Below are 43,646 nucleotides of genomic sequence, written 5' to 3'. Positions count from 1 at the left end.
GGCCTGCACAATCGCCGCGCGCTCGATACCGCGCTGGCCGACGAATGGGAGCGGCTGCAACGGGGCGGCGACGGCAGCCTGTCGCTGCTGTTCATCGACGCCGATCACTTCAAGCAGTACAACGACCGGCACGGCCACGCGGTGGGCGACACCGCGCTGCGCTTTCTCGCCGAATGCATCCGCGCGCATACGCGGCGGCGCGGCGACCTCGCCGCGCGCTACGGCGGCGAGGAGTTCGTCGCGGTGTTGCCCGATACGGACGAAACCGGCGCGGCGCAGGTCGCGGAGGCGATTCGCCGCGAAGTCGAAGGCAACGCGCTCGACGGGTTCACCAAAACCGTGCCGCCCTTCACCGTCAGCATCGGCTGCGCGACCGGCCATCGCGCACGCCCCGCAACCGTGCACGCGCTGTCGCATCAGGCGGACATGGCGCTCTATCGCGCGAAGCGCGAAGGCAGAAACCGCGTGTGTCGTGCGGAACCGGAGCCGTTCACCCGCTCGGCGTGACGCACGCCGGGCGCCGTCTGAAATTTTTTTGACGGCGGGTCACTCGCAAACGATTGCCGCGCGCAGCGTTCCTAAACTGTTCATCCAGGGTTCCGATAATCAGGAAATCTATTTAATAACACCCCTGGATTCTTCCTATGAATGATCGACGGTTAACGGTTCGCATGAAGCTGATCATGGCTTTCGGACTTCTTACGTGCACGGTCGTGCTCGTCTCGCTCGTCGGCATCGTGTCGCTCGGCAACGCGAACGCGGCATTCGACGACTATGTCAACGGCATCAACGCCCGCGCGACCCTGGCGGACAAGGTTCTCGCCGCGGTCGACCGGCGCGCGATTGCCGCCCGCAACCAGGTCCTGGCGTCCGGGCCACGCGATGCGGACGTCGAGAAGGAAGCCGCACTGCAGGCCGACCGCGAAGTCGGCGCGCTGCTGGGTGAACTGACGAATACGGTCCGCATCGGCAGCGGCGCGACCGACAAGGCCCGCGAACTGGTTCGGCAAATCGGGGCGATCGAGGCGCAGTACGGCCCCGTGGCGCGCGCCATCGTCGAAGCGGCGGCGAACAACCGGCGCGATCAGGCGATCACGATGATCAACGAACAGTGCCGACCGTTGCTGGCCCGGCTCGTCGCGGCCACCGATGCGTATGCGACGTTCTCGCGCACGATGGCCGCCCAACGGGTGAAGGAATCGGATGACCGTTACACGTCGCGAAGACTGATGCTGATCGCGATCTGCATCGCCGCCGCAGCCGCGGCCGCGATCTCGGGCCTCTTCATCACCCGCGGCCTGCTGCGCGCGCTGGGCACGGAGCCTGCCGCGCTCAGCGATATCGCCCGCCATATCGCCGCCGGCGATCTCGGCGCCGAATCCGCGACCGGCGCCGCGCCGGCCGGCAGCGTGCTGGCCTCCATGCGCGACATGCAGGCGAACCTGATCCGGCTGATCTCGGAAGTCCGTACCGCCTCGGGCAACGTCGCGACGGGGGCCGGCGAAATCGCGTCCGGCAACCAGGATCTTTCGTCCCGCACCGAACAGCAGGCCGCGTCGCTGCAGGAAACCGCGTCGAGCATGGAGCAACTGACGTCCACCGTGCGCCTGAACGCCGACAACGCGCAGCAGGCGAGCGGCCTGGCCGACAACGCATCGGAGGTCGCGCAGCGCGGCAGCTCGGCCGTCGGCCTGATGGTCGACACGATGACGGACATCAGCGCGAGTTCCGCCAAGATCGCCGAGATTACCGGGATCATCGAAGGGATCGCGTTCCAGACCAACATTCTCGCGCTCAACGCGGCCGTCGAAGCCGCGCGCGCCGGCGAACAGGGCCGCGGCTTCGCGGTGGTGGCCAGCGAAGTCAGAAGTCTTGCGCAGCGTTCGTCGAGCGCCGCGAAGGAAATTCGCGAGCTGATCTCGCAATCGGTCCGGAAAATCCAGGACGGCTCGCAGATCGCGAACAACGCGGGCGAGACGATGAGCCAGGTCACGCACGCGATCTCGCGCGTGACCGACATCATGGGCGAGATCGCCGCGGCGTCGAGCGAGCAGAGCCGCGGCATCGAGCAGGTCAATCTGGCCATTACGCAAATGGACGAGGTCACGCAGCAGAATGCGGCGCTCGTCGAGCAGGCGGCCGCCGCGTCGAAGTCGCTCGAGGAACAGGGACTCCGGCTTGCCGAGGCCGTCTCGCTGTTCCGGCTGGAGACGCGCACGGCGAACGCGTAGGCCGGCGCCTGCCACCCGTATCGGTGACGGACGACGCATGGATTCTCGCGTCCGTCATGTTCAGCACCGGAAATTAACCAAATAGTGGGAATTTCCGCCCGCTGCGTACGGCGCGAAACAATTCCGTAACGACCGCGTAACGATCGCTCACCACAATCCTCCATCTTTACCATCAGGATGGAGTCTTGCATGTTTGCGTCACGAAGCCGTTTCCCGCTGCACGTCGCGGCATTGTCGAGTGCGATCGTACTGGCTGCCTGCGGCGGCGGCGACGACGTCGCGTCGACCGGCACGATCGCCGCGGCCGTTCCGGCGCCGCCCGCCGACCCCGGCTTCGTCGACAGCGCGCCGATCCCGAGCGCGCCGGCTTTCGTCGACAACGTCGCGACCAACCAGCGCGGCGACGCGCGCTACGCGACGCTGTCGACCAACGCCGCGGTGCGCGTGCTGGGCCGCTTCCTCGATCTCTGGCAACCGGCGACGATGCTGGTCGACGCGGGCGTGAGCGCGCCGGCGAACGGCGCGTTCCCCGCCATCTCGCCATCGCCCTGCTCCGGGCTGCCGAACAGCGGCGTGCCGTGCGGCACGATCCTGAACGACGCGGTGCTGTCGGCGAACGTGCAGTACGTGATCAACGCGACGACCGCCCGTACGCCGCAACAGGCCGACGCCGCGTACTACGACGACCGGCGCGGCAAGGGATACAGCGTGACCGACGGCATGGGCCCGCTCACCGCCGCGTGGCGCACCGCCGCCCAGCAGACGACCAGCATCACCACCGTGCCCGCCGATGCGACGACCGTGCTGTACAACGACGCCGGCAACAATGTCGGGGTCGGCAGCAGCAGCGGCAACGCCAGCTTCGGGAAGGTCGTCGACCTGCTCAACGAAATGGGCAACAACGCGTCGACCGAACCGTCCAAGCGCTTCTTCAAATACGCGCGCCCGTACCGCTGGAGCACGAGCGTGGTCGTCGCGCCGACGCTCGTGCCGGCCGAAAGCGCGACGCCCGCGACCGACGGCGGCTTCATCAGCGGCCACACGGCCGAAGCGATGCGCGATGCGACGACGATGGCGTGGCTCGTGCCGGAACGCTTCCAGGAGATGATCAGCCGCGGCCTCGAGCTCGGCGAGAACCGGATCCTCGCCGGCATGCATTCGCCGCTCGACGTGATCGGCGGGCGCATGCTCGCGCTGGCCGTCAGCGCGGCCAACCTGACCGCGTACGCCAGCGACGCGCAGGCTGCCTACACGCAAGCCCATCAGACGCTGCAGCAACTGACGGGAACGAGCGCCACGACGTTCTCCGCATTCGCGCGTTCGGGCACGACGGCCACCGACCGCTTCGCCGACTACGCGGCGAACAAGGCCGCGTTCCTGCGCCGCATGACGTTCGGCTTCGGTGCGATCGAATCGACGAACGCACCGCCGGTCGTGCCGAAGGGCGCGGAGATCCTGCTGCAGACGCGCTTCCCGTACCTGAGCCCCGACCAGCGGCGCGTCGTGCTGAAGACCACCGAGCTGCCGTCCGGCTATCCGGTGATGGACGACGCGGAAGGCTGGGGCCGCCTGAACCTGTTCGCGGCCGCCGACGGTTACGGCGCGTTCAACGGCAACGTGATCGTATCGATGGATGCGTCGCAGGGCGGGCTCAATGCCGCCGACGTATGGCGCAACGACGTTTCAGGCGCCGGCAAGCTGACGCTGCAGGGCAGCGGCACGCTGACGCTGGCGGGCAACAACGGCTACACGGGCGGCACGCAGGTAAGCGGCGGCACGCTGGCGGCCGCGTCGGCGACGGCATTCGGCAAGGGCGACGTGTACGTCGGCCCGGGCGGCAGCGTGCGGATCGCGGCCGCCGCGCCGGTGACGGTCGCCACCCGCTACACGCAGCTCGACAACACGACGCTCGAACTCGACATCGACGGCCACGGCGGCGGACGTCTGCGCGTGGGCGGCCCGCTCACCATCGCGGGCGGCACGCTGCATGTGAAATTCGTGAACGACTACACGCCGAAGGCGGGCGACACCATCGCGCTGATCGACGGCGCGGCGGCCGCCGCGAAGTTCGCGACGGTGACGGTCGACGGGTTCAAGGCCACGCCGGTCTACACCGCGGCGGGCGTGTCGATCACGCTGTCGGCCGCCTGACCGGCACGGAAGATCGATCCTGCAACGGCGCCGCCCACGGGCGAGACTGGCTACCGAAGCGCCGTTGCAGTTCGATGATCGTGGGCAGGTTGAAATCATGGACGTCCGGCGCGGCGCCACCCTGCCGCCGGCTCACCTCGACGCAGAGCTCCAGCGCACGCGCGCGCGTCTCGGCGAGCAAGCGCAGCGCCTCGTCGAGCAAGCCCTTCTCCAGTTCCGACAGCGAGCCGTCGTGGCCGGTTTCTCCGATCGCCGGCTCGCTCATGCTGGTTTCCATCGCGGATTTCTCCTTCGCTGTCCGACTGCGCGCAAGGCCGCACACCGACTCTAGCGTCACATGACCGCGCCGCGCAGCCACGGCACGAACTCGCGTTCGCCGATGCCGTTGTCCTCGCTGCGCGATCGTCGTCCGGACGCGACGTCGAGCATCAGCCGGAACAGCCGCGCGCCCGCTTCGTCGACCGTGAGCGAACCGGCGACGATCCCGCCGCTGTCGAAATCCATGTCCGATTGCATTCGCTCGAACAGGCCGCTCGTCGTCGCGATCTTGATCGTCGGCACCGGCTTCGAGCCGAACACCGAACCGCGGCCCGTCGTGAAGCACACGAGATTCGCGCCGCCGGCGATCTGCCCGGTGGCCGACACCGGGTCGTAACCGGGCGTATCCATGAACACGAGCCCCGCTTGCCGCACCGGCTCCGCATAATCGTAGACGGCGCGAAGCGGCGAGCGGCCGCCCTTCGACACCGCGCCGAGCGACTTCTCGAGAATCGTCGTGATGCCGCCGGCGAGATTGCCGGGCGACGGGTTGTTGTTCATTTCGCCGCCGTTGTCGGCGACGTAGCGCTCCCACCATTGCAACCTGCCGAGCAGACGCCCGGCCACGTCGCGCGACGCCGCCCGCGCGATCAGCAGATGCTCGGCGCCGTAGATCTCGGGCGTCTCCGACAGAATCGCGGTGCCGCCGTTGCGAACCAGCAGGTCGACGGCCGCGCCGAGCGCCGGATTCGCCGTGATGCCCGAGTAGCCGTCGGAGCCGCCGCATTGCAGGCCGACGGTCAGCCGCGATGCCGGCACGGTGCTGCGCCGCGCGCCGTCGGCCGCCTCCACCAACTCCCGCACGATCGACACGCCGCGAGCGACGGTGTCGCGCACGCCGCCCTCGTCCTGGATCGCCAGCGTGCGCACCGTGCCGGGCGCCGCCGCGTCGAGCCGTTGCGCGAGCGCCCCGACCTGGTTGACCTCGCAGCCGAGGCCGACGAGCAGCACGCCGGCGAAATTCGGGTTGCGCGCGTAGCCGACGAGCGTGCGCCGCAGCAGCTCGATGCCGTCCCCGGTCGCCGACATGCCGCAGCCGCTCTGATGGGTGATCGCGACGACGCCGTCGACATGGCCGAATGCATCGAGCGCGCCGTGCCGGTATGCATCGGCGATCGCATGACAGACACTCGCCGAACAGTTGACGCTCGCGATCACGCCGACGTAGTTGCGGGTACCCACGCTGCCGTCGGGCCGCACGAATCCGTCGAAGGTGTCGCGGCGATCCGCGGGAACGTCGTGCGCGTCGCCGGCGGGCCCGTCATCGTGCGCATGCCGCTCGGGCATCCCGACGTTGTGCACGTGCACATGCTCGCCGGCGGCGATGTCGCGCAGCGCGACGCCGATCGGCTGCCCGCATTTGACGATCGCGTCGCCGCGCGCGATCGGCGCGGTGGCGACCTTGTGGCCGGCCGGCACCGCGTCCGCCAGCCGCAGCGGTGCGCCGCGCACGTCGATCGGCACGTCCGGCGCCAGCGCGTCGAGTGCGACGGCGACGTTGTCGTCGCCGTGAAGGATCACGATTGCCGGTGGCTTCACGATGCATCTCTCCCTGTCGTTGCGATGCTGGCCGCCGGAGCGCCGGCCGCCGGTTCATGGCGGGCGACGAGTTGCCGCAAGCGCGGTTGTTCGGCCGACAGCGCCAGCGAATCCACGAGCGCGAGCAACGGCTCGATCCGCCGCGCCACCTTCTCGCGATGATTGACGGCGATATCGGCGATGCGATGCGCGAGAAACGGATTGAGAAAACGCTCGCGCACGCTGTCGACGTAGCGTTCGGCCGTTTCGCGCAAGCCCAGCGCCACGAATACCGGCGCGACTTCATCGCGCCACACGGCCTCGAGACCGTCGCGTAGCCGCGCATCGTTCATCGCGTCCAGTACCGTCTCCGACGCGTCGCGCCCCGCCTCGAGCCACTGCTGCGCGAGCCAGCTGTGCCCGAGATTGAGGAAGAACAGCTTCAGGCGCTCGTGGCTGCGCAAATCGTCGGTGACGACGATCTGCGCGTGCCGGCACGGCAGCACCATGCCGGCACGCCGTTCGATCGCCCATAGCGCGTACGGCTCCGCGACCGCGCCGACCGGATGAAGCGGCTCGGACACGATGCGGTCGACGAGCGAGTTGACCCACACGCAGCGGTTGCACAGATAGTCGGCGAACGCGTCGGGCAGCCGCCACGCGCGCGCGAGGCCCAGCACGATGTCGCGCAGCGTGTCGCCGTTGTTCGTCACGAGTTCGCACGGCAGGATGGAGACGCCGTCATCGGGCCGCGCCTGCCAGCGCGCATGCAGCAGCGCCAGCAGCTTCGCCGGAAAACCGCGCGGCGCGTGCTCCGGCCGGGCCAGCAGGTCCGCGGCGTCGCGCGGATCGGCGCGATAGCCTGCGTCGCCGGTATTCGACACGATCACGCGCACCGTCTCGATCGCTGCGCCGCGTATTTCCGCCCAGTCGCGCTCGGCATCCCACGCGCGATGCACGGCGTGGCACTCGACGATTTCGTCGACGACACCGCCGTGCTCGCGCCCGCGAATCCGCACCGGATAGCGACCGGTGGCGCGCAGCGCGTCGATTCTCGCGCGGCTGGCCGGATTGCCGGTCGTCTGCACGATGCCGATGCCGCCCATCGCGTTGCCGTCGTCCAGCGCCTGGGAGACGAACAGGTCGACGTGCGCCAGCAGGAAGCGGCTCGTGCCGAACTGCAGGATTGGCGGCGTCATCGCGTGCGCTCCGCGTGCCCGATTCGATCGCTCAGCATTCGACGAGCGCCTTCACGACGGTCTGCCCCGCTTCCAGCAGCCGCGGAAGCGCGTCCGGCACGTCCTCGAGCCGCATCCGGTGCGTGTTCAGCGCGCGGTCGGGAATGCGCCCGGCACGCATCGCGTCGAGCACCGTCGCGAAATCCTCGGCCGTCGCATTGCGGCTCGCGAGCAGCGTGGTCTCGCGCTTGTGGAATTCGGGATCCGAAAACGCGACGTGCCCGCGCACGATCGAGATCAACGTGTATTTGCCGCCGTGCGCGACGAACTCGAAGCCGCGATTCATCGCATCGAGGTTGCCCGTCGCGTCGAACACCGCATCGAAATACTCGCCGTTCGTCAATTCCGCGAGACGCGCCGTATCGTCCGCGCCCACCTCCACCGTCGCGTCGACGGCCAGATGCTGCCGGCAGAACGCCAGTCGATCCGCCCGCGTGTCGAGGCACGTGACGTCGGCGCCGCGCAGTTTCGCGAAGATCATCGCGGCCATGCCGATCGGTCCGGCGCCGACGACCAGCGCCCGCTGCCCGGCGCGAATGTCCGCGCGGCGCACCGCATGCGCGCCGATCGCGAGGAATTCCAGCATCGCCGCCTGATCGAGCGAAATGCCGTCGGCCTTGTGCACGAACTGCGCGGGTACGCTCAGGTATTCGGCCAGCGCACCGTCGCGATGCACGCCGAGCACCTTGATGTTCACGCAGCAGTTCGTGTTGCCGTGACGGCATGCGACGCAGTGTCCGCACGACAGATACGGCATCACATACACCGCGTCGCCGGCGCCGAGCCCCGACGCCGGTTCCGCCTCGACGACGACCGCGGAAAGCTCGTGACCCATCACGCGCGGATATTCGAGGTAAGGCTGGTTGCCGGTGAAGATGTGCAGGTCGGTGCCGCAGATGCCGACCCGTTGCACGCGCAACAGCACTTCGCCGCTGCCGCGCACGGGCAGTTCGCGCTGCTGCACGCGCAGCACGCCGGGGGATTCGCAAATCACGCTGAGCATGTCGGGTTCCTTTCGTTCGGGTTCATTCGTCGTGGCGTGCGGTGTCGATCCGGTAGAAGCGGCATGCATTGCCGCCGAAGAGGCCGTCCAGCGCCGCGGCGCCGAGCCACCGCGCGCAATCGTCCTCGCACGCGGCCAGCCAGTCGCCGTAGCCGCCGCACGCCGACGCCAGCCGCAGCACCGGCCAGTCGCTGCCCCACATCAGGCGCGTCGGCCCGAACAGGTCGGCCAGTGCGTGGACATACGGCCGCGTGCGCGCCCGCACCAGGTCCGGGCCGGCAGACGGCCCGGCCTCCGTCCAGAGGCCGGACAGCTTGCAATGAAGATTCGGCAGGCTCGCGAGCCGGCGCATCGCCGACAGCCACGGCTGCAATTCGCCGCGCTCGATGAACGGCTTCGCACCGTGATCGATCACGATCGGCAGATCGGGATGGCGTCGCGCGAACGCGTGCAGCGCATCGAGATGGCGCGGCATCACCAGCGCATCGAAACGCAGCGCGTGCTCGAGCATCGCGGCGACCGCGCGATCCAGCCGCGGATCGTCGATCCATGCGTCGTCGGGCAGATCCTGCAGCATCGGGCGCAAGCCGCGCGCCTTCGGCGCGGCCGCAAATGCCGCGATCCGCGCCGCTGCGTCGTCGGCCTTCAGGTCGACCCAGCCGACCACGGCGCCGACCGTCGGGGTGTCGGCCGCGAGATCGAGCAGAAAGCGCGTGTCGGCTTCGCTCGGCAGCGATTGCACGAGCACGGTGGTGTCGATACGCGCGGCGTCGAGCAGCGGCGCCAGATCGGCGGGGCCGAAATCCCGGTGAATCGCTTCGAGCTCGGCCGGCGGCCAGCAGCCGGCCCGCGCGCCGATTCGCCAGTAGTGCTGATGGGAATCGATGCGCACGGTCATGCACGTGCTCCCGGAACCGGCGCGCGCGCGTCGATCAAGCCTTCGTCGCGCAACGCAGCCCACAGTTCGGCCGGCGCGGGGCGCTCGAGCCATTCGATGTTCTGCTTCAACTGCGCCACGCTGCGCGCGCCGATCACGCAAGACACGACGGCCGGATGGCCGAACGGAAACTGCAAGGCGGCGGCGGGAAGCGGCACGTCGAAGCGCCTGCACAGCGCGCCCAGGCGCGTCGCCTTGTCGATCACGTCGGCGCTCGCGTCCGCATAGTTGAACTTGCCGTTGCCGACGAGCACGCCGGAATTGAACACGCCGCCGATCACGATCGCCGTCCCGTCACGGGCGCACGCGTCGAGCAGCGGTTCGAGCGCCGTCTGTTCGAGCAGCGTGTAGCGGCCGGCCAGCAGCACGGCGTCGAGCGCCGCTTCGTTCAGCGCGTCGGCCGCGACTTCCCACTCGTTCACGCCAAGACCGAACGCGCCGATCTCGCCGCCCGAGCGCAGCGCCTCCAGCGCGCAAAACCCGCCGCCGCGGGTCAACTGTTCCCAGTAGTGCGCATGACGATCGCCATGCGTCATCGCACCGATGTCGTGCACGTACAGCATGTCGATCCGCGCGAGCCCGAGCCGTTGCCGGCTGTCCTCGTACGAGCGCAGGATGCCGTCGTAGCTGTAGTCGTAGACGGGCCGGAACGGCAGCGGCTCGGCCCAGCCGTCGTCGCCCGGCCGCACGCTCGGGTCGGCGCGCATCAGCCGCCCGACCTTCGTGCTGAGCGTGAAGGCGCCGCGCTCGCGCGGGGCGAGCCCCGCGCCCACGCGCCGCTCGGACAGCGTGTAGCCGTAATACGGCGCGGTGTCGAAATAGCGCAGGCCGGCCGCCCACGCGGCGTCGACGAGCGCGGCCGCGTCGGCCGCCGACATCGGCCGATACAGGCCGCCGAGCTGCGAGCAGCCGAGACCGAGCGCGGACACCGTCAGCCCGCTGCGCGGCAAGGTGCGCGTATCGTTCGCGTTCATGCGTGACGACTCGATGCGGAAAAGCGGCACGGGCGATCAGTACAGGACATTCTTCGCCGCCTGCGAATCGAGGTTCTGCTTGTCGACCATCACGACGCCGGTATCGATCAGCTTCGGCGCGGGCTTGCGCTCGATCACGTCGAGCGCCGTGCGCACGCCCTGGTTCCCCATCTGCCACGAACCCTGCACGGCGATCGCCTGCACGGTGCCGTCGCGCACGAAGCCCTGCAGATCCTCGTTGCCGTCGAAGCCGATCGCCACGACCTTGCCCGCCTTGCCCGACTGCTTCAGCGCGCGGCCCATGCCGACCGCGGTCGGCTCGTTCGCGCCGAAGATGCCCTTCAGGTCGGGGTTCGCCGACAGCACGTCGGTCGTCTGGTTCAGCGCGGTCGCCATTTGCGATTGCGAGTAGTACGGGCCGACGATCTGCAGCTTCGAATGGCTCTCGATGTACTTGCGGAACCCGCCGACGCGGCTGACCTCGGACCCCGCGCCCGGCACGTACGACATGATCGCGATCTTGCCGGACTGCCCGACGCGATCGATTAGCGCCTTCGCGCACAACGCGCCGGCCTTCTCGTTGTCGGTCGACAGGAACGCCTGGTAGTACGGCTTGCCGGCATCCGAGATGGCCGAGTCGATCAGCACGACGGGAATGTGCGCTTCCCACGCCTTCTTGATCGCGGGCACGAGCGCATCGGGATCGGACGGCGCGAGCACGATGCCCGCCACATGACGCGTGACCGCGTTGTCGACCATGTTGACCTGCCCGCTGATGTCGGACTCGGCCGCCGGCCCCTGGAACGTCATCGTGTAGCCCTTGGCGCCGTCGAGCGCCGCCTTCGCGCCTTTCTGCACGTTCTGCCAGTAGTTCGAATTGACCGTCTTGACGATCACGGCGATCTCGCCGCCCGCCGCATACGCGCCGCTGTTGCACGCCGCCGCGAACACGCACGCCGATGCCGCCAGCAGGATGGATTTGTTCATGTCTCGCTCCGCTTCTCGTTGGTAGGGACTGCTTGCCGCCGGTCAGGGCCGGCGATTGCGCAACTGGTCGATCCACACCGTGCCCAGGATCACGACGCCGATGATGATCTGCTGGATGAAGCTCGACACGCCGTTCATGTTCAGGCCGTTGCGCAGCACGCCGATCACGAACGCGCCGATCGCCGTGCCGGAAATCGTGCCGACGCCACCCATCAGCGACGTGCCGCCGATGACCGAGCTGGCGATGGCGTCGAGTTCGTACATCACGCCCTCGTTCGGCTGCCCGGTGACGAGCCGCGACATCAGCACGCAGCCGGTCACGCCCGCGAGCGCGCCGGACAGCACGTAGGTGAACAGCTTCACGCCCTGCACGTTCACGCCCGACAGCCGCGCGGCTTCCGCGTTCGATCCGACCGCGTAGATATGACGGCCGAGCGACGTTCTCGACAGCAGCACGGACACCACGACGAACAGCACGACCATGATCACGACCGGATACGGGATGCCGGGAAACGTCGTGTCGGGGAAGCCGTCCGCGCCGATGCGCGAGATCCGCAGCAGCGCGCCGTTGCCGAGCGCGCCGAACGCGTCGCCGAGATCCGAGACGGGCCTCGCGCCCGTGATCTGGAGCGCGATGCCGCGCGCGACGAGCATCATGCCGAGCGTCGCGATGAACGGCGGCAGGCCCATGCGCGTCACGCAGATGCCGTTGACGAGCCCGCATAGCGCACCGACCAGGATGCCGGCCGCCATCGCGGCAGGCACCGGCACGCCGGCCTTGACGAGCAGCGCCGCGCACACGCCGGCCAGCGCGAGCACCGAGCCGACCGACAGGTCGATGCCGCCCGTGATGATCACGCAGGTGGCGGCCACGCCCAGATAGGCGATGGACGTGACCTGCAGGCCGACGGTCATCAGGTTGTCGACCGAGAAGAACGCCGCGCTCGATATCGAGAACGCGAACACGAGCACGACGAGGCTGCCGAGCGCCGCGAACTTCTGGATCAGGTCGCGCCGCCGCTGTCGCGCCGCCCGCTCGTCGGCCTGGCTTCGATCGGATGTCATTTCAAGCATGGGAACGCCCCGACGCGTAGTGCATGATCTCCTCCTGACTGGTGTGTTTCGTGTCGAGCAATGCGGTCATTCGACCTTCGTGAAAGACGGCGATCCGGTCGGTCATGCCGAGCAGTTCGGGCAATTCCGAGCTGATCAGCACGACGCCGACGCCATCGGCGGCGAGCCGGTCCATCAGCCCGTAGATCGCGAATTTCGCACCGACGTCGATGCCGCGCGTCGGCTCGTCGAAGAACAGAATCTTCGAGCCGCGGTACAGCCATTTGCCGATGACGACCTTCTGCTGGTTGCCGCCGGACAGGTTGCGCACACGCTGATGCACGGACGGCGTGCGAATCGCGAGGTCCTGCACGTAGCGGCGCGCCACGTCGAGCTCGTCGTCGAAGCGCAGGAATCCGAAGCGTGACGCGATGCCGCGCACGTTCGCGAGCGTGAGGTTGGCCGCGACGGGCATCGGCAGCGCGAGCCCCTCCTTCTTGCGGTCCTCCGACAGATACGCGATGCCGTGCCGGATCGCCTCGCGCGGCGAGCGGATCGTCACGGGCCGGCCGTGCAGCGCGATCGTGCCGCCGTCCGGGCGATCCGCGCCGAAGATCGCGCGGGCGATCTCGGTGCGTCCGGCCCCCATCAATCCCGCGAAACCCAGGATCTCGCCGCGGCGCAGCGCGAACGACACCGGTCCGAACACGCCGTCGCGGCGCAGGTCGCGCACGTCGAGCAGCACGTCGTCCGTCGGCGCCGACTGCCGCGACGGATACGCGTCGTCGAGCGTGCGTCCGACCATGCGCGCGACGATGTCGTCGATGCTCACGTCGGCGAAATCGTCCGTCGAGATGTGGCGTCCATCACGCAGCACGGTCACACGATCGACGATCTGCGCCATTTCGTCGAGCCGGTGCGAGATATACAGAATCGCCACGCCGTCGGCGCGCAGTTCCTCGATGATGCGAAAGAGCTGCACCGTTTCCGCTTCCGTCAACGACGACGTGGGTTCGTCCATGATCAGCACGCGCGCATCGAGCGACAACGCCTTCGCGATCTCGACCATCTGCTGCTGCGCGATGGACAGCACGCCGACCTTCGTGGTCGGCGCGACGTTCAGGCCGATTCGCGCGATGCAGCGCGCCGCATCCGCATTCATGCGTTTCGTGTCGACGAACGGCCCGCGCCGCGGCTCGCGTGCGAGGAACAGGTTCTCCGCGACGCTCAGGTGCGGGACGAGATTGAGCTCCTGGTGAATGATCGCGATGCCGGCCGCCTGCGCTTCGGAGGCCGAACGAAACCGCACCGGCGCGCCGCGATAGTAAACGACGCCCTCGTCAGGCAGGTACTGGCCGCTGATGATCTTCATCAGCGTGGATTTGCCCGCGCCGTTTTCGCCGCACACCGCATGCACCTCGCCGCGGCGCAGATCGAGGCGAATGCCGTCGAGCGCGACGACGCCCGGGAAGCGCTTGCGAATCCCTTCCAGGCGCAGGATCTCCCGGTCCGCTTCGTCCTGTGCGGCCTGACCGGGCAGATTGCGAGGCATTGCCATTGCGTCTCCTTGAGGCGGATCGACCTCGGCTTCGCCTGGTCAGTCCAATTTGGATGAATTACAGCAATCGAACCCGTTTTGGTCAAGCCAATTTATCTATTTCAATCTGATCTTACCAATGGTAAAAACCCGGACACCCGGCTGAATGAGCCGCTGCATGGGGCAATGAGGCAGGCGTGATAGACTCCGCGACACGCGCTTGTGCCGAGAGCGCATTGACCTCAATCGATCGGATGAAATCGACAGAACCCAAGCGGCTTTACCAATCGGTCGCGGCCCAGATCGTCGCGTTGATTCGCCAGGGCGAATTCGCGATCGGCGAGCGGCTGCCGCCGGAGCGCGAGTTGGCGCTGACGCTCGGCGTATCGCGTCCGTCGCTTCGCGAGGCGCTGATCGCGCTGGAAATCGGCGGCCAGATCGAAATCCGGATGGGCTCCGGCGTCTATGTCCGCGACACGGCGGCCGACGCCGTCGGCCCGATGGCCACGCTCGGCGACAGTCCGTCGGAATTGATGCAGGCCCGCGCGGCCGTCGAAGGCAGCGTGGCAGCGCTGGCCGCCGCACGGATGACGGCCGCGATGCTCGAACGCCTGCGCCGCACGGTTCAGCGCATGAAGCGGCTCGCGGAGGCCGGCAAATCGCCCGTCGAGGCCGACCGGCAATTCCACATGCTGATCGCGGAAGCCGCCGGCAATTCGGTGCTCACGCGCTTCGTCGGCGAGCTGTTCGACAGCCGCCACGACCCGATCGCGGCCGCCATGCGCGGCCACGCGGAAAATCCGCAGACGTGGACCGCCGCCGTGCGCGAGCACGAGGACGTGCTGCTCGCGCTGCAGGCCGGCGATCCGATCGCGGCCCAGACGGCCATTCGCGCGCATCTTCGCGCGTCCGAAGCGCGGTGGATCGAGGGCGGGCTGAAAGCCGAGCCGGATTCGGAGCCGGATTGACCGGCGCACGGGCGCCGGCAACGCGCTATTCAACGCCCTGCAACGCTGCCCGATCGCTCGCCGTGCGGCGCGGCGGCAGCGTGCGCGGCACTAGGCTCGTCACCAGCACCGAGCCGACCACCAGCAGCCCCGCGACCACGCCGAACCCGGCATACGGCGCGCCGGTACGCACGAACAGGGCACCGACCAGCCACGAACTGAACGCGCCGCCGAGCGAACCGAGCATGCTGATCACCGCGATGCCCGCCGCCGCCGCGCGGCCGGTCAGTTGGGCCGCCGGAATCGTCCAGAAAACGATCGGCACGGTGAATGCGCACAACTGCGCGATCGCAAGCAAGGTCACGGTGATCCAGACGTGGCCGACCGAGAAGCGCAGAAGCAGCAAACCGCACGCGGTGACGAGCATGCAGGCCACCGTATGCCATCGGCGCTCGCCGTATCGGTCGGAACTCCATGCGATCGCCACGTTGCCGATCATCGTGAATACGGAAATCAGTCCGGACAACCAACCGATTCCGGAGACGCTCGACACCCCGGCCGCCTTCAGCACCGTGGGCGACCAGAACGTCACCGTCCCCATCCCGACGTAGACGCAGAAATAGATCGCGGCAAGCCCGAGCACGCGACCGTTGCGAACGATGTCGAGCACGCGGGCCCCATCATGGCCGACCACTGCCGCGGCCCGATCCGCGTCGAGATCGCGCAACAGCGCCCGCCGATCCGCAGGCGACAGCCATGCCGCCTGTTCCGGCCGGTCGCTCAGCATCAGCAGCGCAACCAGCCCGAGCGCGATGGCCGGCAATCCCTCGATCAGAAACAGCCACTGCCATCCGCGCATGCCCATCGCGTCCTGCATGTGCGCCATGATCCAGCCGGACAGCGGCCCGCCGATCATGCCGGCGACCGGCACCGCGAGCAGCAGCACGCTGTTGACACGGGCGCGCACCGTATCCGGAAACCAGTACGACAGGTACAGGATCAGGCCCGGAAAGAAGCCGGCCTCGGCGGCGCCGAGCAGAAAGCGCACCACGTACAGCGACACGCTGCCGGTCACGAACATCTGCGCCACCGTGCAAAGCCCCCACAGCACCATGATTCGCATGAGCGTGCGGCTCGCGCCGATGCGCGCGAGCACCAGATTGCTCGGCACCTCGAACGCGGCGTAACTGATGAAGAAGATCGCCGTCGCGGAGCCGAATACGGCTTCGCTCAAGCCGAGGTCCTGCAGGAACTGCAGCTTGGCGAACCCGATGTTGACGCGATCGACGAAGTTGACGACGTAGCAGAGGAACAGAAACGGAATCACGCGCAGCGCGATCCGGCGATACAAGACGGCAGGGGGTGACTCGGACATGGACCGCTCCCGGTATGTGGACATGCGTCGGCCGTCGCGTGGGTTGCTCGCGGCCGCCGTCGGTGGCGCCGCCACGCGTTGCGCGCACAGAGGCTGCGCGAAGCGTCGCGAGGGAATTATACGAATCTCACAATTCGGGATTCATTGGTAGTTAACACGAGAAAACGCCTCGGACGCTAACCGTGTCATGCCTCCAACCCACATTCGTCAGATTTTTAAGAAAGCACCGGGTCAATGCTCATCCAATCGCTGCTTTGCCCTTACTGCAAGGTCTCACGTCGCACCCTATGTAAACCCCACCATAAAGATAAATTCAATCCCCTATAATGAGATTTGCAAAAACATCCTTCAAGCGAGCGCCGATCGGGTTTCGATCGCGTCACCCGGTGTTTTTTTCTGGATATGATCGTCGGCGGGACTAGCCGCGTGGCACGGCGCCTTCGGAAGCCGTCCATCCGGGCGAGTCCAGTCGACCCGCGCGCATGGCGCGAGCGCGCTGCCCGCGCCCGGGCAACATGGGCCGGCTTCGGCCGGCATCGAATTTCAGACGGAATGCGTTAGCCACGCCATGAACCTGCACGCTGAAACACTGTGCTTCTCCGATGTGTTCCTCCATTCCCAGGCGATCGTGAACTGGTCGCAGCACTACGACCAGATCAGTCCGGGCACCGCCACGACCACGCTGCGTCAGGTCGCCGGCCAGCGTTTCCACGTCTTTCGCGAACGCATCAACCAGCGCGTGATGCAGCACGGCCTCGCGCCGCGCGGCCGGCTCTGCTTCGCGCTGCCGATCGCCAGCGCGGTCGCGCCCGTGGTCCAGGGTCGCACCGTCGAGCGACCGAGCCTGCTGACCTTGCGCGGCGGCGAGGAATTCGTCGCCCACCTGCCGTGCGACACCGAGGTGCTCGCCTTCACGATCGACCGCACGCTCACCGCCGATCGCGAACTGGACGAACTCGCGAACCTGCCCGCCCGCATCCTGAAGCAGCCGGTGCTGCCGATCTCGCCCGCACGCTACGGCAATGCGCTGGACGGCCTCGAGCGCGTGCTGCGCCAAGCGCTCGACGGCGACTCGCTCACCGCGCGCGATGCGTTCGACGAACGCGTGCTCGCGCACAGTGTGGTCGGCATCCTGCTCGACCTCGTGCAGCCCGACGACCCGGATGCCGGTGCGCTGCCGTCGGCGTCGACGCAAAGCTACATCGTTCGCCGCAGCCAGGAAATCGCGCTGGAGTGCGACGACGTGCCGACGGTCATCGATCTCTGTCACCACCTCCGAATCAGCCGCCGCACGCTGCAATACAGCTTCCAGAACGTGGTCGGCACCACGCCGACCGCCTACCTCCGCTCGATCCGGCTGAACGCGGTGCGGCGCTTCCTGATGACGACGCCCGAGACGATGCGGATCGGCGACGCGGCAGCGCAATTCGGCTTTTGCCATTTCGGGCGTTTCTCCGCGTATTACCACCAGCATTTCCACGAGTTGCCGTCGCACACGCCGCGGCTGAGCTGAGCGCACCGCACGCGCCGCCTCATCCGGGTAATCCCCTGCCGCGTGGTGCATGCGGATTGCCGATAACGGACAACGCCCGTGTTTTCGGCACCGTAAATTTTGTCGTCGGCTCCGCTCGCATGCCCGCTGCACCGCATGGAGCGGCCGTCCAAGCGCATACCCGTGTCGTCGATGAACGTCGGCAGCGATTGCCGGCTCGTCAGCATCGGCGCGCGGCACGGGGATATCGATCAGGCATGCCGGTGTCGATTCCTGACGGACGATCCGGCCAGCGGGACTACTCATGAACGAATCGTCACCCCGGTCCGAAGCGGGGCTCGGCAAGAACGCCGTCGGACTTTCACACATCGTTTTCTTCGTCGTCGCCGCGGCCGCGCCGCTCACCGCGATGGTCGGCGCGACGCCCGCGGCGTTCTCGCTCGGCAACGGCCCCGGCGTGCCCGGCGTCTTCGTGCTGGCGGGCGTCATGTACCTGATCTTCAGCATCGGCTATGCGGCGATGAGCCGGCACATCTCCAATGCGGGCGCATTCTATGCCTACATCGCGAACGGGCTCGGGCGCCCCGCCGGCGTGGGCGGCGCGTTCGTCGCGATCGTCGCGTACAACGCCGTGCAGATCGCGATCTACTGCATGTTCGGCTTCTTCCTGAACGACAGCATCCAGCGGCACTACGGCGTCGACGTGCCGTGGTGGGCATTCGCGCTCGCATGCGTCGTCGCCGTGCACTTCTGCGGTGCGCGACGCATCGAGTTCAGCGGCCGGCTGCTCGGCATGCTGATGATCGGCGAGATCGCGATCGTGATGCTGCTCGATCTCGCGATCATCGCGCACGGCGCGAGCGCCGGCGGCTTCAGCGCGAAACCGTTCAGCCCGGCAATGGTGTTCGCGCCCGGGCTCGGCACCGCGCTCGTGTTCGTGCTCGGCTCGTACATGGGCTTCGAGGCCACGGCGATCTTCTCCGAGGAGGCGCGCGACCCGAAGCGCACGATTCCGCGCGCCACGTACGTGGCCGTGATCCTCATCATGGCGTTCTACGCGCTGTCGTCGTGGGCGATCGTCGAGGCCTGGGGCGAGCGCGCGATCGCCGCGCAGGCCGCACGCGATCCGGCCAACCTCTGGTTCGCCGTCAGCGGTCGACTGCTCGGCGGCATCGCGACGGACGCGATGAACGTCCTGCTCGTCACGAGCCTGTTCGCGGCCATCCTGTCGTTCCACAACACGATCACGCGCTATTTCTACGCGATGGGCCGCGAACGCGTGCTGTGGCGCAAGCTCGGCCATACGTGCCCCGTGCATCGTTGCCCGGACGTCGCCGGCAAGGTGCAGACGCTGATCGCGCTCGCGGCCATCGCCGGATCGGCGGCCTTTCGCCTCGACCCGTTCGCGGTCGTGTTCTCGTGGATGAGCGCGCTGGCCACGATCGGCATCATCGCGGTGCAGATCCTGGTGGCGGCCTCGGTGATCGCGTTCTTCGCGCGCGACCATCGGGACGCCAGCCTCGTGCACCGCCTGATCGCGCCGCTCGTCAGCGTGATCGCGCTCGGCGCCTGCCTCGTGCTGGTCGTGCGCAACCTGTCGGTGCTGAGCGGATCGGATTCGACCTTCGTCGCGATGTTTCCGTATTTCCTCGCCGCCGTCGGCGCGCTCGGCATCCGCGCCGCGCTGCGGTTGAAACGCAGCGACCCCGACCTGTACCGCGCACTCGGACGCGCCGTCCAATAACCGCCGCCCGGACGGTGCCGCACCGCCGTCCCGTCGCCGCCCCGACGCTTTCCCGCCGCCCACGCGCCATGCGACGTGTCGCGCCGGCACGGGTATTCCCTATCCCGATCGCGCCGCAACGGTTGCCGATAGCGGACAAGGCGCGCGATTCCATCGACATACAGTAAAGGCGACGTCGAAGCAGCACGGCGGCGGCCGCCCCCGCCGCCGCCCCGTTCCGCCCGACGATTCGCCCCTGGAAACACGGACACCATGATGAAAATTCAGAATCTGATCGACGGCAGGCATTGCGACGCAGCGGCCGGCCGCACCTTCGACAAACTGGCGCCGGCGACCGGCGACTACGTGGCCGCCGTGCCCGCATCGACCGCCGAGGACGTCGATCGCGCGGTGCGCGCCGCGCACGCGGCGCTGCAAGACGACGCCTGGGCGCGCGCGGGCGGCGCGGCCCGCGCCCGCTGGCTGCTTCGGCTGGCGGACCTGGTCGAGCGCGACGCCGATGCGCTGACGGAATTGCTGGCCGTCGAACAGGGACGTCCGCTTGCCGAGATGCGCATGATGGACCTCCCGATGTGCATCGACACGCTGCGCTACTTCGCCGGCTGGGCCGACAAGCTCGAGGGCCGCACGATTCCGACCGACGGCTTCATGGGCCGCCCGACGCTCAGCTACACGCGGCGTGCGCCGGTGGGCGTCGCCGGTCTGATCATCCCGTGGAACGCGCCGTTGATGATCGCCGTGTGGAAGCTCGCGCCGGCGCTGGCGGCCGGCTGCCCGGTGGTCGTCAAGCCGTCGGAGGACACGCCGCTGGCCGTCGCCCGGCTCGGCGAACTCGTCTGCGAAGCCGGCCTTCCCGCCGGGGTCGTCAACATCGTCCACGGCGTGGGCGCGGAAGTCGGCGCCGCGCTGGTCGCGCACCCGCTCGTGAGCAAGATCAGTTTCACCGGCAGCACCGAAGTCGGCCGCGCGATCGCGGGCGTGGCAGCAAGGACCTTCAAGCGCGTCACGCTGGAACTCGGCGGCAAGGCCGCGCAGATCGTCTTCGCGGACACCGATCTCGACCGTGCGATTCCGTCGCTGATGGCCGGCATGTTCGCGAACCAGGGGCAGACGTGCGCGGCCGGCTCGCGCGTGCTCGCGCACCGCTCGATCGCCCAGGCGCTCGAAGAACGGCTTGCCGACGCGGCCCGGGCGATGCGCGTCGGTCCGCCATCGGAGCCCGGCGTGCAGATGGGCGCGCTCATCAACCCGCGGCACCTCGCACGCGTGCGAGCGCTCGTCGACGGCGCGCTCGCCGAAGGGGCGGTGATGCTCGCCGGCGACGAACAGGTGCCGCCGCGCGGGTGCTTCATGCGCCCGACGATTCTGGGCGGCGTCCATCCGGGCATGCGGATCGCCCGCGACGAGGTATTCGGCCCGGTCGGCATGGTCATGCCGTTCGACACCGAGGACGACGCCGTTCGCATCGCCAACGACACGCCGTTCGGTCTGTCCGCCTCGGTGTGGACGCAGGACGTCGGCACCGCGCACCGCGTCGCCGAACGGCTCGACGTCGGCGCGGTCGCGATCAACGCGTGGAGCCCGATCGACGCACGCCTGCCGTGGGGCGGCACCAAGCAAAGCGGGATCGGGCGCGACCTGTCGAAGGCCGCGCTCGATGCGTACCTCGAGGAAAAGATCGTCACCGCAGCCCTGTGACCCGACGGCGCGCACCGCGCCACAACCCTGTTCAAGCACTTCGCAAGAGAGACGAGAGACACCATGGACTATCAAAAGCGTCAAAAACGATTCTGGCACCCGATGAGCTCGGCGGCCGCCGGGCATACGACTCCCACCGTGATCATCGCGCGCGGCGACGGCAACTACGTGTACGACGTCGAGGGCCACCGCATGCTCGACGGCGTGGGCGGCCTGTGGAACGTCAACGTCGGGCATAACCGGCCGGAAGTGAAAAGCGCGATCGCCCGGCAGATGGACGAACTGTCGTACTACCAGACCTTCGACGGCGTCGCCCATCCGCGCGTCTACGATCTGGCCGACCGCCTGTGCGCGATGTTCGCGCAGGAGGACATGCAGCGGGTCATGTTCGGCAGCGGCGGGTCCGACGCGATCGAGACCGCGCTCAAGATGGCGCGCCAGTACTGGGTCGCCGCGGGCGAGCCGTCGCGCACGAAATTCCTGTCGCTGCGCAACGGCTATCACGGCGTGCACATGGGCGGCACGTCGATTGGCGGCAACGGCGTCTACCATTACAATCACGGCCCGCTGCTGCCCGGCTGCGTGCTGCTCGACACGCCGTGGCTCTATCGCAATCCGTGGAATTGCGACGATCCGCAACAGCTCGTCGAGCACTGCATCCGGCAGATCGAGGAAACGATCGCGTTCCACGGCCCGCAGACCATTGCCGCGTTCGTCGCCGAACCCGTGCAGGGCGCCGGCGGCCTGATCGTCCCGCCGGCCGATTACTGGGCTCGCGTGCGCGCCGTATGCGACCGCAACGGCATCCTGCTGATCGCGGACGAGGTGGTCACCGGCTTCGGCCGCACCGGCAGCCTGCTCTGCAGCCGCGGCTGGGGCGTCGCCGCCGACATCCTGTGCGTCGCCAAGGGCATTTCCGCCGGCTACGTGCCGCTCGGCGCGACGCTGTACAACGGGCGGATCGCCGACGCGATCGAACATGGGGCGGGCTTCTCGCACGTGGTCATGCACGGCTATACGTACAGCGGCCATCCGCTCGCCTGCGCCGCGTCGCTCGCGGTGCTCGACATCGTCGAGGCCGAGGATCTGCCGGGCAATGCGGCGCGGGTCGGCCAGCGCCTGCTCGAGCAATTGCTGCCGCTGAAGGCAGACTTCGAGACCGTCGGCGACGTCCGCGGCAAGGGGCTGATGCTGGCGCTCGACCTGGTGACCGACAAGGCCAGCCGCACGCCGCTCGATCCGGGCAAGGGGTTCGCCGCCCGCGTGGCAGATGCCGCGCGCCGGCGCGGCGTCCTGGTCCGCGCGATCGCGAACAAGGTCGTGATGTCGCCGCCGCTGACGCTGCGGCAGGACGAAGCCGACTTCATCGCGGTGACGCTGCGCGAAGCGCTGCAGGAATGCTGCGCGGATTCGCTGGCGATCGCCTGAGCGCGAACCGGCCCGGCGCACGGGCTTTTCGTCGAAGGTTCGTGCGCGTCGCCGTCCGGCTTCGGTTCGACGACGATCGCCGCGGGGCGCCGAAGTCGACGATCGGCATCCCGCCTGTTCCCGTTTCGTTTTAAAGGAAGACAAGTCAAATGGAAAACCGGGCCGTTGCATTCACGGTGGAGAAATACCCGCTCGCGCTTCGACTGCTGCACTGGGTCAGGGCGATCCTGATCGGCGCGCAGCTCTGGACCGGCTGGACGATGGTCCGGCTCGACGACAACCTGCCGGCCAAGTTCGACTGGTACTACCCGACGCACAAGGAATTCGGCGTGCTCACGCTGCTGGTGGTCGTCACGCAACTGGCAATCCGTTCGATGAAGCCGTTGCCGCCGCTGCCTTCGACCCTGCCGACGCTCGACCGCAAGCTCGCGAAGATCGGCCACTACCTGCTGTATGCGCTGGCGATCGTCGTGCCGCTGATGGGTTATTCGATGTCGAGCACGTTTACGCAGAGCGACGGCGTGCCGTTCTTCTTTTTCCGCGTACCCGAGCTGCTGCCGAAGAACGACCACTGGTTCGAGGCGTTTCAGTGGTTGCACAGGACGCTCGCCTACACGCTGCTCGCGCTCGTCGTGCTGCATGTGCTCGGCGCGCTGAAGCACCGATTCTTCGACCGCAACCCGGAAAACGACGTGCTGCGGCGAATGCTGTAACGCCGCCACGCGGAAACCTCGCGCCCGGTGAGCTTCCGCATCCGGTCCGCCCGATCGCGGCGGGCCGATCTTCTTCACCATAAATATTTCGTTTTACTAACGACAAGCGGACCCGCCGCACGCGTCCGGCGCCGTCGCACGCCGTCGGAAACCGCGCCGCGTGGGCCGCCCACACCTGGAGATCGACGATGAAAAAGATAATGGCGGCCGTATCGGCCGCGAGCGCCATGGGTTTCGGCCTGACGGCCCATGCGCAAGGCACGGTGACGCTGTACGGCCTGATCGACGAGGGCGTCAATTTCACGAGCAACGCGGGCGGCAGCCACGCTTACCAGATGGTCAGCGGCGATACCGTCGGCAGCAACTGGGGCCTGAAAGGGACCGAGAACCTCGGCGGCGGGCTGAGAGCGCTGTTCCAGCTCGAGAACGGTTTCAACGCGAGCACCGGTGCGCTCGGGGTCACGTCGCGGATGTTCGGCAGGCAGGCCTACGTCGGGCTCGATTCCGATCGGTTCGGCACGCTGACGTTCGGCCGCCAGTACGATCCCACGCTCGACATATGGAGCCCTTTCACGGCCACCGGAAACTGGCTCGGCGACTTCGGCGCGCATCCGTACGACAACGACAACGCCGACTGGGACTACCGCATCCAGAACAGCATCAAGTACGTGTCGCCGATGTACGGCGGCTTCAAGGGCGAAGTGCTGTACGGGCTCGCGAATCAGGCGGGCGGCTTCGCGCGGAACCGCGTGTACAGCGCCGCCGTGCAGTACCAGGCGGGCGCATTTTCCGCTGCCGTCGCGTACCTGAAGGCCGACAATGGCGGCGCAACCGCGGGCGGCGCGTTGTCGAGCGACGATACGGTTTTCAGCGGCCGCTCGCAGCAGAACATCGATGCCGGCGCATCGTACAAGTTCAGCGACAAGCTGACGCTGTCCGCCGCGTATTCGCATGTCGACGTGACCAACCCGGAATTGAATCTCTACTTCGCGAACCAGCCGGCGGCAGGCTCGCAGCACGCGTGGAAATTCGACAACTTCGAGGTCAACGGCCAGTATTTCTTCCGGCCGGACGTCTGGCTCGGCGCGGCCTATACCTACACGCATGCACATGTCGCGACGGCGGCGGGCGATGCGTCGCCGAGCTGGCACCAGCTATCGATGATGCTCGACTACGATCTCAGCAAGCGGACCTCGACGTACATTCAGGGCGCGTATCAGCATGCAACCGGCAATACCGGCACCGACTTCGACTACGCACACGTGCTCGGCACGGCCGGGCAGTCGTCGGGCCGCAATCAGCTGGCGTTGCGCGTCGGGATGATGCATCGCTTCTGAACCCGGCGGACCACACGGGCTCGCAGCGTGCGCGGCAGCCCGTGCTTTCCCGAACCGTCAGAACTGATGCCGCACGCCGAGCCGAACCGCCGTCTGCGCCGCACCGGACGCCGGCCCGCCAAGCGCCGCTTCGACCTGGGCGCCGTAAGCACCGTCGTGCCCGCGTGCGAATACCGCGTACAGGCCCGTACGTTTCGACAGCGAATAGTCGGCGCTCAACGTGACCTGATTGGCCGAGCCGACGTCGCCGCCGCGCTGCTGGTACTGGAACCCGCCGCCCAGTTGCAACGACGGCGTGACGGCATAGGTCAGCCCGGCGTCGCAAGTGGTGGCCCGCAGCGGCGCGGCGGCACTGATCCGCACGTCCGACACCATGCCGAAGACGCGGAGCGGACCGACGTTGTAGCCGGCCCCGACCGAGAAATTGCGCAGATTGCCGCCGGCGGTCACGTCGTGCTGGCCGAAATAAGCGAGGGCGGCACTGAACGCGCCCTGTGCGTAGGACAGCATCGCGCTTTGCACGCTGCCGCGCGCGACCGTCCCGGGCACGTTGCCGAACCCCCACATGCCGCCGAACGACAATCCGCCGAATGACGGGCTCACGTACTTCACCGCGTTGTTCACCTGGACGCCCCATACACGGTTGTCGAGCGCGCCGCCCGCCGATGCGTTCGCCGGCAAGCCCCACGCGAGCAGGCCGGCCGGCGTGTTCGCACCGATCGCGAACGCCGGCAGGAGATCGCCGACGAAATCGAACTGCCGCCCGAGCGTCACGGTCCCCCAGTCGCCACCGAGCCCGACGTACGCTTGCGAACTGAACGCGGAGCCCGGCACGGTCAGCGCGCCGTCTGACGTCTGGAACTGGCTTTCGAGCCGAAACACCGCGTAGCCGGCACCGCCGAGATCCTCCCTGCCCGTCAGGCCCCACACGTCGTTGCGCGACACGCCGGCCTGCAACGCGACCTGACGCCCGCCATGCGGGGCGGACGCCACGTCGCTCGTATAGGTCACGCCCGTGTCCAGCGAACCGTAGAGCGTCACGCTCGATTGCGCGAACGTCGGTGCGACGGTTCCGCAGCCGCATAAAGCCATCATCCGAAACCACCCTTTCATCGTCTTCTCCTCATCGAAACTTCCCGGCCGATGCGCGCGCGATCCGACCGGCTCGGCGGCAACCTCGACCGGGTGCGATTTCTTCCATTAAAATAGGAATCCATATCATTCAAGGTGAAACGATCCTCCCCGACGCGGCCGGCCCGCACCGCGCCCATTCGCCGCCGTGGTCCCGGTCGCCGCCCGCACGACATAAGTTAGACTACGGCCTGTCGCCCGCGGCGGCGCATGCCGTGCCGCACCCCGGCAGCCCGCAGCGCGTGCGTCCTTCCCGTTCCATTGCCGCAAGCCGTCTGAATCCCGGATCACGTCATGTCGAGCCTCACCAAAATGCTGTCCATCCTCGACGTCTTCTCTTCGTCCGCGACGTCGATGACCGCCGAGGAAATCGCCGAACACATGGGCTTTTCGCGCACCACGTGCTATCGCTACGTGAAGGAACTGGCGTCCGTCGGCCTGCTCGTCGGCACCAACGGCCGCTATACGCTGGGCCCGCGCATCATCCATCTCGACTACAACATGCGGCAGTCGGACCCGACGCTCACCGCCGCGAAACCCGTCATCCAGAAACTGGTTCAGGTCACCGGCGGCGATGCGCTCGTCTCGACGCTGTTCGACGAGCAGATCATCAACGTGATGCACGAGACCGGCGCCGAGAATCTGCAGTTGGGCTTCGGCCGCGGCCGCATCATGCCGTTGTTCCAGGGCGCGTCGTCGAAGGTGATCGTCGCCGCGATGTCGCGCGCGCGGCTGAAGCGCCTGCACGAACGGCACAACGCCGAGCTGGGCGAGTTCGCCGCCGACTGGACGCAGTTCTGGCGCGCCTGCCAGCAGATCGTCGAGGCCGGATACTGGATCTCGCGCGGCGAGCTCGACGCCGGGTTCGTCGGCATCGCCGCACCGATTCGCACGGCCAGCAGCGGCGACGTCAACAGCAGCCTGTCGCTGATCTTTCGCGCCGAACACTTCGCGCTGTTCGACGAACACGTACTCGGCAAGCTCCTGATCGACGCCACCGCACGGATCGGCGACGCCACCTGAGCATTCGCGCGGCATCGCATCGCGAACGATGCCGCATCCGAAACGCCCACGTGCGCGGTCAGTTCATCTGCGTGATGAACTTGGTGACCAGGTAGCCGTCGAACGTCTCCGTTCCGCCCTCGCTGCCGAAGCCGCTGTCCTTCACGCCGCCGAACGGGATCTCCGCCGGCCCCATGCCGAAGTGATTGATGTTGACCATGCCGGCTTCGAGCGCACGGCCGATCCGGTGCGCATGGCGCGCCGACGTCGTGAACGCGTACGACGCGAGGCCGAACGGCAAGCGGTTGGCTTCGTCGAGCGCATCGTCGAGCGCGTCGAACGGCACGATCCCGACGATCGGCCCGAACGGCTCTTCGTTCATCAGCCGCGTATCACGCGCCGGCCCCAGCACGACCGTCGGTGCGAAATAGTGCCCCGGCCCCGCCGTCGGCAGGCGCGCCCCGCCTGCGGCAATCTCCGCCCCTTTTGCCTTCGCGTCGGCGACGAACGCGTCGATCTCGGCTACGCGTCGCGCATGCGCAAGCGGCCCCATCGTGGTCGCCTCTTCCAGCCCGTAGCCGACGCGGATCTTGCCGACCGCCTCGAGATATGCGGCGACGAACCGGTCGAACACCGGGCGCTGCACGAAAAAACGCGTCGGCGATACGCAGACCTGCCCGGCGTTGCGAAACTTGTATGCGGCCAGCATCGTCGCCGCGCGTTCGACGTCGGCGTCCGCACAGACCAGCACCGGCGCATGGCCGCCTAGTTCCATGGTCATGCGTTTCATGTGCGACGCGGCAAGCGCCGCCAGTTGCTTGCCGACCGGCACCGAACCCGTGAACGAGATCTTGCGCACGAGCGGCGACTCGATCAGTTGCCTGGACACGTCGGCCGGCACGCCCCAGACGATGTTCAGGCAGCCCGCGGGTAATCCGGCGTCGTGGAAGATGCGCGCGAGCGCGACGATCGCGCTCGGCGATTCCTCCGGCCCTTTCAGCACCAGCGTGCACCCGGACGCAAGCGCCGCCGCGATCTTGCGCATCGCCTGGCTGAACGGGAAATTCCACGGCGAGAACGCCGCGCACACGCCGATCGGTTCGCGCAGCACCGTCTGGGCGACGTCCGGGGAGCGCGACGGCACGACGCGGCCGTACGTGCGACGTCCTTCCTCCGCGTGCCATTCGAGCTGCTCGGCGGACGACACGACCTCGGCGATCGCCTCGCGAAGCGGCTTGCCCTGGTCCATCGTGATGTGACGTCCGATCGCGTCGGCGCGCTCGCGCACCAGCGCAGCCGCGCGGCGCAGGATGTCCGAGCGCGCGAGCGGCGACTCGCGGCGCCACGTCGCGAACGCGCGATGCGCGGCGCGCACCGCGGCGTCGATATCGGCCGGCGTCGCATGCGGCAGGTCGCCGAGCACGTCGCCGGTGCCCGGATCGAGAACGGGCTGCGTGCGCCGGCCGTCGGCCTGAAAGAACCGGCCGTCGATATACAGATGGAGCGACGCGTAATCGCGCCGCACATCGGGTGCTATGTGGGAGGTCAAGGGCGTAAACGGAATCAAGACGGATACCTCGGTAGAAACTGCACGATGGGCCGGGCAACGCGACGATCGCATCACGCGGCCGATGGCGGTGCGCGCAGCAGGCCGCCGATTTCCTGTCGGAGGATCTGGTTTTCCTGCCGGACGAGCAGATGCCGGACCTTGCCGCGAAACGTCCTGAATTCGGGATCGGCCATCAGCACCGCACGACGCCGGGCACGATCGTCCAGCGAATCGAACGCCCACAGATAGACGAGCTGGTTCAGCGGTCCGATCTCCGTCGCGAAACACCCGACCATCGTGCCGAGCGCGTGCTCCTGCGGTGCGCGACCGCATTCCGCGTACAGCCGCAGATACTCGGCGACGCCGCCCGGCACCAGCGTGTACGTGCGTTGCTCAACAAACATGCGCGCTCTCCCGTTGTCGCGCCGCAAACGCGTGGAATGCCGCGGTCACGCCCGCCATGCCGGCCGCGTCCGTCTGCGCCGCCACATAGCGGTCCGGACGGACGACGACGAGCGGCCCCGCGTGCCTGTCGAACCATTCGGCCATCGCGTTGTCGACGTCCTCGACGCACTCGCTGCCGTGCGCGCTCGCGATGCGCTGCTCGCGGCACGTTCCGCTGCGCGAACGGACGATCTGCACGAATTTCGCGCCCAGCGCGGCCCAGAACGCGCGATCGTCGTCGCTCAGGCACGCCTGTGGGTCGCATCGCCAGCCGATGACCGAAAACCACGGGCCGAGCACGTCGTCGAGCTTGCGACGGGCGCCGTCGGCCGTTTCGACGTCGGGCTGGACGATCATGCGCCCGACGGCGCCCGACGCGCCGGTGACCACGATCCCGTGCGTATAGCTCGGCATCGGCTTGAAGCGCATCTGCAGCACGTAATCCTTCAGGCCGGGCGCATGGCGCGCGAGCCCGAGGAACCGGTCGCGCAGGAACGCGACCAGACGGCTGGTCGGCATCAGCATCGCGCCGAAGGTGTCCGCGAGATCGATCATCGCCTTCGCGTGATCGCGGCGCTCCGATTCGTACGTCGAGATCACGCTCCGGTGCAACGTGCCGTTCACGACCCCCGCGAGCTTCCATGCGAGATTGCCCACGTCGCGCAGCCCCGCGTTCAGCCCCTGGCCGATCCACGGCGGGCTCAGGTGGGCGGCGTCGCCGATGAGCGCCACGCGTCCGGCGACGAAACGTTCGGCCACGCGAGAGTGATGCGTGTAGGTGCGCGCACGCACGATCTCGATGCGATCGACGTCGTCGACGTACGGTTCGATCAGCGCGCGGATCGACTCCGGTTGCGCGATCGCCGCTTCGTCCTCGTGCGGAAACACGAGAAATTCCCAGCGTCGGTAGTTGAACGGCAGATAGATGCAGACGTTCGGGCGTCGCGGGTCGCAGTTCAGCGCGGTACACGGCTGGTCGAGCTGCGCGTTCTTCACGTCGACCACGACCCATTTGATCGGATGCGTCGTACCGGCCAGCCTGATGCCGAGCATCTCGCGCACGGGGCTGCGTCCGCCGTCGGCCGCCACCACGTAGTCGGCATCGAGTTCGTATTGCCGCCCGTCGGCGGCACGCACCTGAAGCGTCACGCCTTCGTCGTCCTGCTCCAGGCCGACCACCTCTTCGCCCGTGCGCAGGGACACGTGCGGATAGCGCGCCAGCGCGTCGCGCAGCGTACGCTCGGCCAGGTGCTGCATGAAGATGTTGCGTCGCCACCAGCCGAACTCGCGTATCGACGGACGGATGTCGGCGAAACATTCGCCGTTCGCCTTGAACATGCGCAGCGGCACGTTCTGGATGATGTCGCGGCTCAGCTCGTCGGCCAGACCGGCCGTCTGAAACAGCCGCAGCGCCTCGTCGTCGATGCCGACCGCACGCGGGAACTCGACGATCCGCGCCTCGCGTTCGACGATGATCGTATCGACGCCATACAGGCCGAGCAGGTTGGCCATGGCCGCACCATTCGGCCCCGCGCCGACGATGGCGACCTTGGTCCGGTTCCGGTTGTTCGCTTTCATTCGCCGGCGCCTCCCGCGCGCCATGCGGCGTCGTCGAGACGATCGAGCCAGGTGCGCAGCGCGTGATTGAATGCATCGGGCCGATCGTCGTGCACGTAATGCGTCGCGCCGGGTATGTCGATCCGTTCGATCTCCGCATTGGCGGCCGCCATTTCGGCCGCCACGTCCGCGGACAGGAAATCCGAGTCTCCGCCGCGCAACAACAACGTGGGCACGTGCAGATTGAGGATCAGCGGCCAAAGATGGACGAGTTGCGCCGGTGTCGCGGCCAGCCGGGCCGCCGCGATCCCTTGCGCGTCGTGCCGCCATACGATCCGGCCGCGCGCGTCCGCCTTCAGCGAGTGTGCGAGGCGCGAGTCGAGCGCGGATTCCGCGACGTTCGGCCGCTGGCGTCGCCAGAACGCGCGCGCGTCGTCCCACGACGCGAACGCGTCCGGCGTGTCCCGCAGCTCGCGCTTGATGCGCTCGGAACCCGGCGATCCGGCCGACGCACCGGGGCCCATGTCCTCGATCACGAGACCGGCGAGCCGCTCCGGTCGTGCCGCCGCGTAGACGAACGCGTTGGCCCCGCCCATCGAGTGCCCGGCCAGCACGAACCGTCGCAGGTCGAGCGCCCGCACCAGCGCGTCGAGATCGCGCACGTAGGCCGCCGCGTAGTAGTCCCGCCGAGGATCCCAGTCGCTCAGCCCGCGCCCGCGCTGATCGAGCGCGACGACCCGGTAGCGGTCGACCAGCGCATCGGCGACGCTCGCCCAGGTATGCGCGTAACTGCGCAAGCCGTGCAGCATCACCACGGCCGGCGCATCGTCACGCCCCCAGCTCACGTAGTGCAGCCGCAATCCATCGTTGTCGATCCATCCATCCCTGGCGGATGCCGCGTTCATCATGTGCTCCCCGGCCGGCATGCGCGATCAGACCAGACCGTCGCGACCGACGATCTCGCTCGCCTTCAGGCCGCCGAGCCGCGCATGCAGCCGGCCGCGCGTCGCGAACGCGAAGATCACCAGCACTTCGTCGTCGTTGGGCGCATCGGGAAACAGGCACGTCACCGTGTCGTAGTGCGAGCGCACGTAGAGCGCATCCTTGTGCGCGAGCGGCACGTCGATCACCGTATTGATCGGGCCGCGCTTGCCGCTCGACGGCACCCACGCTTTCCCGCCGCCCAGCGCCGCCCGGATCGGCTCGGCGAAGATCGACGTGAGGAACGCGTTGCCGTGTTCGTATTCGCCGGCCGAGCCGACCAGGCAGGCCTTGCCGTAGCTCTCGATCGCGCGGCCGGCGGCGAGCGATTCGATGCGTCGCGCGAATTCCTTGCCGAGCGCGGGCGACGGGCGCACGAGATCGTCGAGGTTTTCGCTGAATCGTCCCGCGTACGGGTTGTGAACGGCCGCGGCGATCACGATCTTGCGCAGCGGCTCGCCATCCGCGAGCTGGCCGGTTTCGTTCGCGAGCGAATCCTCGATCTGCGTGTACCACTTGCGGATATGAAAGCCTTCGAAATTGGCGGTCTTGCTCATCAGTATTCCTTTATAAAACGTCGATGATGCGGATTGAGACGCGGCGCTTCAGTCGAACAACGGTTCGAGCTGGAACGGATCGCTCGGCGCGTTGTATCGATGCAGCACGCGCTTGCCCTCTTCGTCGTCCGTGACGGTCTCGCAGAAGAATTCGAGCCGGTTGCCGTCGGGGTCCGTGAAATACACGCCGATCCCGACCTTGTGATCGGTGATCTTGACGATCGGCACGCCGCGGCGAAGCAGCATCCCGTACAGGCGACGCAATTCGGTCAGCCCGCCGGCGATCTCGAGGCCGTAGTGCTGCAGGCCGATCGTGCCGAGCTCCGCATCGGACGCCGCGCGAATCAGCGCGATGTCGTGGTGCTTCTGGCCGAACGACATGAACACCCACTGCTCGCCGCGCGCGGTTTCCGTCATGCCGAGCACCTCGGCGTACCACGTGCTCGAACGGACGGGGTCGCGCACGAACAGCGACAGGTGCGTGCGCTGCACGCGCGGCGTCGGCAGCGGCAGGCCGCTCGCGTTCGCGCGCTCGGCGTGTTGCCGGATATCGGACGGTGTCATCGTTCGCTCCGCTCAGTGGGTCGACTGCGCGTGGGCGGCCAGCGGCGCCTCGAACGGCGTCCACGCCACCGCCGTGATCTCGCTGAAATCGCGCCATTCCTTGATCCAGTTCCGGCCGCCGTCGCTCGAACGGAACAGGTGCCCATACTTGGTGCCCGCATAGACGAGCGCCGGCCGGGCCGCATGCACGCCGAACGCCCAGAACGTGGAGTTCGGCGGCGTGTGCAGGTCCATCTCGCGCCACGCGTGGCCGCGATCGGCCGAGCGGTAGATTCGGCTGCGGGTGCCCGGCGTGCCGTCGCCGATCGCCATCAGCAGGTCGCCTTCCGGCTCCGGCAGTTGTACGACGGTGCGCGTGTAGTACAGCCCGTCGAAGCGGTCGCGCGACAGCTTGCCGTCCCAGGTCCGGCCGTCGTCCTCGCTCACGTACACGGCGTTGACCGTCAGCAGCACCGTGGTCTTCGGCCGGTCTTGCGCGGCGGGCAGCACGGCGATCGCGTGAATGTCGCTGTTGCGGATCGCGCTGCCGGGGCCGTCCACGCGCGCCCAGCTCGCACCGGCATCCCGGCTGCGCCACGCGCCGCCCTCCTCCACGCCGTACCAGACGTTGCTGCTGTCGTCCGAATCCACGCAGATCGTCAGCAGCCGCGGACGGTTGACGCCCGAGCAGAACTCCGGCAGCTCGGGGGCCGTTCTCGCCCAGGTCAAGCCCGCGTCGCTCGACTTGTAAAGCGCGGCACGCGACGGCGCGCCGGTGCCGGCATAGAGCACCGCCGGGTTCGCCGGATCGATCGCGATGGACCAGACCGTCTGCCCGTTCAGCAGGTTGTCCGGCCGAAACCAGTGCGCGCCGCCATCCTCGCTGATGCACAGCCCCGAATCGGCGCCGGCATAGACGCGCGACGGCGTCGCGGGATCCACCGCGAGCGAGCGCACGATGCCGTCGAACTCGATCGGTTCGGCGAGCCCGAGGCGATGCCAGGTCTTGCCGTCGTCGTTCGAGCGCAGGATGCCTTGCCCCGCGGTGGCGACCAGTACGGTTGCGGTCATGAAATGCTCCTCGTGTCAGAGAAAAATGCCGCGCGTGAGCCCGCCGTCGCAGCCGATCGATTCGCCGGTGATCGAGCCGGACTTCGGCGACGCGAGAAACGCGACGATCCACCCCATTTCTTCCGGCTGCAGCACGCGGCGGATCGGCGTGACCTTCACGTAGTTGGCCTCGACCTCCGCGGCCGTGAGCCCCTGCTTGCGCGCCTCCGTCTCGTAGAGCTCGTGGATGTGCGGCGTTTCGACGACGCCCGGGTGAATCGTGTTGACCGTGATGCCGAACGGGCCGAGCTGGTCGGACAGCGTCTTGGTCAGGTGGACGATCGCCACGTTGCGCATGCCCGACAGTTGCTTGCTGCCGCGGCCGGTCAGGCCGCCGATATTGACGATCCGGCCGAAGCCGTTGCGCCGCATGTACGGCGCGGCCGCCTTCGCGCAACGCAGGTAGCCGACCACCTTGATATCGATGTCCTGCAGCAACCCTTGCGGATCGGCATGCTCCAGCTCCGCCCGCACGAGCCCGCCCGGGTGCGCCGCGCCGTTCAGCAGGATGTCGAGCCGGCCGAAGCGCTCGACGCTCGCTGCCATCGCCGCTTCGACCGACGCCATGTCGGTCGTGTCCACCGTGACGGGCACGATGGCGCCGGCCGCGCTGCCCAGCGGCGCGAGCGCCGCGCGAATCTCGGCGGCCGCGACTTCGAGGTGTTCGATGCGTCGCGCGGCGATCGCGACGTTGACGCCTTCGCGCGCCAGTTCGAGCGCGACGGCCTTGCCGATGCCCATGCTGCCGCCGGTGATGAACGCGGCTTTTCCGTGCAGTTGCAGATCCATGTCGATGAAAGGTGAGAGTCGGGATTGAGGAAACGAGCGCGTGACGCGATCAGGACAACCGCATTTCGACGAGCGTCGGCCCGTCGGTGCGCGCGAGCGCGCCGTCGAGCGCCTGCACCAGCGCATGCGTGTCGCTCACGCGTTGGGCCGGCACGCCATAGCCGCGCGACAGCGCGAGCCAGTCGATCGGCGGATCGTCCAGCAGCGTCAGGCGGCTGGCGTGCGGCGTGTCGGCCGGCAGGCCGCTGCGCGCGAGCTCGGTCTGCAGGATGCCGTAGCGCCGGTTCGATGCGATCAGCATCACGATCGGCAAACGCTCGCGCGCCATCGTCCACAGCGACTGGATCGTGTACTGCGCACTGCCGTCGGACTGCAGCGCGAACACGCGGCGCGCCGGGCACGCGACGGCGGCGCCGAGCGCCACCGGCAGCCCCTGGCCGATCGCGCCGCCCGTGTTCGTGAGAATGGTGTGGCGGCGCGCGCGTGCCGACGCGGTCACGAACGGGTAGCCGCACGTGCCGCCCTCGATCGACACGATCGCATCGTCGGGCAGTGCATTCGCGAGCACGCGGCCGACGGCCTGCGGTGTGAGCGGCCCGTCCTCCACGCGCCAGCGCTCGACGCGCACGCCATCGTCATTCGTTGCCGCCGCACCGATGCGATCGGCCAGCGCCTCCAGCGCGTCGTCCGCCGCGTCGCCCGGCGCCGCCAGCGTCACGATGTCCTCCGGCCGCGCGAGTTCGCCCGGAATGCCTTCGTAGCCGAAGTAAGTGACGGGCGCGAGCGCGCCGGCCAGCACCACGCGCCGGCCGGCCAGCGCCGCGAGCGCCGGCTCGGGGAAATACGGCAGGCGGTCGATGTCCGGCAGGCCGCCGCCGCGCTCCGCCCGCGCGGGAAACGTCTCGCTGAAGCAGGTCGCACCGGTTGCCGCCGCGATGCGCGCCGCCGCACGCTGGCCGCGCGCCGACAGCGCGCGGGCGCCCATCAGCAGGACGGCGCGATGGCCGCCGAGCAGCAGATCGGCAACCTGTTCGACGCGAGCGGCATCGAACGACACCGCGGCCGGGCGCACGACGGCGGGCCACGCAGCACCGCGCACCTTGGCCGACTGGAGATCGACGGGCAGCACGAGCGTCGCGACGCCGCGCCGCGCGCCCATCGCGGCCGAAATCGCGTCGGCCGTATCCGTCGCGAGGTCCGCGTCGCGCGCCACGCTGCGATACCACACGGACACCGGACGGGCGAGCGATTCGATGTCGGACGTCAGCGGCGCGTCGTACTTCAGATGCTCGCGCGTGTGATCGCCGACGATGTTCAGGATCGGCGTGCGGGCGCGGCGCGCATTGTGCAGGTTGGCAATGCCGTTGGCGTGGCCGGGCCCGAGGTGCAGCAGCGTCATCGCGGGCTTGCCGGCCATGCGGCCATAGCCGTCCGCGGCGCCGGTGCACACGCCCTCGAACAGCCCGAGGATCGAGCGCATGCCCGCCACGGTGTCGAGCGCACCGACGAACGGCATCTCGGTCGTGCCGGGATTGGCGAAACAGACGTCGACGCCGGCATCACGCGCCGTGGTGAGCACGACGCTCGCCCCGCTTGTTGCTTCGATATCGCTGTTCAACGCTGGAATGTTCATGCGGCTGCTCGACGGGTTTGGCTGAAGTGTTTTTACTGTAATCCCGAATTACGGGATTTGTCAAACCATCCAGTTTCAATTTCGCACTCCATCGAGGCCCGCGTTTACCCGTAATCTCACCGTTCAATTCTGCAAGTAACAAGACAGGCGAACTGTTCAGCCTCCATCAACCAACGACATATTTCCCACAATTCGGAATTTAACGAAATCGACACATCAGATCGATCGCATCCGTCGGGCGCGCCGTTTTGCTTCCCGCACTCAATCTCAAAATTACGATTGCAAATGCCTCTCATTTGCATTAAATTGCCGCGCGAATGTACTGTTTGGAACACAGATGTCGGCGCAAGGCCGCCCGCCGTGCCCGAACGCGAAGCACATCAAAAGGGAGGAGTATGAGCAGGAGGAACTGGGCGGCCGCACCGATGGCCATCGTCGTCGGCACGGCCGGCATGGGCGCCGCCGACGCGCAGGAAACGGCGCTGCCGACCATCGAGGTGTCCGCGCAACGCGCGACGGCGCCGTTCCGCACGCGCGAATCGACGAGCGCGACGCGCAGCGAGGCGGACGTGATGGAGATTCCGTTCGCGGTCAGCAGCGTCGATACGAAGCTGATCCAGACCGTGGCCGCGACGCGCGGCGACGATCTTTACGACTGGGTCGCGGGCGTCTCGCGCCAGAACAACTTCGGCGGCCTGTGGGACAACTACGCGGTGCGCGGCTTCGCCGGCGACGGCAACACGTCCGGCACCGACTACCTGGTCAACGGCTTTTCGTGGAATCGCGGCATGAGCGTGCCGCGCGACACCGTGAACCTCGAGCGCATGGAAGTGCTCAAGGGGCCGGCGTCCGCACTGTATGGCCGCGGCGATCCGGGCGGGATCATCAGCTATACGACGAAGCAGCCGCAGTTCACCCGCGCGAACACCATCGGCGTGTCGGCCGGCAGCTACGGCGCATTGCGCCAGACGCTCGATTCGACCGGCCCCGTCACGAAATCGCTGGCGTACCGCTTCGTCGCGATGAACGAGAACAACGGCAGCTTTCGCGACACGGTGTCAAGCAAACGCTACCTGTTCTCGCCGTCGTTCACCTGGGACATCGGCGCGGACACAACACTGCACTACGAATTCGAGAGTGCGCGTCAGCGCGCGCCGCTCGATCGCGGCGTGCTGGCGGTCAACGGGCAGCTCGGCGTGATCCCCGCGTCGCGTTTTCTCGGCGAGCCGCGCGACGGCGACTATGACGTGCGCAACACGGGCCACCAGTTCACGCTCGAGCATCGCATCGATTCAGGCTGGTCGATCAACGCGGGCGTCGCGCAACGCAACACCGACCTGTCGGGACGCTCGTCCGAAGCGTTCGCATTGCAGCCGGACGGCCGCACGCTGTGGCGCCGCTACCGGCAAGTCGCGTTTCATTCGAACGACCTGCAAGGCCGCCTCGAGACGACCGGCGCGTTCCGCACGGGCGGCATCGGCCATACGCTCGTGATGGGCGTCGATGCGTACCGCTTCAACTACGATCAGTTCGTCACGCGCTCCACGCCGAGCGCCGCGGCGCCGTATGCGATCGACATCTTCGATCCGGTCTACGGCCAGCCCGCGCCGACGCCGCGCACCGCGACCAACCTGCTCGAACGCGACGACGGTCAAGGCGTCTACGCGCAGGACACGCTCGCGTTCGGGCCGCACTGGAAAATCCTGGCCGGGCTGCGCTGGGATCGCTTCCACCAGTCGATCGACAACCGCCTGAAGGGCGTGACGACGAGCCAGTTGCAGACCGCGGTGAGCCCGCGTCTCGGCGTCGTGTATGAAATGAGCCCCGCGTTGTCGCTGTATGCGAACACCGCGTATTCGTTCCGGCCGAACAACGGCGCCGACGTCGGCGGCAACGCGTTCGATCCCGAAAAGGGCCACGGCTACGAAGCCGGCGCGAAATGGGCCGGCGCGCGCTCGCTCACGACCGTCTCGGCGTTCTACGTGACCAAGCGCAACGTGCTCACCGCCGATCCGGCGAATGCCGGCTTCTCGCGCGCGGCCGGCGAAGTGCGCAGCCGCGGCATCGAATTCGAATGGAGCGGCGACCTCGGACACGGCTTGCGCGGCATCGCCAATCTCGCGTACGTCGATGCGGAGGTCACGCGCGACACCGTGCTCGCGCCCGGTTCGCGCCTCGTCGACGTACCGCGGCTGAGCGGCAGCGCACTGCTGATGTACGAGACGACCCTGCCGTTCGCGGACAAGGCCGGCGCCGGCGCCGGCGTGATCTACGTCGGGCGCCGGGCCGGCAACACGGCCAACACGCAGGACGGCTTCGAACTGCCGGCCTACGCGACCGTGCAGCTCAACGGCTATCTTCAGGTCAACAAGCACCTGCGTGCGTCGGTCGTGCTGAACAACCTGTTCAATCGCACCACGTACGTCAGCTCGTACAACAGCCTGTGGGTCACGCCGGGCGCGCCGCGCAGCCTGTTCGCGTCGCTCGCCTACTCGTTCTAGCACGACCAGGACGGCTGACGCGACGCGCATCGCGCGTCAGCCGCCGACCACGAATCGCGCGCCCAGCGCGAGCAGCAACGCAGGCGGCATCACGCACGCGCCGATCGCGAGAAATGCGCGGAAACCGACCTGCAACCCTTCGCGCCGGATCGCCGCCAGCCACAGGATCGTCGCGAGCGATCCGGTGATCGACAGGTTCGGGCCGAGATCCACGCCGATCAGAATCGCATCGATCACCGTTTGCGGGCTGTGCGCAGCCTGGATCGTCGAGCTCGCGATCAGCCCGGCAGGCAGGTTGTTGACCCCGTTCGACACGAGCGCGACCGCGACGCCGGCCGCGGCGGCGGCAATGTGCTCTCCGCTTTGCATCAACGCGTGCAGCAGCCCCGCCAGTACGCGCACCGCGCCGGTCCGGTCGAGCGTCTCGACGACGACGAACAACCCCGCGACGAGCGGCAGCACGCTCCATGAAATCGCGCGAACGATCGGCACGCACGCCGCGCGATCCCGCATCACCACGCATGCGACCGTGACGACACCCGCCAGCGCGGTCGGCAACCCGAGCGGGCGATCGAGGACCGACACCGCCATCAGCGCGACGGCCGTTGCCGCGATGCCCGCGAGCGCGATGCGCCCGCCGCCCGTCAGCGGCTGCACCGGCAGCCCGGATTCGCAGCGGCCGGCAAGCGCCCGTCGCTGCACGATCCTCAGCATCACGAACGTACCGGCGATCGACGCGACGGACGGCGCCGCGAAATGCGCGAGCCATACGCCGAGCGCCGGCATGTGCGCGCCGTACAGCACCAGGTTCGCCGGATTCGAAATCGGCAAAACGAAACTCGCGGCATTGGCGACGAGCGCGCAGCTGTACAGCAGCGGCATCGGGTCGGCTTTCGCGCGGCGCGCGGCGGCAAGAACCGCGGGCGTCAGCACGACGGCGGTCGCATCGTTCGACAGGAACACCGTGGTGACGACACCGACCCCGTAGATCAGCGCGAACAATCGCCGCGGCGAGCCCTGCGCGAGATTGACGACGCGCGTCGCGACCCAGTCGAACAGCCCCTCGCGGCGGGCCGCCTCGGACAACAGCATCATGCCCGTCAGGAACAGGTAGACGTCGCCCCCTTTCGCGACGGCGTCCAGCGCCTGCGCGACGGGCAACAGGTTCAACGCGACCAGCAGCAGCGCGCCGCTCACGGCCCACGTGGCCTCGGGCCAACCGAACGGACGCGTGATGACGCCCGCGGTGGCGAGCGCGGAAATCAGCCAGGCAAGCGAAACAGGATTCATGGGCAAGTCGACACAGGCATGGAAATCGAAATCGCTTTCACGATGATGTCGCCGATAGATCGGCGGGCTTGCCGCACGCGCCGCTCAGCGATCGCGCATGACCGAGCCACAGCGCGAGCGAGCCCGTCGACACGGCGCCCAGTACGACGAACGCGACCGGATAGCCGAAGTGCTGCGCGAGCACGCCGCCGAGCACGGGGCTGAGCGCCGCGCCGATCCCCTGCGCGGTCGCGACGGCGCCCTGCCCGGCGTTCACGCGGCCGGAGCCATGCAGCAGGCGAACGACGAGCGCGGGCACGACCACGCTTTGCAGGCCGGCGCCGATGCCGTCGAGCATCTGCACCGGCCATACACCCGCTTCGCTCATCCACGCCGCGGCGACCGCCCCGCGCACCGGCAGCACGAGGTACGAGAACAGCAGCACGCGCCAGTAGCCGTGCGCGCGAATCAGCCGGGGCGCGAGCCAGGCCGCCGCGATCATCACGCACTGCGCGATGACGATGGTCTGCGCGGTGAACGCGCTCGCGTTGCTGCGATGCGTGACGACGACGCCCATCCCGTAGAGCGGCAGCATCGCGGCGTTGCCGAGATGAAACAGCGCGAGCGACGCGCCGAGCAGTACCAGCGGCCGGTTTTCGGCGAGCGTGCGCAGGCCGCCGACGCGCGACGTCGACGCCGCGTCCAACGCATGCGGATGCGCAGCATCCGTTCCCGGCGCGCGGCCATCAGGCTCGAGACCACGTGCGCAAGCATGATCGATTGCGTGCCCGGGAATCGCCAACGTGCTCCCAACCGCAAGGACCGTGAACACGGCGACGAGCGCGAACACCGCGTCGAATCCGACATGCCAGCCGAGCCACCCCGCGAGCGCCGCGCCGGCGACGTTGCCGGCATGGTTCGCCATCTGGTTGCGCCCGAACTGCCGGTCGAAACCCTGCCGACGCACGATGCCGAGCGTCACGCCCGCGACCGCGGGCGCGAGCACCGCGCCGCCGACCGCCGCCAGGATCTGCGACACCGCCACCGCCGGATAGCCGCGCACGAACATCAGCGCCAGCGACGCAAGCGCCGTCACCGCGGTCGCCACGACGATCAGCGCCCGCTTCGCGCGCACCGCATCGACGAGCGCGCCGGCCAACGGTGTCGCGGCCATCGCGGCGAGCCCGGCCAGCGTCATGACCGTGCCGATCGCATCGGCGCCCCAGCCGCGCGACAGCAGGATGACGCCGATGAACGGACCGATGCCGGCCTGCACGTCGGCCAGGAAGAAATTGAGCGCTTCGAGCGCGCGTGCCGGTCTCACGGTCGCCGCACGGTCATGCGACATCCGCATCGACGAGCTCGGCAATGTCGCTCACGTCGAGCGTCGCGCCGTGCGGCGTGACGACGCCGTGCCCCCACGCCTGCACATGGATGCCGGCCTGCAGGTAGTCGTGCAATGCTGCCGCCGCATGCGGCGGCAGACGCAACGCGACGCCGCTCGTCAGCAACGCGCCGTTCAACTCGCCTTTCGGGCCGTACAGCCCGAACGCGACTTCTCCACTGAATTCCATCGGCCGTCGAGCCGGTCGCGGCGGCTTCGGGACAGCGTGCTCGGGCCCGGCGTCGACGATGTCGACGCCGCCACGCCCGGTCAGTTGCACGGCCGCGATCATCGCCGCGCGACGCGGTTTGACGCCCCGCACGCGGATGCGGTCGCCGACCGCGACATGGCGCACCAGTTCGCGGCCCAGATGCGGCGGCACGTGAACCTGCAGGTCGCCGTTCAGGATCAGGCCGTCGATTTCTCCGTGCGGATCGAGCAGGAACTGCGTGACGCGGCCGCGCGTTTCGGGGAGGCAGGCGGGATCGATCCAGTGCATGACAGGACTCCTTTCGATGGATTGCGGAACGGCGCCGCGCGTTTCAGCGCGCGACATCGTCATAGAGATTCACGACATGGCCCGGCGCGCCGAACGCCGTGGCCTGCAGCGCTTCGCCGTATGCGTTGCGCGTGCCGTAGCCGATCGCGGCCACGCGCTCCCCGGGCGCAAGCAGCGCGCCGAATTGCCGGGCGGCCGGCACGGTCAGCTTGACGATCGCGCCGCCGTCGAGCATCACGCCGTCCGGCTCGCCGCGCGGCGCGTGCGTCACGCGGCGCACGACGCCGGACACGCTCAGGCGCGCGAGGTTGACGCCGCGCAGCATGGCAGGCACGGGCGCGACGGGCGCGGGCGGCTGATCGGACAGCGACGCGCCGGTGCCGTCGTTGCGGACGACGCGTGCATGGATTTCATCGTCGAAGCGCCGTTCGCCGGCCACCGTGACACGCTCGCCCGACCGCACGAGCGCAGCCAGTTGCGAACCGAGATGCGGCGGCAGACGGACGAGCGTGCCGTCGGTCAGCACGAAGCCGTCGACGGTCCCTTCCGGATTGATCGTCAGGCGCGACAGCGTGCCGGAAACCAGCGCATCCGATCCGGTGTCGTTGCCGGGCCCGACGGGCAAAAGCGCACGCGGCCCGGACGGAGGCGGAGGCGGCATGGCGCCGGCCGGGTCTTGCGCGCGCGGTGCCGGCGGCACCTGCGCCACGCTGACCGTTGCGACGGCAACGAACGCGGCGGCGCAGAGCATGCGAGACGAACGGCGAACGGCGGCGCGGCCTCGCGGCCGCGATCGAACGACAGGCGGGTACGGCTTCATGACGGGTTCCGGCGACGGGTTGCGATGCATCGATATCCGCAATACCCGTGCCAACCCGCGACGCACCGCGCGGCCGTGCGCCGAGCGCCGACGTACGCCCAACGTGTCGGGTTTTCCGACACGTGGCTTCACCGGCTGTCGGCCATTCCGACAGTGGAAACCGCGCGACTCGACGCCTAGGGCGTTTTCACGCTAATAACGGGCTTGCGCTGGCCCCCAGAAGGGCCGAGCGCGAGGATTGCGACGAAGCGAATACTCGACGTATTCGCGAGGAGCATGACGCAGCGATCGGCCCTTCTGGGGGCCAGCCCCACGAATGCATTTTTCAGACAGGGGAACGTGCCTTTCCGCCCACATTGCGGCGTCGTGCGTCGCTTGTTTGGCACGGCCAAACGGCGCTCCTTACTCCTTGCACGCGCCCAAAGGAAGTCCCCTTGGGGGACGGGCGGAAAGGCACGTTCGCAAGCCCGTTATTAGCGTGAACACGCCCTAGTCGTCGCGCTCGATCCCGAGATTCGCCATGCGCGCATAGAGCGACTGGCGGCCGATCCCGAGCTGCCTCGCGGCTTCCGCGCGATTGCCGTTCGCGCGCTCGAGCGCACGCAGGATCGCCGCGCGCTCGACCGTCGCCAGCGCATCGGGCAACGGCATGTCGAGCAGGTGCGCCGGCACCGCATCGGCGCCCGGCTGGCGCGCGGGCACGGCGGGCAGGCCGAGATCGGCCGCACTGACGGCCGGCCCGGGAGCGAGCGCGGCCGCGCGCTCCATCACGTTGCGCAGTTCGCGGACATTGCCCGGCCAGCGGTGATCGAGCAACGCCCGTTGCGCGTCGTTCGTCAGGTGCAACGGCCGCATGCCAGCCGCGCTACCCAGGAAATGCGCGGCGAGCGGAAGAATGTCGGCCACGCGATCGGCGAGCGGCGGCAGGTGCAGCGGAATGACGTTCAGCCGATAGAAGAGATCTTCGCGGAACGTACCGTTCGCGACGGCCGCGGCGAGGTCGCGGTGCGTCGCGGCCACGACGCGAATGTCGATCGCCGTCGCTCGATCCGCGCCGAGCGGCGTCACCTGGCGCTCCTGCAGCGCGCGCAGCAGCTTGGCCTGCATCGCGGCGGGCATGTCGCCGATCTCGTCGAGAAAGAGCGTCCCGCCGTCGGCCTCGACGAGGCGCCCCGCGCGATCGGCATGCGCGCCCG

General features: G+C 68.2%; 37 protein-coding genes (1 of these 37 only partly in view). 12 read left to right on the top strand and 25 right to left on the bottom strand.

Going from position 1 to position 43,646, the window contains the following annotated elements; genetic code table 11:
- The 3 genes from C5F75_RS20425 to C5F75_RS20415 form a co-directional block, all read left to right on the top strand.
- A partial coding sequence (locus C5F75_RS20425; protein WP_146075220.1) for a GGDEF domain-containing protein occupies positions 1–507 on the top strand: 507 nt, incomplete at its 5' end.
- A 137-nt stretch (positions 508–644) separates the two neighbouring features.
- Positions 645–2,231 (top strand): methyl-accepting chemotaxis protein, encoded by a 1,587-nt coding sequence (locus tag C5F75_RS20420; RefSeq protein ID WP_104012658.1) that lies wholly within the window; start codon positions 645–647, stop codon positions 2,229–2,231.
- Between the two features lie 189 nt (positions 2,232–2,420).
- Entirely contained in the window at positions 2,421–4,382 is a 1,962-nt protein-coding gene (locus tag C5F75_RS20415) for a phosphatase PAP2 family protein (RefSeq protein ID WP_104012657.1), read from the top strand.
- Here C5F75_RS20415 and C5F75_RS20410 read toward each other — a convergent pair.
- Genes C5F75_RS20410 through C5F75_RS20370 form a run of 9 tightly spaced genes read right to left on the bottom strand, consistent with a single transcriptional unit; the run spans position 4,363 to position 13,968 of the window.
- Positions 4,363–4,659, bottom strand: coding sequence for a hypothetical protein (locus tag C5F75_RS20410; RefSeq protein ID WP_059637593.1), 297 nt, complete (start codon positions 4,657–4,659; stop codon positions 4,363–4,365). The two genes, C5F75_RS20415 and C5F75_RS20410, sit on opposite strands and share 20 nt — an antisense overlap.
- A 56-nt stretch (positions 4,660–4,715) precedes the next feature.
- Positions 4,716–6,239, bottom strand: coding sequence for a UxaA family hydrolase (locus C5F75_RS20405; protein WP_104012656.1), 1,524 nt, complete (start codon positions 6,237–6,239; stop codon positions 4,716–4,718).
- Positions 6,236–7,417 carry a mannitol dehydrogenase family protein gene (locus C5F75_RS20400; protein WP_104012655.1) on the bottom strand — a complete coding sequence of 394 codons (1,182 nt, stop codon included), beginning with the start codon at positions 7,415–7,417 and terminating at the stop codon, positions 6,236–6,238. The genes C5F75_RS20405 and C5F75_RS20400 overlap by 4 nt, the downstream gene beginning before the upstream one ends.
- A gap of 31 nt (positions 7,418–7,448) precedes the next feature.
- Entirely contained in the window at positions 7,449–8,459 is a 1,011-nt protein-coding gene (locus C5F75_RS20395; RefSeq protein ID WP_104012654.1) for a zinc-binding alcohol dehydrogenase family protein, read from the bottom strand.
- 22 nt (positions 8,460–8,481) lie between these two features.
- Positions 8,482–9,357, bottom strand: a complete 876-nt coding sequence (locus C5F75_RS20390) for an amidohydrolase family protein (RefSeq protein ID WP_104012653.1) — start codon at positions 9,355–9,357, stop codon at positions 8,482–8,484.
- Positions 9,354–10,370 carry an aldo/keto reductase gene (locus tag C5F75_RS20385; protein ID WP_104012652.1) on the bottom strand — a complete coding sequence of 339 codons (1,017 nt, stop codon included), beginning with the start codon at positions 10,368–10,370 and terminating at the stop codon, positions 9,354–9,356. Before C5F75_RS20385 ends, C5F75_RS20390 begins: the two co-directional genes overlap by 4 nt.
- A gap of 36 nt (positions 10,371–10,406) precedes the next feature.
- A complete protein-coding gene (locus C5F75_RS20380; RefSeq protein WP_059577823.1) occupies positions 10,407–11,357 on the bottom strand; it encodes an ABC transporter substrate-binding protein in 951 nt (316 codons plus the stop codon).
- A 42-nt stretch (positions 11,358–11,399) separates the two neighbouring features.
- Positions 11,400–12,431 carry an ABC transporter permease gene (locus C5F75_RS20375; protein WP_059577820.1) on the bottom strand — a complete coding sequence of 344 codons (1,032 nt, stop codon included), beginning with the start codon at positions 12,429–12,431 and terminating at the stop codon, positions 11,400–11,402.
- On the bottom strand, positions 12,424–13,968 hold the full coding sequence (locus C5F75_RS20370; protein ID WP_059577817.1) for a sugar ABC transporter ATP-binding protein: 1,545 nt from the start codon (positions 13,966–13,968) through the stop codon (positions 12,424–12,426). Before C5F75_RS20370 ends, C5F75_RS20375 begins: the two co-directional genes overlap by 8 nt.
- A gap of 233 nt (positions 13,969–14,201) precedes the next feature.
- On the opposite strand from C5F75_RS20370, the gene C5F75_RS20365 reads away from it, so the two are divergent.
- Positions 14,202–14,915, top strand: a complete 714-nt coding sequence (locus C5F75_RS20365) for a FadR/GntR family transcriptional regulator (RefSeq protein ID WP_059577814.1) — start codon at positions 14,202–14,204, stop codon at positions 14,913–14,915.
- A 25-nt stretch (positions 14,916–14,940) separates the two neighbouring features.
- Here the strand turns inward: C5F75_RS20365 and C5F75_RS20360 are convergent, their stop codons facing one another.
- On the bottom strand, positions 14,941–16,269 hold the full coding sequence (locus tag C5F75_RS20360; protein WP_059577812.1) for an MFS transporter: 1,329 nt from the start codon (positions 16,267–16,269) through the stop codon (positions 14,941–14,943).
- Between the two features lie 568 nt (positions 16,270–16,837).
- On the opposite strand from C5F75_RS20360, the gene C5F75_RS20355 reads away from it, so the two are divergent.
- From C5F75_RS20355 to C5F75_RS20330, 6 genes are all read left to right on the top strand, one after another.
- Positions 16,838–17,782: a helix-turn-helix domain-containing protein gene (locus C5F75_RS20355; protein ID WP_059577810.1), complete on the top strand. Its 945-nt coding sequence runs from the start codon at positions 16,838–16,840 to the stop codon at positions 17,780–17,782.
- Between the two features lie 283 nt (positions 17,783–18,065).
- On the top strand, positions 18,066–19,505 hold the full coding sequence (locus C5F75_RS20350) for an APC family permease (protein WP_059577807.1): 1,440 nt from the start codon (positions 18,066–18,068) through the stop codon (positions 19,503–19,505).
- A 252-nt stretch (positions 19,506–19,757) separates the two neighbouring features.
- Positions 19,758–21,203, top strand: a complete 1,446-nt coding sequence (locus C5F75_RS20345) for an aldehyde dehydrogenase family protein (protein WP_059577804.1) — start codon at positions 19,758–19,760, stop codon at positions 21,201–21,203.
- A 63-nt stretch (positions 21,204–21,266) separates the two neighbouring features.
- Positions 21,267–22,631: an aspartate aminotransferase family protein gene (locus C5F75_RS20340; RefSeq protein WP_059577801.1), complete on the top strand. Its 1,365-nt coding sequence runs from the start codon at positions 21,267–21,269 to the stop codon at positions 22,629–22,631.
- Positions 22,632–22,780: 149 nt separating this feature from the next.
- Positions 22,781–23,344 (top strand): cytochrome b, encoded by a 564-nt coding sequence (locus C5F75_RS20335; RefSeq protein WP_059577799.1) that lies wholly within the window; start codon positions 22,781–22,783, stop codon positions 23,342–23,344.
- A 188-nt stretch (positions 23,345–23,532) separates the two neighbouring features.
- Positions 23,533–24,681, top strand: coding sequence for a porin (locus C5F75_RS20330; RefSeq protein ID WP_059577796.1), 1,149 nt, complete (start codon positions 23,533–23,535; stop codon positions 24,679–24,681).
- Positions 24,682–24,738: 57 nt separating this feature from the next.
- Here the strand turns inward: C5F75_RS20330 and C5F75_RS20325 are convergent, their stop codons facing one another.
- Positions 24,739–25,794: a porin gene (locus tag C5F75_RS20325; RefSeq protein ID WP_059577793.1), complete on the bottom strand. Its 1,056-nt coding sequence runs from the start codon at positions 25,792–25,794 to the stop codon at positions 24,739–24,741.
- Between the two features lie 312 nt (positions 25,795–26,106).
- On the opposite strand from C5F75_RS20325, the gene C5F75_RS20320 reads away from it, so the two are divergent.
- Complete coding sequence (locus C5F75_RS20320; RefSeq protein WP_059577791.1) at positions 26,107–26,835, top strand: IclR family transcriptional regulator; 729 nt, start codon at positions 26,107–26,109, stop codon at positions 26,833–26,835.
- 58 nt (positions 26,836–26,893) lie between these two features.
- On the opposite strand, the gene C5F75_RS20315 is transcribed toward C5F75_RS20320, so the two are convergent.
- The 9 genes from C5F75_RS20315 to C5F75_RS20275 are packed head-to-tail and all read right to left on the bottom strand — an operon-like array spanning position 26,894 to position 35,977.
- Positions 26,894–28,381 (bottom strand): NAD-dependent succinate-semialdehyde dehydrogenase, encoded by a 1,488-nt coding sequence (locus C5F75_RS20315; RefSeq protein WP_059577788.1) that lies wholly within the window; start codon positions 28,379–28,381, stop codon positions 26,894–26,896.
- A gap of 53 nt (positions 28,382–28,434) precedes the next feature.
- Complete coding sequence (locus tag C5F75_RS20310) at positions 28,435–28,767, bottom strand: NIPSNAP family protein (RefSeq protein ID WP_059577785.1); 333 nt, start codon at positions 28,765–28,767, stop codon at positions 28,435–28,437.
- On the bottom strand, positions 28,757–30,385 hold the full coding sequence (locus tag C5F75_RS20305; RefSeq protein ID WP_059578038.1) for a bifunctional 3-(3-hydroxy-phenyl)propionate/3-hydroxycinnamic acid hydroxylase: 1,629 nt from the start codon (positions 30,383–30,385) through the stop codon (positions 28,757–28,759). Before C5F75_RS20305 ends, C5F75_RS20310 begins: the two co-directional genes overlap by 11 nt.
- A complete protein-coding gene (locus tag C5F75_RS20300; RefSeq protein ID WP_179231827.1) occupies positions 30,382–31,269 on the bottom strand; it encodes an alpha/beta fold hydrolase in 888 nt (295 codons plus the stop codon). The genes C5F75_RS20305 and C5F75_RS20300 overlap by 4 nt, the downstream gene beginning before the upstream one ends.
- A gap of 27 nt (positions 31,270–31,296) precedes the next feature.
- Positions 31,297–31,902 (bottom strand): amino acid synthesis family protein, encoded by a 606-nt coding sequence (locus C5F75_RS20295; protein WP_059577779.1) that lies wholly within the window; start codon positions 31,900–31,902, stop codon positions 31,297–31,299.
- Between the two features lie 48 nt (positions 31,903–31,950).
- Positions 31,951–32,466 carry a VOC family protein gene (locus tag C5F75_RS20290; RefSeq protein ID WP_059577776.1) on the bottom strand — a complete coding sequence of 172 codons (516 nt, stop codon included), beginning with the start codon at positions 32,464–32,466 and terminating at the stop codon, positions 31,951–31,953.
- A gap of 12 nt (positions 32,467–32,478) precedes the next feature.
- Positions 32,479–33,516, bottom strand: a complete 1,038-nt coding sequence (locus C5F75_RS20285) for a WD40/YVTN/BNR-like repeat-containing protein (RefSeq protein WP_059577773.1) — start codon at positions 33,514–33,516, stop codon at positions 32,479–32,481.
- Between the two features lie 15 nt (positions 33,517–33,531).
- Positions 33,532–34,344: an SDR family NAD(P)-dependent oxidoreductase gene (locus C5F75_RS20280; protein WP_059577770.1), complete on the bottom strand. Its 813-nt coding sequence runs from the start codon at positions 34,342–34,344 to the stop codon at positions 33,532–33,534.
- Between the two features lie 49 nt (positions 34,345–34,393).
- A complete protein-coding gene (locus C5F75_RS20275; protein WP_059577767.1) occupies positions 34,394–35,977 on the bottom strand; it encodes an acetolactate synthase large subunit in 1,584 nt (527 codons plus the stop codon).
- Between the two features lie 395 nt (positions 35,978–36,372).
- On the opposite strand from C5F75_RS20275, the gene C5F75_RS20270 reads away from it, so the two are divergent.
- Positions 36,373–38,478: a TonB-dependent siderophore receptor gene (locus C5F75_RS20270; protein ID WP_059577764.1), complete on the top strand. Its 2,106-nt coding sequence runs from the start codon at positions 36,373–36,375 to the stop codon at positions 38,476–38,478.
- Between the two features lie 36 nt (positions 38,479–38,514).
- Here C5F75_RS20270 and C5F75_RS20265 read toward each other — a convergent pair whose 3' ends face one another.
- The 5 genes from C5F75_RS20265 to C5F75_RS20245 all read right to left on the bottom strand — a co-directional run.
- Positions 38,515–39,768, bottom strand: a complete 1,254-nt coding sequence (locus tag C5F75_RS20265; RefSeq protein ID WP_059577761.1) for an arsenic transporter — start codon at positions 39,766–39,768, stop codon at positions 38,515–38,517.
- Positions 39,769–39,805: 37 nt separating this feature from the next.
- Positions 39,806–41,071: an MFS transporter gene (locus tag C5F75_RS20260; protein ID WP_081066640.1), complete on the bottom strand. Its 1,266-nt coding sequence runs from the start codon at positions 41,069–41,071 to the stop codon at positions 39,806–39,808.
- A gap of 13 nt (positions 41,072–41,084) precedes the next feature.
- Complete coding sequence (locus tag C5F75_RS20255; RefSeq protein ID WP_059577760.1) at positions 41,085–41,630, bottom strand: hypothetical protein; 546 nt, start codon at positions 41,628–41,630, stop codon at positions 41,085–41,087.
- 43 nt (positions 41,631–41,673) lie between these two features.
- A complete protein-coding gene (locus C5F75_RS20250) occupies positions 41,674–42,291 on the bottom strand; it encodes a hypothetical protein (protein ID WP_226094203.1) in 618 nt (205 codons plus the stop codon).
- Positions 42,292–42,939: 648 nt separating this feature from the next.
- Positions 42,940–43,646 carry the 3' portion of a sigma-54-dependent transcriptional regulator gene (locus C5F75_RS20245; protein ID WP_059577757.1) on the bottom strand. It continues 670 nt past the right edge of the window, so only the last 707 of its 1,377 coding nucleotides appear in the window; its start codon lies beyond the right edge, outside the window — the gene reads right to left on this strand; its stop codon occupies positions 42,940–42,942.

Source organism: Burkholderia anthinoferrum (genome assembly GCF_002925705.1).
GTDB lineage: Bacteria > Pseudomonadota > Gammaproteobacteria > Burkholderiales > Burkholderiaceae > Burkholderia > Burkholderia semiarida.
The sequence above is the reverse complement of the archived record's forward strand: the minus strand, read 5'-3'. Positions and strand labels throughout refer to the sequence as shown.

What these genes read in the sequence shown, in the direction of transcription:
- C5F75_RS20420 (WP_104012658.1), top strand. Translation starts at nt 645, where the DNA reads ATGAATGATCGACGGTTAACGGTTCGCATGAAGCTGATCATGGCTTTC.
- C5F75_RS20415 (WP_104012657.1), top strand. Translation starts at nt 2,421, where the DNA reads ATGTTTGCGTCACGAAGCCGTTTCCCGCTGCACGTCGCGGCATTGTCG.
- C5F75_RS20410 (WP_059637593.1), bottom strand. Translation starts at nt 4,659, where the DNA reads ATGGAAACCAGCATGAGCGAGCCGGCGATCGGAGAAACCGGCCACGAC.
- C5F75_RS20400 (WP_104012655.1), bottom strand. Translation starts at nt 7,417, where the DNA reads ATGACGCCGCCAATCCTGCAGTTCGGCACGAGCCGCTTCCTGCTGGCG.
- C5F75_RS20395 (WP_104012654.1), bottom strand. Translation starts at nt 8,459, where the DNA reads ATGCTCAGCGTGATTTGCGAATCCCCCGGCGTGCTGCGCGTGCAGCAG.
- C5F75_RS20390 (WP_104012653.1), bottom strand. Translation starts at nt 9,357, where the DNA reads ATGACCGTGCGCATCGATTCCCATCAGCACTACTGGCGAATCGGCGCG.
- C5F75_RS20385 (WP_104012652.1), bottom strand. Translation starts at nt 10,370, where the DNA reads ATGAACGCGAACGATACGCGCACCTTGCCGCGCAGCGGGCTGACGGTG.
- C5F75_RS20380 (WP_059577823.1), bottom strand. Translation starts at nt 11,357, where the DNA reads ATGAACAAATCCATCCTGCTGGCGGCATCGGCGTGCGTGTTCGCGGCG.
- C5F75_RS20375 (WP_059577820.1), bottom strand. Translation starts at nt 12,431, where the DNA reads ATGCTTGAAATGACATCCGATCGAAGCCAGGCCGACGAGCGGGCGGCG.
- C5F75_RS20370 (WP_059577817.1), bottom strand. Translation starts at nt 13,968, where the DNA reads ATGGCAATGCCTCGCAATCTGCCCGGTCAGGCCGCACAGGACGAAGCG.
- C5F75_RS20365 (WP_059577814.1), top strand. Translation starts at nt 14,202, where the DNA reads ATGAAATCGACAGAACCCAAGCGGCTTTACCAATCGGTCGCGGCCCAG.
- C5F75_RS20360 (WP_059577812.1), bottom strand. Translation starts at nt 16,269, where the DNA reads ATGTCCGAGTCACCCCCTGCCGTCTTGTATCGCCGGATCGCGCTGCGC.
- C5F75_RS20355 (WP_059577810.1), top strand. Translation starts at nt 16,838, where the DNA reads ATGAACCTGCACGCTGAAACACTGTGCTTCTCCGATGTGTTCCTCCAT.
- C5F75_RS20350 (WP_059577807.1), top strand. Translation starts at nt 18,066, where the DNA reads ATGAACGAATCGTCACCCCGGTCCGAAGCGGGGCTCGGCAAGAACGCC.
- C5F75_RS20345 (WP_059577804.1), top strand. Translation starts at nt 19,758, where the DNA reads ATGATGAAAATTCAGAATCTGATCGACGGCAGGCATTGCGACGCAGCG.
- C5F75_RS20340 (WP_059577801.1), top strand. Translation starts at nt 21,267, where the DNA reads ATGGACTATCAAAAGCGTCAAAAACGATTCTGGCACCCGATGAGCTCG.
- C5F75_RS20335 (WP_059577799.1), top strand. Translation starts at nt 22,781, where the DNA reads ATGGAAAACCGGGCCGTTGCATTCACGGTGGAGAAATACCCGCTCGCG.
- C5F75_RS20330 (WP_059577796.1), top strand. Translation starts at nt 23,533, where the DNA reads ATGAAAAAGATAATGGCGGCCGTATCGGCCGCGAGCGCCATGGGTTTC.
- C5F75_RS20325 (WP_059577793.1), bottom strand. Translation starts at nt 25,794, where the DNA reads ATGAAAGGGTGGTTTCGGATGATGGCTTTATGCGGCTGCGGAACCGTC.
- C5F75_RS20320 (WP_059577791.1), top strand. Translation starts at nt 26,107, where the DNA reads ATGTCGAGCCTCACCAAAATGCTGTCCATCCTCGACGTCTTCTCTTCG.
- C5F75_RS20310 (WP_059577785.1), bottom strand. Translation starts at nt 28,767, where the DNA reads ATGTTTGTTGAGCAACGCACGTACACGCTGGTGCCGGGCGGCGTCGCC.
- C5F75_RS20305 (WP_059578038.1), bottom strand. Translation starts at nt 30,385, where the DNA reads ATGAAAGCGAACAACCGGAACCGGACCAAGGTCGCCATCGTCGGCGCG.
- C5F75_RS20300 (WP_179231827.1), bottom strand. Translation starts at nt 31,269, where the DNA reads ATGAACGCGGCATCCGCCAGGGATGGATGGATCGACAACGATGGATTG.
- C5F75_RS20295 (WP_059577779.1), bottom strand. Translation starts at nt 31,902, where the DNA reads ATGAGCAAGACCGCCAATTTCGAAGGCTTTCATATCCGCAAGTGGTAC.
- C5F75_RS20290 (WP_059577776.1), bottom strand. Translation starts at nt 32,466, where the DNA reads ATGACACCGTCCGATATCCGGCAACACGCCGAGCGCGCGAACGCGAGC.
- C5F75_RS20285 (WP_059577773.1), bottom strand. Translation starts at nt 33,516, where the DNA reads ATGACCGCAACCGTACTGGTCGCCACCGCGGGGCAAGGCATCCTGCGC.
- C5F75_RS20280 (WP_059577770.1), bottom strand. Translation starts at nt 34,344, where the DNA reads ATGGATCTGCAACTGCACGGAAAAGCCGCGTTCATCACCGGCGGCAGC.
- C5F75_RS20275 (WP_059577767.1), bottom strand. Translation starts at nt 35,977, where the DNA reads ATGAACATTCCAGCGTTGAACAGCGATATCGAAGCAACAAGCGGGGCG.
- C5F75_RS20270 (WP_059577764.1), top strand. Translation starts at nt 36,373, where the DNA reads ATGAGCAGGAGGAACTGGGCGGCCGCACCGATGGCCATCGTCGTCGGC.
- C5F75_RS20265 (WP_059577761.1), bottom strand. Translation starts at nt 39,768, where the DNA reads ATGAATCCTGTTTCGCTTGCCTGGCTGATTTCCGCGCTCGCCACCGCG.
- C5F75_RS20255 (WP_059577760.1), bottom strand. Translation starts at nt 41,630, where the DNA reads ATGCACTGGATCGATCCCGCCTGCCTCCCCGAAACGCGCGGCCGCGTC.
- C5F75_RS20250 (WP_226094203.1), bottom strand. Translation starts at nt 42,291, where the DNA reads ATGCCGCCTCCGCCTCCGTCCGGGCCGCGTGCGCTTTTGCCCGTCGGG.